Annotated in this window: 44 protein-coding genes and 2 pseudogenes; 28 read left to right on the top strand and 18 right to left on the bottom strand. The window is 67.0% G+C overall.

Annotated elements, in window-relative coordinates:
• Positions 1-265 precede the first annotated feature (265 nt).
• The 4 genes from ACIGDI_RS39620 (at position 266) to ACIGDI_RS39605 (ending at position 2190) form a co-directional block, all read left to right on the top strand.
• Positions 266-841: an adenylate kinase gene (locus ACIGDI_RS39620; protein ID WP_399907187.1), complete on the top strand. Its 576-nt coding sequence runs from the start codon at positions 266-268 to the stop codon at positions 839-841.
• 87 nt (positions 842-928) lie between these two features.
• Complete coding sequence (locus ACIGDI_RS39615; protein ID WP_399907185.1) at positions 929-1534, top strand: helix-turn-helix domain-containing protein; 606 nt, start codon at positions 929-931, stop codon at positions 1532-1534.
• A 105-nt stretch (positions 1535-1639) separates the two neighbouring features.
• A complete protein-coding gene (locus ACIGDI_RS39610; protein WP_399907183.1) occupies positions 1640-1945 on the top strand; it encodes a hypothetical protein in 306 nt (101 codons plus the stop codon).
• Positions 1946-1980: 35 nt separating this feature from the next.
• Positions 1981-2190, top strand: coding sequence for a hypothetical protein (locus ACIGDI_RS39605; RefSeq protein WP_399907181.1), 210 nt, complete (start codon positions 1981-1983; stop codon positions 2188-2190).
• 518 nt (positions 2191-2708) lie between these two features.
• Here ACIGDI_RS39605 and ACIGDI_RS39600 read toward each other — a convergent pair.
• Positions 2709-3065: a hypothetical protein gene (locus ACIGDI_RS39600; protein ID WP_399907179.1), complete on the bottom strand. Its 357-nt coding sequence runs from the start codon at positions 3063-3065 to the stop codon at positions 2709-2711.
• A gap of 653 nt (positions 3066-3718) precedes the next feature.
• Positions 3719-4213, bottom strand: coding sequence for a hypothetical protein (locus ACIGDI_RS39595; protein ID WP_399907177.1), 495 nt, complete (start codon positions 4211-4213; stop codon positions 3719-3721).
• Positions 4214-4755: 542 nt separating this feature from the next.
• Between ACIGDI_RS39595 and ACIGDI_RS39590 the strand changes: the two genes are divergently transcribed.
• Both ACIGDI_RS39590 and ACIGDI_RS39585 read left to right on the top strand, forming a co-directional pair.
• Positions 4756-5286, top strand: a complete 531-nt coding sequence (locus ACIGDI_RS39590) for a hypothetical protein (RefSeq protein WP_399907175.1) — start codon at positions 4756-4758, stop codon at positions 5284-5286.
• A gap of 273 nt (positions 5287-5559) precedes the next feature.
• Positions 5560-5787 (top strand): hypothetical protein, encoded by a 228-nt coding sequence (locus ACIGDI_RS39585; protein ID WP_399907173.1) that lies wholly within the window; start codon positions 5560-5562, stop codon positions 5785-5787.
• A 128-nt stretch (positions 5788-5915) separates the two neighbouring features.
• Here ACIGDI_RS39585 and ACIGDI_RS39580 read toward each other — a convergent pair whose 3' ends face one another.
• A complete protein-coding gene (locus tag ACIGDI_RS39580; protein ID WP_399907172.1) occupies positions 5916-7898 on the bottom strand; it encodes a helix-turn-helix domain-containing protein in 1983 nt (660 codons plus the stop codon).
• 236 nt (positions 7899-8134) lie between these two features.
• On the opposite strand from ACIGDI_RS39580, the gene ACIGDI_RS39575 reads away from it, so the two are divergent.
• Positions 8135-9418: a hypothetical protein gene (locus tag ACIGDI_RS39575; RefSeq protein WP_399907170.1), complete on the top strand. Its 1284-nt coding sequence runs from the start codon at positions 8135-8137 to the stop codon at positions 9416-9418.
• Positions 9419-9421: 3 nt separating this feature from the next.
• Here the strand turns inward: ACIGDI_RS39575 and ACIGDI_RS39570 are convergent, their stop codons facing one another.
• On the bottom strand, positions 9422-9970 hold the full coding sequence (locus ACIGDI_RS39570) for a hypothetical protein (protein ID WP_399907169.1): 549 nt from the start codon (positions 9968-9970) through the stop codon (positions 9422-9424).
• Between the two features lie 683 nt (positions 9971-10653).
• Between ACIGDI_RS39570 and ACIGDI_RS39565 the strand changes: the two genes are divergently transcribed.
• The 3 genes from ACIGDI_RS39565 to ACIGDI_RS39555 all read left to right on the top strand — a co-directional run bounded on the left by ACIGDI_RS39565 (position 10654) and on the right by ACIGDI_RS39555 (position 15719).
• On the top strand, positions 10654-11511 hold the full coding sequence (locus ACIGDI_RS39565) for a hypothetical protein (protein ID WP_399907167.1): 858 nt from the start codon (positions 10654-10656) through the stop codon (positions 11509-11511).
• Between the two features lie 1761 nt (positions 11512-13272).
• The gene (locus tag ACIGDI_RS39560; protein WP_399907165.1) at positions 13273-14538 is read left to right on the top strand and encodes a ParA family protein; all 1266 of its coding nucleotides are present in this window, start codon (positions 13273-13275) and stop codon (positions 14536-14538) included.
• Complete coding sequence (locus ACIGDI_RS39555) at positions 14535-15719, top strand: ParB/RepB/Spo0J family partition protein (protein ID WP_399907163.1); 1185 nt, start codon at positions 14535-14537, stop codon at positions 15717-15719. The genes ACIGDI_RS39560 and ACIGDI_RS39555 overlap by 4 nt, the downstream gene beginning before the upstream one ends.
• A gap of 131 nt (positions 15720-15850) precedes the next feature.
• On the opposite strand, the gene ACIGDI_RS39550 is transcribed toward ACIGDI_RS39555, so the two are convergent.
• Entirely contained in the window at positions 15851-16201 is a 351-nt protein-coding gene (locus tag ACIGDI_RS39550; protein WP_399907161.1) for a hypothetical protein, read from the bottom strand.
• Between the two features lie 607 nt (positions 16202-16808).
• Between ACIGDI_RS39550 and ACIGDI_RS39545 the strand changes: the two genes are divergently transcribed.
• The 7 genes from ACIGDI_RS39545 (at position 16809) to ACIGDI_RS39515 (ending at position 21244) form a co-directional block, all read left to right on the top strand.
• Positions 16809-17024: a hypothetical protein gene (locus ACIGDI_RS39545; protein WP_399907159.1), complete on the top strand. Its 216-nt coding sequence runs from the start codon at positions 16809-16811 to the stop codon at positions 17022-17024.
• Positions 17021-17908: an XRE family transcriptional regulator gene (locus ACIGDI_RS39540; RefSeq protein WP_399907157.1), complete on the top strand. Its 888-nt coding sequence runs from the start codon at positions 17021-17023 to the stop codon at positions 17906-17908. Before ACIGDI_RS39545 ends, ACIGDI_RS39540 begins: the two co-directional genes overlap by 4 nt.
• 13 nt (positions 17909-17921) lie before the next feature.
• Positions 17922-18728: a hypothetical protein gene (locus ACIGDI_RS39535; protein ID WP_399907156.1), complete on the top strand. Its 807-nt coding sequence runs from the start codon at positions 17922-17924 to the stop codon at positions 18726-18728.
• Between the two features lie 98 nt (positions 18729-18826).
• Positions 18827-19306, top strand: coding sequence for a hypothetical protein (locus tag ACIGDI_RS39530; protein WP_399907154.1), 480 nt, complete (start codon positions 18827-18829; stop codon positions 19304-19306).
• Between the two features lie 40 nt (positions 19307-19346).
• Entirely contained in the window at positions 19347-19754 is a 408-nt protein-coding gene (locus ACIGDI_RS39525) for a contact-dependent growth inhibition system immunity protein (protein WP_399907152.1), read from the top strand.
• Between the two features lie 409 nt (positions 19755-20163).
• A complete protein-coding gene (locus ACIGDI_RS39520) occupies positions 20164-20709 on the top strand; it encodes a S1 RNA-binding domain-containing protein (RefSeq protein WP_399907150.1) in 546 nt (181 codons plus the stop codon).
• 13 nt (positions 20710-20722) lie between these two features.
• A complete protein-coding gene (locus ACIGDI_RS39515) occupies positions 20723-21244 on the top strand; it encodes a hypothetical protein (protein WP_399907148.1) in 522 nt (173 codons plus the stop codon).
• Here the strand turns inward: ACIGDI_RS39515 and ACIGDI_RS39510 are convergent.
• Genes ACIGDI_RS39510 through ACIGDI_RS39500 form a run of 3 tightly spaced genes read right to left on the bottom strand, consistent with a single transcriptional unit; the run spans position 21195 to position 25110 of the window.
• Positions 21195-23600: a hypothetical protein gene (locus ACIGDI_RS39510; RefSeq protein WP_399907146.1), complete on the bottom strand. Its 2406-nt coding sequence runs from the start codon at positions 23598-23600 to the stop codon at positions 21195-21197. The genes ACIGDI_RS39515 and ACIGDI_RS39510 overlap by 50 nt on opposite strands.
• A gap of 53 nt (positions 23601-23653) precedes the next feature.
• A complete protein-coding gene (locus tag ACIGDI_RS39505) occupies positions 23654-23986 on the bottom strand; it encodes a helix-turn-helix domain-containing protein (RefSeq protein ID WP_399907144.1) in 333 nt (110 codons plus the stop codon).
• Entirely contained in the window at positions 23983-25110 is a 1128-nt protein-coding gene (locus ACIGDI_RS39500; RefSeq protein WP_399907143.1) for a tyrosine-type recombinase/integrase, read from the bottom strand. Before ACIGDI_RS39500 ends, ACIGDI_RS39505 begins: the two co-directional genes overlap by 4 nt.
• Before the next feature lie 168 nt (positions 25111-25278).
• On the opposite strand from ACIGDI_RS39500, the pseudogene ACIGDI_RS39495 reads away from it, so the two are divergent.
• From ACIGDI_RS39495 to ACIGDI_RS39485, 3 genes and pseudogenes are all read left to right on the top strand, one after another.
• Positions 25279-25515 (top strand): annotated as a pseudogene (locus tag ACIGDI_RS39495) (hypothetical protein); the annotation flags it as partial.
• Positions 25516-26444: 929 nt separating this feature from the next.
• Positions 26445-28262: an oxidoreductase gene (locus ACIGDI_RS39490; protein ID WP_399907141.1), complete on the top strand. Its 1818-nt coding sequence runs from the start codon at positions 26445-26447 to the stop codon at positions 28260-28262.
• 365 nt (positions 28263-28627) lie between these two features.
• Entirely contained in the window at positions 28628-29584 is a 957-nt protein-coding gene (locus ACIGDI_RS39485) for a Ku protein (protein WP_399907139.1), read from the top strand.
• Positions 29585-29837: 253 nt separating this feature from the next.
• Here ACIGDI_RS39485 and ACIGDI_RS39480 read toward each other — a convergent pair whose 3' ends face one another.
• The 3 genes from ACIGDI_RS39480 to ACIGDI_RS39470 form a co-directional block, all read right to left on the bottom strand.
• Entirely contained in the window at positions 29838-30047 is a 210-nt protein-coding gene (locus ACIGDI_RS39480) for a DUF6207 family protein (RefSeq protein ID WP_399907137.1), read from the bottom strand.
• Positions 30048-30130: 83 nt separating this feature from the next.
• Complete coding sequence (locus tag ACIGDI_RS39475) at positions 30131-30328, bottom strand: hypothetical protein (protein WP_399907135.1); 198 nt, start codon at positions 30326-30328, stop codon at positions 30131-30133.
• A gap of 24 nt (positions 30329-30352) precedes the next feature.
• Positions 30353-30772, bottom strand: coding sequence for a DUF6233 domain-containing protein (locus ACIGDI_RS39470; RefSeq protein ID WP_399907133.1), 420 nt, complete (start codon positions 30770-30772; stop codon positions 30353-30355).
• 88 nt (positions 30773-30860) lie between these two features.
• On the opposite strand from ACIGDI_RS39470, the gene ACIGDI_RS39465 reads away from it, so the two are divergent.
• The 5 genes from ACIGDI_RS39465 to ACIGDI_RS39445 all read left to right on the top strand — a co-directional run bounded on the left by ACIGDI_RS39465 (position 30861) and on the right by ACIGDI_RS39445 (position 36037).
• The gene (locus ACIGDI_RS39465; protein ID WP_399907132.1) at positions 30861-31868 is read left to right on the top strand and encodes a hypothetical protein; all 1008 of its coding nucleotides are present in this window, start codon (positions 30861-30863) and stop codon (positions 31866-31868) included.
• Between the two features lie 45 nt (positions 31869-31913).
• Positions 31914-32942: a hypothetical protein gene (locus ACIGDI_RS39460; protein ID WP_399907130.1), complete on the top strand. Its 1029-nt coding sequence runs from the start codon at positions 31914-31916 to the stop codon at positions 32940-32942.
• Between the two features lie 1612 nt (positions 32943-34554).
• Positions 34555-34701, top strand: coding sequence for a hypothetical protein (locus ACIGDI_RS39455; RefSeq protein ID WP_399907128.1), 147 nt, complete (start codon positions 34555-34557; stop codon positions 34699-34701).
• 2 nt (positions 34702-34703) lie between these two features.
• Entirely contained in the window at positions 34704-35435 is a 732-nt protein-coding gene (locus tag ACIGDI_RS39450) for a Crp/Fnr family transcriptional regulator (RefSeq protein WP_399907126.1), read from the top strand.
• Positions 35436-35521: 86 nt separating this feature from the next.
• Entirely contained in the window at positions 35522-36037 is a 516-nt protein-coding gene (locus ACIGDI_RS39445; protein WP_399907124.1) for a hypothetical protein, read from the top strand.
• A gap of 371 nt (positions 36038-36408) precedes the next feature.
• Here ACIGDI_RS39445 and ACIGDI_RS39440 read toward each other — a convergent pair whose 3' ends face one another.
• From ACIGDI_RS39440 to ACIGDI_RS39430, 3 genes and pseudogenes are all read right to left on the bottom strand, one after another.
• On the bottom strand, positions 36409-37926 hold the full coding sequence (locus ACIGDI_RS39440) for an Hsp70 family protein (protein WP_399907382.1): 1518 nt from the start codon (positions 37924-37926) through the stop codon (positions 36409-36411).
• A gap of 390 nt (positions 37927-38316) precedes the next feature.
• Positions 38317-38907: pseudogene (locus tag ACIGDI_RS39435) on the bottom strand (caspase family protein); the annotation flags it as partial.
• Positions 38894-39283, bottom strand: a complete 390-nt coding sequence (locus ACIGDI_RS39430) for a hypothetical protein (RefSeq protein WP_399907122.1) — start codon at positions 39281-39283, stop codon at positions 38894-38896. The gene ACIGDI_RS39430 and the pseudogene ACIGDI_RS39435, both read right to left, overlap by 14 nt.
• Before the next feature lie 395 nt (positions 39284-39678).
• On the opposite strand from ACIGDI_RS39430, the gene ACIGDI_RS39425 reads away from it, so the two are divergent.
• Both ACIGDI_RS39425 and ACIGDI_RS39420 read left to right on the top strand, forming a co-directional pair.
• Positions 39679-41043, top strand: a complete 1365-nt coding sequence (locus ACIGDI_RS39425; RefSeq protein WP_399907120.1) for a hypothetical protein — start codon at positions 39679-39681, stop codon at positions 41041-41043.
• A 564-nt stretch (positions 41044-41607) separates the two neighbouring features.
• The gene (locus ACIGDI_RS39420; RefSeq protein ID WP_399907118.1) at positions 41608-42855 is read left to right on the top strand and encodes a hypothetical protein; all 1248 of its coding nucleotides are present in this window, start codon (positions 41608-41610) and stop codon (positions 42853-42855) included.
• Positions 42856-43040: 185 nt separating this feature from the next.
• Here ACIGDI_RS39420 and ACIGDI_RS39415 read toward each other — a convergent pair whose 3' ends face one another.
• The 3 genes from ACIGDI_RS39415 to ACIGDI_RS39405 form a co-directional block, all read right to left on the bottom strand.
• Complete coding sequence (locus ACIGDI_RS39415; RefSeq protein WP_399907116.1) at positions 43041-43526, bottom strand: hypothetical protein; 486 nt, start codon at positions 43524-43526, stop codon at positions 43041-43043.
• 270 nt (positions 43527-43796) lie between these two features.
• Entirely contained in the window at positions 43797-45122 is a 1326-nt protein-coding gene (locus ACIGDI_RS39410; RefSeq protein ID WP_399907114.1) for a helix-turn-helix domain-containing protein, read from the bottom strand.
• 910 nt (positions 45123-46032) lie between these two features.
• On the bottom strand, positions 46033-46209 hold the full coding sequence (locus ACIGDI_RS39405) for a hypothetical protein (protein ID WP_399907112.1): 177 nt from the start codon (positions 46207-46209) through the stop codon (positions 46033-46035).
• A 241-nt stretch (positions 46210-46450) separates the two neighbouring features.
• Here ACIGDI_RS39405 and ACIGDI_RS39400 point away from each other — a divergent pair, with 241 nt between their 5' ends.
• The gene (locus ACIGDI_RS39400) at positions 46451-48010 is read left to right on the top strand and encodes a hypothetical protein (RefSeq protein ID WP_399907110.1); all 1560 of its coding nucleotides are present in this window, start codon (positions 46451-46453) and stop codon (positions 48008-48010) included.
• Between the two features lie 214 nt (positions 48011-48224).
• Here the strand turns inward: ACIGDI_RS39400 and ACIGDI_RS39395 are convergent.
• A partial coding sequence (locus tag ACIGDI_RS39395) for a helicase associated domain-containing protein (protein ID WP_399907108.1) occupies positions 48225-48558 on the bottom strand: 334 nt, incomplete at its 5' end.

Below are 48558 nucleotides of genomic sequence, written 5' to 3'. Positions count from 1 at the left end.
GTGCGGAGGCGGAAGAGGCGTATCGCCGGGCCATGGACGCCGGGCACGCCGACGCGGCGTACAACCTCGGCATCCTGCTCCGCGAACTTGGACGATCCGACGGGGCTTAGTCGGCGACCTAGTCGTCCGGAAACAAGCATTGGGCCGTCTCGACGGCGATTCGAATTGCTGTAAGGTTTCAGATGGCAAGCCTCTGGACTCCGGGCGATCCCCCCGGCCTGCCTGCCAGCGAACCGAGCGCCGCTCCCGTCGAGGAAAGGAAACCATGCGGAAAATCGCACTCTTCGGACCACCCGCTACCGGCAAATCCACCCTCGCCCGCTGGCTCTCCGCGGAACTCGGGCTCCCGCACACCGACCTCGACGACCTGCTCTTCACCCCCATGGGGGCCCTGCCGCTGCCGGAGTTCCGCCGGCAGGCAGGAGAGATCACCCAGCAAGACGCATGGATCGTCGAAGGGAACTTCTCCAAGCTCGCCGACGTCGTCTGGCACCGCGCCGACGTACTCGTATGGCTCGACTTCCCCCTGCCCCTGATCCTCTACCGCATCGTGCGCCGCAGCCTGCGCCAGCTCACCGGACGCGAGGACAGCCCACAGGCACACCGACTGACCTGGGGGAAAGCGTTCTTCAACCGCCGGTCCCTACTGCGCACCGCCATCCGCAAGTACCGCAACAACCGGCCCCGCTACGCCAAGCAGGTCGCCGAGACGGCCGCCCTCGGCGTCGAAGTCGTCAGGCTCCGCAGCCCGCACGAGATCCGCCGCTGGAAGGCGGACGTAAGGAAAGGGCCGGCGGAGAGCCACCCACAAGGAGCGACCCGGCACACCACCGGCCCCTAACCAACATCCATGCCGGCGCGAACGCCGACGGGAAGTACCCCCAGCCTACAAGCCCACCACCCCCGACCTCGCCCGAGGAATGCCACCGTGATCCCCCGCAACCGGCCAGTGATCAACGAAGCCGACATCGCCCAGCAAGCCGGCGTCCCCCTCGCCACCTGGCGCCGACGCGACGCCCCCGCCTTCCGCCAGCGCATCCCCAGCCTCTTCCCCCACAGCCGCATCCGCCTCTACGACGAGGCCCAGGCCCGCGCCTACCTCGCCGGCCAGCCCATCCCCCAACTGCCCTCCACACCCCACCCCGAGGACCTCCTCAACGACGAAGAGGCCGCCGCCCTCCTCGGCATCACCGCCAGTACCGTCCGCGCCTACGCCACCCAGGGCTACCTCTCCGCAGGCAAAACCCTCTACAGCCTCCGCGTCTGGCCCCGACACGACATCGAAGAACGCCGGACCAACCCGCCAGGACAGGGAAAGGGCGGAGGCCGCCCGCCCGGCACAGGACAAGGCCCCCGCAAAGCACACCCGTATCAAGACGATCCCCGCCTCCACACCGCCACCCAAGCTCTCGCCGACGCCGGCGAAACCCCACGCCACCGCATCGCGGAAACCCTCGCCCAACAGCACGGCGGATCCACCCGCACCTGGGAACGCCTCCTCACCCAGGCCAGCCAGACCTCCCCGCCCGACTGATCCGTACGGGAAGGACTGGTCCAGGACCGGCCGAACGCGAGCCAAGGGCGGCTGACAGCGGGTCGCGCCGCCCGCTACCGTGGGCCGAGGAGAGAGGAGACCACGGTGAGCAGTGACTGGAGCATCGACACCATCGTGCATGCCCTGCCCGTGCCGGAGCTGCGCCAGCAGGCCCTCCGGGAGATCCACCTCGCTCCCGTGACCGAGTTGCAGAACGTGGTCGACCGGTGGCGAGCCATCGCCGCCGAGTGGACGCTGACCACCGCGCCGCGCATCGAGGAGGCCCGCGCGCAGGTCGAGGCGACCGGGGAGCTGCCCGCGCAGTACGAGGAGACCCCCGAGTCCGCGGCAGCGTTCGATGACTGGCGCCACCACATGGAGACCCTGCGGCAGCAGCGCGGCGCCGCGTGAACTGGCACCTCGTCCGCTCTCAACACACACTCGACATGATCCTAGCCCTGCCCTCCGAGGGACAGCTGGCCCTGCTCGACCTGATCGACGCGCTGGAGACCGACCCGTACGCGGTGACCGAGCCGTACGGCATCGACGACAAGATCACCCGGCAGGCACTGTTCGGCGGGTTCGGGCTGGCCGTGCTGCTCGTCAACGTGACCACACGGCGTATCACAGTGCTGTCGCTGACCTGGACCGGCTGACACCTCACGCAGTTCAGCCCGCGCCCGCGCGTATGCGCAGAGGGGCCCAAGTTGGCTCCGTTTCCGGCTCGGGGTCGGCGGGAGCGGGGACCGCGAGTTGGAGGCGGCTGCCTGTATTCAGCCACACCTCGCCGTGGGGTGATCGCCGCGATCGCCGCGAAGCGCCTGCCGCCCCTCGACTGCAGCCTGCTCAACTCGCGGACGGCGCCGTACGGCCGATCGGCGCGTGGCACCGCAACGGAGGCCGGAGCAGCCTTCTCTCCCCCGCCGACGCCCGCCACGCCTTCCACGCGGAATCTCTTTGGGCAGCCATGTTGCCAGCCCGTGCTCGGACGGGATCGCGCGCGCTTCAAGAGAGCGTTGGAGCCAGCCGCGGGACATCCCTCGGGCAGTTCGTCCTCGGGCCAGGAGTAGCTGAAGTTGAGGCGGTACTTGGACCGGGTGAGCGGCTGCGTATACGGTCGCGAGGCACCACGACCACGGCGCAGCGCTCGGCCGCGGCAGTGGGAAATCAAGCGCTACATCCGGATCGACCGCAGGCTGAGGCCGCGCATCGCCGGAATCGACGCCAGACCCCATGCGACCGTAACGAGAGCCGCAGCTACCTGACGAGCATCCCCGGGCGTGCCCGACCACACCATGACGACAGTGGCGGCACCCCACACGATCCAGGTCATGCGCGCGCCGAAGCCGCCGAACATGAAGCCCATCAGCAGCAATGCCGCGCCGCTGGCGACCCAGAGCAGATGCAGCGAGGTGACAGGCAGGGCAGTCCAGCGGAGTGCGCGTTGAGGTAGGCGCGGACCGGATCGTCGATCGTTGCGACGATACGGGTTGCGGGACGTCGCAGAGTTCCTGCGGCGGGCGGGGATCAAGGAGGCGGACGAGCTGTACGTCGAGCGGTGCCGGATGATCGAGTGGCGTGGGGTGGGCCGTGGTAATGGGAGCACTGAACGTACAGGGCCCCCGCGCGTGCCGTGCGGGGGCCCAGCGCTGGGGTGCCTATCGGGTGCTGGCCCACCAGGCGACTAGACCGCTCGCTCCAGCCACTCCGAGCCCGTACGCAGTGCCACGAGTCAGGCTGATCAGAGCCACGCGCCACAGTTGGCGCAGCGTATGGGCCTTTTTGGTTTGTTTCTTGATGGGCGGGACAGACTTTTCCATGTGGTTCCCTGCTTGATCGTGGGCCGAACCGCGTGGCCTCCCGGGCACTGCCGCCAAGCTGGTTCCGGGAGGCTTTCGGTTTTTTGAGCACCGGACAGTTTCCCGGCGTGCGTGACTTATGCCCTCGACATTGAGGGACCATGCCACAGCTATGCGGCGTGGTCGTGCTGTGTCCAAACATGCCCGCACCTGGTGCAACGCGCGGCTGGGGCCGCGCCAGCTCCTCCGTGGAGGTTGAGTCGGCCGCCGCAGTCGGGGCAGGGGTGGGCGAGCTGGGCGGTGGTCTCGCCGACGTCAAGGGCGCGCTCGACGCGCTCGGCGGCGCCCCGGGCGACGGTGGTGATGTGGTCGAGCTGGAGCGCGGTCAGCGGCCGGAAGGGGCCGGGGCTGCCTTGGACGCGGCCGAGGAGCCATAGGGCGGCCTGGCGGGCGCGCGGCCGAATGCCGGTCCGCGACCAGCGGCGGGGGTCCTGCCGGTCCTGGATGACGAGCTGGGCGCGTCGGCGCCGGTCGGCCTCCGGCTAGCCGGCGGGGAGCAGCGCTGGACGCTGCCCGCGATCTGGTCGGCGCATTCGACGAGGACGGCCTGGACGATGCGCATCGTCTCGTGGACCGGCAGCCGGATCCGAATGGGCCGCTCGCCGATCTGCGAGGGATCGCTCCAAGGTGCGCAGTGCGAGGGCCCGGTGCGTTCGGCCTCGAGCTCCTCGGCGTCGGGTTCCTCGATGGCGCGGAGGTAGTCGGCTATGCGGCCCGCAGGCGGCCAGGTGGGGGTGCTGGCTCCGCCGAGGGCCTCGACGAGGTCGGGCACCGTCGCGCCCGCCAGTCGTCGAGGACCCTTCAGTGCTGGATCAGCCACCACGCCACGACGGCCCCAGGAACGCGAGACCACGACGACGGCTCGTCGCAGGGATGCGGCGCCGCGCCTCGGCGTCGGCCCGCCGCCGCTGTTCCTCTTCCTCCTGGTGCTCGCGCTCCTCAGCGACCTCTCGCTCGCTCGGCGTGCTCCGATAGGCGTTCTTCCACCACCCATTCGCGCGCCAGCTCCTCGCGCTACGCCTCTGTTCGGTTCAAGCGACCTCAGCCACCCCTCCCCCACCGTCAGGCAAAACCCTCCCATGCTTTCGATCAAACGTTCCCTTTTTCGCGAGCCCGGCCATAGCGTGATCGCGACCATTTGTCATGCTCAGCAAACTAGGGGGAACCGCATTGCGAGCAAGACTCAGATGCACCATCACTGCTTTAACTCTCGGGGCAAGCCTGCTCGCCGGAGGAGCCACGGCATCAGCCACAGACCCCTCCCCGGACAGCAGCACTACCGCACCCGAGGGCGCGTGGCACTCATACGCGGACGCCACGGGGGCCGACGCGGACGCCATCAACGCAGCAGCCTCAGCAGGAATGTCAGACGACGACGCTGCCGACCTGGCGGAAGTCAACACTTCTACTGCAGCCGACGACACTGACGCCACAACCGACATGGTGCCTCCCACAACGGACCCGCCGACTCCGCAGACCTCATGCCCGAGAGGCACCACCTACAACGGAGCCCATGCGGCTTGGTCCTGCATGGACATCATGAAAGACAACGCGGACAGGGGCCACGCCGTGTGGATCCGGGTCGGCAAGGCCAACCCGAGGGGGTTCGGCTACACCCACGCCTTCGTAGACCACAACCTCTACGAAGAACCCATGCTCGTCGTGATCTACAACAACTCGCACGGCCTCAAGCAGCGCAACGGCCGGTACCTGTACGGCATGTACTTCAAAGGGCCAAGAGGCGTGAAGCAGTTCGTCGAGGTGTACGAACAGCGCACCCAGGGATCCGGGTCACCGGACACTCACCCCATGGGTGTCGTAACAGCCTTCTGCCGCAACGCCTCGTACGAGGAAGAGAACAAATGCCCAGACTGGGTCAACACCTCACTCTGACCAGTTGAACCATGGGCTCGGCGCCGGCCAGGCCTACGCTGAAGCGTGCCTGGTCGGCATCCCGGACCCAATGAGAAAGGCCTCATGGACACGTCGTCTATGCAGTCAGTCGTTGCGGACCTCTCCCGTGTCCTCCCCCAACTGACCCAGGACGCACGGGACCGCCCACCATCACGTGAGACCACGGATGATCAGCCCGGTTGGTATGCCTACGCTCCCCTTGGCAGTGACGCGCCGCCGTACCAACCCCCATCACCCTGGGACCAGGTTGAGGTGCTCGATGTCAGCGCAGCCGGACAGCTGATCATCGTCAACTTTCGTTGGCTGCCCGCGCAACGCCTCTTCGCCCATGTAACCGACCTTGGAGCATGGGACGGCATGCCAGACCTAGCAGCCCTACAGATCGAGCAGGCGGTGACACGCATGCTGGCCTCCGCCGACTTCCCCGATCTGCCGAAAACCATGACGGTCGGTGACGTCACTCTGGTCACCGGCGGGTAAACAGGGTCCTCGCGCCGGGGCGGGGGGATGTGGGTGCGGCGCCGCGGGCCGAGAACATGAAAGGCCCTGATGGTCCACGGTCTGCCGTGGACCACCAGGCCCCTTTTGCGGGGCTGGCCTTTTCGCCTCTACGAGTCATTCTTGACGACCACGCTTTGCGACGCGACTGGCCTCAGGTTGAGGCCGTGCATCGCCAGAACCGAGGCCATCCCCCAGGCGATGGTGGCGAGCCCAGCTGCTACCTGACGCCCAGGCTCGGCCGTGCCTGACCACACCATGACGACAGTGGCAGCGCCCCACACGACCCAGGTCATACGCGCGCCGAAGCCGCCGAACATGAAGCCCATCAACAGCAATGCCGCGCCGCTGGCGACCCACAACAGATGCAGCGCGGTCACGGGCAGCGGCAATCCGACGGAGTGCGCGGCGAGGTAGGCGCGGACCGGATCGTCGATCGTTGCGACGACGCCGTCCCAGTGCCACCCGGTCGGGGTATGCCAGGCGCGGGCCGTATGCGACACCGTGTTCGCCAACACCCCGAGGACAGCGATGCCGACCAGGAATCCCGAGAACAGGACGACCAGCTTGATCCACAGGGCGCTCTCGCTCCAACCCCCCGTGAGTGAGTTCCCAACTTCCTGACGCCGTGCCTCAAGCCACTCCGGATCACTCACGACGACCGGCGGCGTCATGGGCAGCGCGGCTGTCGGAGCGCGATGCGGCTGCGGGGGAGATTTGAAGTCTGCGCCCAGTTCGCCAATAGCCTGCTGCACCAAGAGAACAACGCGCCGATCGTGACCGAAGACCACGTACCCGGCGCAGGCCGCGGTCGCCGGCAGCAGGGGAAACAGCCACCAGGCACTCCACTTCACCGAGCACTCCACGCTCAGCGCGGCACCCGCCGCGGCAAGTCCGGCTATCAGGCACCGCACTGCCCGCACAGCCATCGCCCGCGTGCTCACCGTGATCGGCCTCGGCATCGGCTCCCTGCGGAAGCCGGCACGGACCGCCGGCCACAGCTGCGCCAACGGGCTCCACGGGTCACTGACGAAGACCACCCCGATCAGCATCAGCAGATCCAGAGGGATCGTCCAGCCAGTCGCGCCGGACAGGGTGGCCGCCACATGAAGTGCCGCCGCAGACATCATCGCCAGACACCCCAAGGCGCGCCCCAGAAGGTGGCAGCCCGTCCGTAAACGATCAACGGTCTGAATCGCCGACCGGCCCGGCCTGATCAGACTCCACTCATCGCTGACCGCATCCCGTCGCTGCTGGCCGTCTTCGAGGAACCCCTGCGCAGCCTGTAGAGCCCTTTTGAAGTCGGCTCGAAAGAACGCCTCCTGCAGCTCTTCCGGCATCGGCGGCAGATCGGGCTCATCGGCAGAGGCGACGACCCGGCGAGACTGAGCGAGCTCCTCCTCCAGTTCGTCACTGCGCCTGCGCAGCCGAGCCAGGAGCACCTCGGTCTCGTCCCGGCTGGCGCGCGCCCGGCGCAACTCCCGCTGCGCCGCCTCCAGCTGTTCGGTGAGCTCACCAAGGCGCGCTGAATTCTCCTCGTTCTCCTCGTCGTACTGATCTTTGAGAGTCGTCACCTGCTGCTGCAGGTCGGCGGTGAACCGGGCCAGATTCAGAACGAGTTGCTGGGTCAGGCCCCGCTCTTCCATCAGCTCCTGGTTGCGCTCGTGGGCCTGCGCGAGTTGATCGTAGGCTTTCGCGGCCTGGTCCTGGGCCGTGGCTGCCACGGTGGCTAAGACGCTCCCGGACGGCTCGCCATCCGACGGCGACCGCGGGGCCGGTACCTCGGTGGCCGGCTTTGGGCGCTGGGCAGCCACGAACAGGCGCGAGGCTTGCTCCATGCACGCCTGCCGCTGGCGCGGGTGGGTGACGTAGGCGACCAGCTTCTGCACGAACACGTGAGAAGGCACGGCCTCGCCGCTCAGGTACGAAGAGATGGTGGTCCGCCCGTAGCCGGTCGGCTCTTCCAGGTCTCGCTGGCTCTTCCCCGCCCGTTTCACCAGACCGCGGAGGTACTTCGCCAGCTCGATGCTCTCGGGCGTCGCGTCCTTGTGAAAGCCGCCGTACCCCCGACCGCCCGGCTTCTTCTCTGCCACGATCCCTCCCCCCATCCAGCTCTCCCCCGCCGTACACCGTTGATCAGCGTACGGACAGTCAGAAACAGGCGACAGAGCGCCGCCGGACGTTGTCCGGCGGCCACTGCCTGTCCGCGCCAGTCCGGCCATGTCCGGTTGCCACCTGCATAAACACGAGCGGACAACCACCGGACAACTCCATTCGGGCAAACCTCGTATCAGCGCCCCGCCCCCTCCCCGACCCTGGAGTCACTGCGATGAACCGCTCCACAGCCACCACCCCCGCCCACTCACCCCGCCCCCGGACCCTCGCCGGAGCCCCCACCCGCCCGCCCGCCAGCGCCGGCCAGCGCAGCACACGAAGCGAGCTGCCGCGCAGGGGCCAATTCGCCGTCGATGTCGCCCACCAGGGGCAGATCATCGATCTGCGCCGCGACCCCGATGCCTGTGCCCGTCTCCCCCACGGGCTGGCTGCCAACCGCTACCGATGCCTGGCCTGCGGCCACCGCCTGATCCTGCAGCGACCTTCCAGCACCTCTTCCTCCTTCACTCCCCGCTTCCGCCACCACGCCTCCGCCCTTGGCGCCGACCGCTGCCCGGCCCCCGCCCCGCACCAGGCCGACGTCCAGGCCGACCTCACGACGATGCTCGCCCTGCAAGACCAGCTGCTGCGCGTCCTGCCCCAGGCGGCCCTTGGCCTGCGCATCGACCCCGACCTCGCCGGGCAGCGCTGGGAAATACCGCCCTCCCTGATCGTGCGGCGCGGCGAGCACGTCATCGTGCTGGAGCGACCACGCCGCCTGCTCACCCCGTCCGCCGTCGCGCACCGAATCACCGCCACGCGCAATCAGCACGGCACCAAGGCCGCACACTGGTGGGTGTTCGACCGCGACGACCCGCTGCACTGCGACGTAGCTGGCACCATCAACGTCCAGCCCTACGACAAGACGATCACGCACACCAAAGTGCGCCCCACCCCCGCCCAGCGCCAGCTCACCACCGCCGGCGCCACCGTGTGCTGGCTAGCCGGCGACACCGTCCTCCTCCCCTACGGCGGCCGCCAACGCACCTACACCCCTCAACCCGGCGAAGACTGGAGCGGCGACATGGCCTCCTGGAAACGGGACTGGACCATCTCCCATCCGCGCCCCGCCGACGGGGCCACCTGGTGGGGCCTGGTGCCGCAACCGCTGCTGGCGCTCGCCAAACGGCCCGACTTTCGTCCCGCCACCGCCCACGCCACCATGTCGGCCCTGCAACGTGCCGAACAGGGCCGCGAACGCCACCGTCGGCGCCGCGCCCGCGAACACGCACAGTTGGGCGCTCAAGCCACCGCCCAACAACTGCCCATCCCGGCAACCGCCGTCGCAGTCAGTGCCCCCACCGACGTCCCTTCGCCCCCAGCATCGCTGCCGCACGCTACGCCCACTGTGCCGTCGCTCCCGCCAATAGCCCGACCTCCCCAGCAGGCCCCCTCTGGCCCCGTCCGCCGCCGACGCTTCACCTGGGCCGCGCTCCTGCTGCGCCGCTGGCGCCATTGAAGGTCAGCGTTTGACGCGGTTGCGGACGGCGAGGACCGCGAGACCCGGGAGAATGGGCTCGGCCAGGCGGGACGTCATCTCGATGTCAGTGCCGGTGGTGGTCAGGTCCTGGTCGGCGGAGCGGAAGACCACCAAGTTGAGCGTGACGTTCAGGGCCTTCTCGAAACGCTCGCTGGTGAACCGGTTCCCAGTGGGGTTGTGCGGATCATCCTTGCCGATCTCGAAGGTGACCCTTCCGCCGCCAGGCGGCACGATGCCGGTCGCTTCCTGCTTCGGGTCGTTGGTGGGGAGTCCGAAACCCATCAGCAGCACGATGGTGACGAGCATGGCCGCGGCGAGCCAGCCCAGGGCGCGGGAGGCGCGCAGGCCGTAGTCGGACAGCAGACAGTAGGCGTGCAGTAGGCCGCGTTCGGCGCAGGCGCTGCCGGTCTCGTCGTGCCGGCGCATCTCCATCTCGCTGTAGTAGAAGTCCGCCGCGCCCGGCTCGTTCTTGCCGTCCTCGAACGCCTCGCGCAGCGCCCGGTACACCGGCGCCAGCTGCGCTGGCCCCATGTGCCCGGCGCCGGACGCGGCCGCCGTCCCGCCTGGAACCGCACCCGGCTGCTGCGCTCGCCAGTGATGCTCTTCGGCGACCGCCTTGCGCTCCGACCGGGAACGTTCACCGGAAGGGTGAGCCGTGAGCACAACCTCCGCAGTACTCGCTGCGGACCTGGGAGGGTCAGGTGATTACGCCGTAATCACCTGACCCTCCCAGACGCGAGGTGCCGCCAGGCTGACTAATCAGAGGATCTGGCGCAGCTGGTCGAGAAGGAAGCGGAGAACGCAGGAGACGACAGCGCTCAGCATCTGGACGCTGAAGTCACTGTGAGACCGGTTGCTATGACTGCGGTTGCGCTTGCTCTTACGGGTCATGGTGAGGTCCTGACGATGAGGCGGATTGTCAGCCGGCCAGCTTGTTCTCCACTGTCAGGGCTGCAGATCCCGGCACGCTGAAATGCGACGAAGCCCCTAACGCCCCATACCGATACCGCAGTTCAGAGACGGACACCTGGGCATACAGGCACGATGGTGCGATGAAACGCGACGGGGCGGTAAGGCCTGAGGGAGGAACGGCCGAGGCTGCCAGTAGGCGACGGCTCATTCCTCGACCTGCAGTGCCGCCAGGCCCGTTGCGGATGCTCAAATGCCTGATCTACGAGGCGTACGTCGCAGCAGGTACACCCACGCTGGATGCCATGACGGAAGCGATTGCCGAAGATGACGACCTTTTGGCTTGTCCGTCCCGCGACACCATTAACCGCATCATCGGCGACGCCTCCATACCGGCCAAGCAAGCAGACGTCATCGCACTGGTTATTACGCTGACCCGTCGCATCGGTGGCGACGCAGAGCAAGCCGGTCGTCGCGCGGCCGAACTATGGACGCAAGTTCACCTGGCGGAACCTCTCGGCCGCCCCATCAGTGACCTGGACCCTTACGCCCTCGAAGTCCACCACGGCATCGCGATGCGCGGCATCGAAGGCCTGACGGAGTACGTCGAGCGCGACCACGACGTCGAACTACAGCAGATCATCCACTTGGCATCCGAGGGCCGCAGCCGGATGGTGATGCTGGTCGGCTCATCGTCCTGTGGAAAGACTCGGGCTTGCTACGAGGCGATCCAGCACCTTCCGGACGACTGGCTCCTGTGGCATCCCATCGAGCCCGATCGTCCGCAAGCAGCCCTCGCCGGCCTGGCCAAAGTTGGTCCCAAGACCGTGATCTGGCTGAACGAAGCCCATCGCTATCTACTTCATGACCAGTTCGGCGAACCGATCGCCTCGGGGTTACGTGCCCTCCTCAGCGATATGACCCGAGCCCCAGTCCTCATCCTGGGAACCATCTGGCCTGGCCCGGGCTACTTCGATGATCTGCTGTACTCCCCCAAGCCCGGAAAAGTAGATCCGTACAGCCAAGCTCGCGTGCTCATCGCTGACCGAGTCCTGCACGTTCCCTCAGCCTTCACCCCGCACGAAGTCGCTAAACTCAAGCGGTCCGCCGATCCACGCCTCGCCGCCGCAGCACGCTCTGCCCAAGACGGCATGGTCACCTAGTACCTCGCAGCGGGGTTCGACCTGGTCGGCATCCACCGTCAGGCACCCCCTGGAGCAAAGGCCCTGCTCGATGCGGCCATCGATGCTCGACGGCTGGGCCATCCCATCAGCCTGCCCCTCCCGTTTCTGGCAGCGGCCGCCGAGGCATATCTCAGCGACACCGAGTGGGAATTGCTGCCTGACAACTGGCTCGAGGAAGCACTCGCCCAACTCACCAAGCCGGTCAAAGGGGTCCCCGGACCCCTGCACCGGCAAAAGCGCCGCCGCGGGGCGACTCAACCGGCAACCGGCCCGACCGGACAGACTTACCGGCTCGCAGACTTCCTCGTCGACCAGGCTCGGGCTACCCGCGGCTCCAGCCCCGTCCCGGAACTGTTCTGGCAAGCCGCCCTCGCCTTCAGTGAAGGCGATGCCGCACGAAACCTCGCTTCGGCAGCGGCGGAGCGCGGACTCACCGACATCGCCTGCCGACTGTGGGCCAAGACGAGCGACTACCTGGATATCGGTCTCTGCCTTGCACGAGCAAGCCGGGTGGATGAGGCCCTGCCCTGGTTCGAACGCGCACGCGAGGCCGGAACCCGACACGTCACCGACTTGGCTGTGCGGGAATTGGCACGAATCGGCCGTGGAGAGGACATCCACCTCTGGCTCGAGCACACCCTCCAAGGCGTCGAGGACGCGGAGACGCTGTGGTCTACTGCGCAGGAACTGGCTCGAGCCGGTCGTCTTCGCGAGGCCGTGCCCTGGTACCAACGTGCCGCTGCCGCAGGCGAGACCGATGCACTGCGTGCCACAGCCGAGGCGTTGGCCGACACGGACCAGATGGATGCGGCACTCCCCTGGTTCGAGCGGGCCATCGCAGCAGGAGACAGTGAAGCATTCCGAGCTGCTACCCAACGGATGCTGTTGGCTGAACAACTGAACGACTCCCTCGCGTGGTTGGTTCGTGTAGCTCCGCCTTCTGATGAGAGAGCGTTCCACGACCTAGCCGGAGAACTGGCCAGCGCGGAACGGCTGCGGGAAGCCATGCAATGGTGCGAAGAGGCCGATCAGGAGGGCGCCGTCACCGCCTTTCGCAAGGCACTGCGTCGGTTTGCCGCAAACTCCCGCGCCGACGGGGACTCCGCTGGAGCAGACAATGCAGCTTCCAGCCGGTCGCCGGCACACGAATCCCACGCTTCTCATTTTCAGACGAGGAGCTCGTGTCGACTTGGGCGGCTCGTGCTGCAAGACGGGCGGAGGCCAGACCTCTCGCTACAGCTCGCCGACTCGCCGCTGCAGGGAACCTGGACGAGGCGCTGGCAAGTGCCTGGCAGGCCGCTTTGGCTGGGGAGTCGTACGCCGCCACCTGGGGAGCGCTTCAGCTGGCCGACCGAGGGCGATGGGAGGAGGCCCTCGCATGGTGCGCGCGGGCGGCCGAAGCAGGTAGTGACCTGGCGCTGGACCTCGCTGTGGTGTGTCTGTCCGAGCAAGGTCGGGTCGAGGAGGCAGAGCAGCTCGAACGCTTCGGATGGAATACGAGTGGCGACATCGCCACGTCCTGGCAACTAGACGCCGCTGGTGCACAGTTCAATCCGGCAGCATCCGCTGACGCGACGGGAGACGAGTGATTACGCCGTAATCACTCAAGGGCTGAGCCCCCGTCGGACCCGTCGGTGATTACGGCGTAATCACCTGAGCTGGACGACCCATCGCCACCAAGTTGGTCTAACTAACGTGTCGGCTATGTAAAAGATCTTGCGCGTTAGTATGGTGTCCTCCATGAGTTCTCCAGCCACCTCCAGCGACCGCGAGAAGGTCGTCTCCAAGCTGCCGGGATGGCTCCGGCAGAACCTCAAAATCAGAGCCGCCCAGCACGGCGTCGAGATCCAGGCAGCCGTCGAACAAGGCATCAGCGACTGGTGCAGCCTGGCCTCCACCCCAGCCACCATCGACACCGCAGGCGCCGACTCCTTCTCCACCTTCCTTCCAGAAGGACAGTGGGAGAACTTCCGGCAGATCGCCGCCGACCGACGCGTCTCCCTCATCCAGGGCCTCGCCCAGTCCGTCCAACTGTGGCTCGACGCCAACCCTTCCCCCGACATCGAACGCCCGACGATCACCCGACGCATCGTCGTCTGCAACCAGAAAGGCGGCGTCGGCAAGACCGCCGTCACCGCCGGACTCGGCGAAGCACTCGCCGAAGACCCCAACACGCTTCACCCCGTACGCGTCGCCAAGGCCCTCACCAAAGCCCTACGTGCCAGCGAAACCCACGACGACGAGGCTGAACCGGGCAGTGACCCGCTCGACGTCGAAAACCTCCCAGGCCTCGGACTGCGAGTGCTCCTCGTCGACTTCGACCCCCAGTGCCACCTCACCAACCAACTGGGCGGCAGTCCCCTGCCGATGAACGGCGACAGCCTCACCAACCACATGGCTGGCGACCCCAAGGGCGACCTCCGCGACCTCATCGTCTCCGTCGACGACGACACCTTCGACGGCCGCCTCCATCTCCTGCCCGCCTGCAACGACGCCTTCCTCCTCGACGTGCGCCTGTCCGCGGTACGAGCCCGAGAAGCGGCCCTCGAGCGGGCATTGGCACCCCTCGAGGGTGATTACGACGTAATCATCGTCGACTGCCCGCCCAGCCTCGGCCTCTCCATGGACGCGGCCGCCTACTACGGCCGCCGCCGCGACGGCGAAAAGCCCGGCCAGTCCGGCGCCCTCATCGTCGTCCAAGCCGAAGACAGCTCTGCCGACGCCTACGAACTCCTCACCACACAAATCGACGACCTCCGAGGCGACCTGCAAGTCGACATCGACTACCTCGGCATCGTCGTCAACCTCTACGACTCCCGCCGCGGATACATCGCCACCTCCTCCCTCCAGGGCTGGGTGGACATAAAGGATCCGAGAGTCGTCGGCCTCATCGGAGACCTCAAGGAACAGAAGGAAGCCGTCCGAGTGAAGAAACCCCTGCTGTCCTACGCCCCCAAATCGCAGCAGGCCGTCGGCATGCGCGCCCTGGCAAGGGAGGTCTTGTGAGCAAGGCCGACCAACTGGGCGCCGGCCGCTTCGGCGGGGGAGTGCGCCCGGTTAGCGCACGACGCCAGGCCGTTGCCGCCGCCACAGGCGTCCCCACCGAGGGCATCGCACCGCCCACGGAACTCCCCGTCCACCGGATCAGCCTCAACCCTGACAACCCCCGCTCCAGCCTCGGTGACCTCACCGACCTTGCGGGCAGCCTCAAGACTCACGGCCAAAAGCAGGCCATCACGGTCATGAACCGTGACGCCTACATCAAGGCCAACCCCGAACGTGAAGCCGACCTCGAACCTGACACCAGTCACGTCGTCGTCGACGGCAGCAGCCGCCTCGCCGCCGCCCGCGAAGCCGACCTTGCCACCATCAAGGTCATGGTCAGCGACGACCAGGGCACCACACCCGAGGAACTTCTCGAATCCGCCCTCGTCGCCAACATCCACCGCGAAGACCTCGAGGAACTCGACGAAGCCCGAGCCCTGCAACGCCTCCTCGCCATCTACGGCAGCCAACGAGCCCTCGCCAAACGACTCCACCGCTCCCAGGGATGGATCTCCCAACGCCTCGCCCTGCTCAACCTCTCCCCCGCACTCCAGGCCCGCATCGGCGAAGAACCCGTCGACCTGCTCCGCGCGGTCGGCAACAAGCCGGTCGACCAGCAAGAAGCCGCTCTGGAGCAGCTCAAGGCAGAGCGGGCCCGCAAGGAAGAAGTACGCGCAGCACAGAGGCAAGAGCAAACACTCGTCGATGCGGGACAAGGCAGCGCGGGGAAGCGTCCGAGTGATTACGCCGTAATCACCACCCCCGCGCAGGGCTCTGAAGACGACGGGGGGCCAACGGCAGACCCAGCGGCATCCTCTACGCCCCCTGCGCCAAGGTCTTCCGAGGCGCCGGCGCCGCAGCAGTCCGCTGCAACCACCACGGCGCAAGAAGCGATCCCTGAACCGCGGGGCGACTCCCCGCGGCAAAGCAGTCGAAAGGCGAGCACGGAGCAGGAACCTCGCCGGCTGCCGTACGACAACCCCGGGGAACTTGCCGTGCTTCTCCACCAGCGGATCGAGAACGACGAAGGCTTCTTCACCCTTCTGCGAGCACTCAACAAGGTTGCGCTCCGCCGGGACCCTGCCCGGCTGCGTGAACTCGCAGAGTCTTTCGCCGAGCAAGCGGCATCAGAAACCGGTTGAGCCCAGTGAAACCCTCTGGAGACGGTCAGATCTCACGAAGAGCCTGGCCGTCTCTGCATGTCCGGTCAGCGCCGTCCAAGGCGGGAATGACTGCCTCCGGCGCGGACTGTGCTCGAGCACGCTGAGAAAGCCTAGCCACCCAAGACGACCCGAACCTGCGCGAGAAAGTTCGAGTGGGCCTCGTCCAGCGCGGTGCGGAGCGGACGAAAAGTCTCACTCCGCTGTTCACCCCGTTCACCGGAAGCAACGAGCTCGGGGAAGAACTCGTAGAACCTTTGTACACACTGCTCAGCAGCTCTGACTGCCTCGTCTGGTCCGACGGCAAGAACCGCCGCACGAGCACTAGCCAGCCGGGCACCATCCGCAAAGGTCGCTGCCAGATAGCTTTCTTGCACCCAGCCGACCCGTACCTGCTCCGTCCACTTGCTGTCGCCGTGATTGACCGAGTTGGACAGAGCTGCCAGAAACTCGACGTAAGCCACATGCCTCTGTTGCCGAAGCCAGTGGGCGTGCTCCAGGGCACCTTGGTCCATGACTTGCTGTTGTAGAGACCTGGCAGTCTCTTGAGCTCCGATGCGGGCACCCCGGACGGCCGCCAGACCACCGGTTACTGCCCCGCCCAGCGCCCCCACGAGCCCCACACTGGCAGATAGCACTGCAGCTATGCCCGCATCCACGAATCCGCCTCATCAGGTGTAGGGCCCCCTCTACTTCCCTACCATCCGAACCGCATGTGGCCGAACGTGGGGGAGTGGGCGCCGTGCGGCCCCCTCTTGGGTGTTGCTTCAGCACAGGGGGCCGCACGGTCGGTGCGGCGTCGAGCGGCGCCTCGGATAGCCATCATGCGGCATGCACGTGGACGAATGGGCAGAAGCCGTGTTTCCCCCCCAAAGGGTTGAATCATCCGCTAGGCGGGGTGGCGAGGGGTAGCGGGGACTGGCTGTCCGACCGGCATTGTTCCGCAAGCCCGGAATCGCGTGGCGGCTCCCCCAACGGCCGCGTAATGCTGACGTCCCCTCTTCCTGACGGCGCTTCAGCACCGCCACCAGCAGAGGCAGTTAGTGTCCTGCTCACAGAAAACCGAGTGCGATGTCGAGTAAGAGAGTGGTGACCCTCGCCGTCCTGGCGGTGGTCTTCACATGGAGCACGGTGATGACCGTGCTGGGACACGGTGTGGCCGCCGCCGCCCTGCTCCCGTCGCTGGGCCTGCTCGTCCAGCAGATCGTGCAAGCCCTCACCGCGCCCGACGGCTCCCGCCCCCCGACCAGCCCCACCGCGGCCGGCGCACAGGAGCCGCCCCGATGACCCTGCCCCCCGACGCAGACCAGCCCCTCCCGCCGGATACCGGTGGCAAACGCGGCCGCAAGCCCGCCCCGATCGCCGAAAGCGCCGGCGTCTCGCACCGAGCCTGGCTGGAGCCGGTGCGCAGCTTCCTCTTCGCCAGCGGCCTGACCCTCAACGACCTCGTCGACCGCTCCGGCTACTCCAAGACCCGCATCAGCGAACTGCTGCGCGGCAACGGCTACTACCCCGCCTGGGAGATCACCTTCAGCGTGATCCGCGCCCTGGGCCTGCCCGTGCCGCCGATGCGCCGACTGTGGACCGCGGCCGCCCGCGAAGCCCACAAGGAACCCGACTGGATCAAAGACTGCATCCAGCAAGTGGCCCTCCATCCCGAGCCGCCACCCCTGGCGCACCAGGCATTCACCGAGACCATGACCCGCGCCTACACCGCCTACGCGCGCGCCTTCCTGCTCACCGACCACCGGGCCCGATGGGTGGTGACGGAGACCTTCGACATCCTGTGGCTGTGCTGGAGCCAGGCCGCCACCAGTGCCAACATCCACCGCTACGCCTGGCAGCTGTTGCGCACCCGCGTCATGGCCCGCGCCCACCGCGACGCTGGCGGTCACCCCGACCTGCGCGCCGCTGTCTTCTCCGCCACCGAAGCCCGCGACGCCGCCCCCGGCCAGTTCGCCGCCCTAAGCGAACTCGTCGACCTGTTCACCGCCATCGGCAGGCTCCCCCACGACCTCATGGACGTCACCGTCCTACGCCACCTATGCGGGCTGACCCTGGACGACACCGCCGACGTCCTCGGCGTCAGCACCGCCATGGCCCACGCCGTCGACCACCACGCCCGCGCCACCCTCAACACCCTGCTCACCGCGCACCGCTCCCGGGAGTGAACCCAAAACCGCCATGCCCTCCATCGACACCCTCCTTGCCCGCGCCCGCCTCCAAAACGACCAGCCCGTCCCCGACGACACCATCGCCTACGAAGACTGCGCCTACCTCGACCTCGACGCCACCGCCCCCGACCCCCAGCCATCCGGCGACACAGTGTCAGCCGAACTCCTCGACCAACTCTGCGACGTCGCCGTCACCGCAGTCGCCCCCGACGCACTGGAATTCCTCACCGGCCAGATCCCCGAACCCGCCGCCGCCTGGCTCCTGGGCTGCGCCCTACGCCTGGCCGGCGTCGACGACGGCGCACGCTTTTGGTGGCAGTACGCTGCCGGTGCCGAATCCACCGCCGCCGCCTACTGCCTGGCCCTCTACCACCAAGCCCGCGGCGAAACCCACGCCGCCGCCTTCTGGAACAACCAGACCGACCTCGACGAATCCGACGACGCCGACACCCTCACCGTCACCGGCATCTGCCCACCCCGGCACCACTTCCGCTTCGACGCCAGCCTCCCCACCGTGCTGCGCATCCTCAACCACCTCGCCACCCCCAGCCCACGCCCTCGAACCCATCGCGCCGACGCCATCACCAACTACGTCGCCAACGCCGTCACCCGCGGCTACCGCCGCAACCCCGGCATCGAAATCCCCGTCCCCGAACCGCTCTTCGCCGACCGCATCCGCTTCATCCTCAACACCACCCCACCCTGGGCCCGCCCCACCCCCAGCCCTCACACCCCCGGCCTGCCCAGCCGCAGACGCACCACCCACGACATCACCCCACCCGCCCGCGACGCATCCTTCGAAGCACCCGGCGGATGAGCCCCGCCAACCCGCCCGTGCACCGCACCCCGGACGGTAGAGCGGACCGGGAGTGGGGGAGCATCTGCTCAGCCATCGCCTGCCAGTGAGGGATCGTCATGCGTCCTGCCCGCCGTGCCCTGCCACCCGCCCTGCTCACCTGGCTGCTGCTAGCAGGTTGTTCCTCCGTCCAGCTCGGCACCCCGACACCGGCCACGAGCAACAGCCCCGCCGCAGGGGCACCAGCCACGGCCGCGCCGGCCGGTACCGGCAAGGCCATCGCAGTTGGCGCGGGCCCACAAAAGCACTACACCGTCCAGCAGCAGCCGGCCGCAGGCTCGTGCCACTACCGCTACGAGCACGGCGAGCCTCTGGAGGACCGTCGTTGCACGCCGGGTGCGATCTCTCCGGCAGTGACGCAGGTGAACCTCAGGTCGACGATCTGCCGCAAGGGCGGCTACACCTCGGGCGTGCGTCCGTCGGCGTACGTCACCGGCAAGGAAAAGAAGCTCAATGCGGCCTCCTACGGCTTCACCGGCAGCATGGCTAACGCCGATATTGGTAACTCCGGCTATCAGAACGTGCGGAATGCCACCTGAGACTGCATTTGAGATCTTGCATCTGCGAGAGAATCGGCTAGTGACTGGATTTATCAACCGTGCTCGGTCGCTTGAGGAGCTTGAACGTGACCGTTGGCAGGCGCCGCCAGCCGACGCCACCCGTCTCGTTGCGACAGTGCATGCCCTGCGAAGTCGGCCGATCGGGACTCTGACCGTTGAGGACCTGCGCCTGCTGATCGGGCAGGATGTCGGGCTACCGGTGCTTCTTCCGTTCGCGGTCGAGGTGCTTCGTGACAACCCGCTGGCCGAAGGCGACATGTACGAGGGCGACCTGCTGTCCGCGGTTCTGACCAGGAGCCCGGCAGTCTGGGGCGCTCAGCCGGAGCTCGCAAAGCAACTGAACGTCATCGTCGCAGGCCTCACCGACCTGTCGCCGGACCTACGAAGCAAGGTCGAGGAGTTCGCAGGCGCCGTCCAGGATTCCTGACGCCTGGCAGGTGCCTGATCGTCTACTACGGAGTGGTCCGCCGGAGAGGCTGTGGTCCCGACCGTTCGGCCGGGCGACTCGGGTGAACCGGCGGACCATGACGCCGATCACCGCCCACCGGATCATCGTCTCGGACCGGGTGGGATCGGGCTCGTAGTCACGGGCAAGCCGTCGGTGCGCAGTCATCCAGGCGTGTCCGCTCAACTGCCCACCGCTTGGCCTGGTCACCTCAAATACCCGCTGGTCAGGCGCCTTGCGAACGATCTCCAGCTCGCGGCCGAGGATCGAAGCGGTCCAGTCGACAAGCCTGCCGCCAAACGGACAACTCACAGCCCCATGCAACGTCATCCGACGACCACCGCGCGACGAAGCCATCCCGAATCGGGGCCGGGCCTGCGATGATCCGGTTATGACCGAATACTCATGGCCCGATTGGGGGAGCGACAAGGACTACGGAACCCGCGTCGTAGCCGCCTGGCCCGACACCGTTCGCAACCTCCCCCTCGGCGCCGCGGTCACCGGCGAGGTCGTCGGCCGCCAGCCATTCGGCGTCTTCCTCGCCATAGACCACCACCCCGACGCCATTGGCCTGGCCGAGATCACTGCCATGCCCCGGTGCATGGAACTTCCGCGCGTTGGAGAGCATGTCGCCGGACTCGTCCTGTGGCATGCCGACCACAACCACCAGGTCAAGATCAAGCTCACCGAGTGGGACGAACACGCAGATCTGCTGACTTCATTCGCCGACATGATCGGCCAGACTGTCAGTGGCCAGGTCACCAAGCTCGCGCCGATCGGCGCCTTCGTCCGAGTCGCCGACTGCGTCGAAGGACTCATCCGACCAGAAGAACTCCCTGAGACGCCTGTCGTGGACGGGCAGGAGTTGATGGTCGTGATCCTCGGCGTCGACCTCGAGCGACATCGGATCCTCCTGGCCGCACCAAACGGACGTTGAGAGGAGGCGCCACATGGACCAGCCGAATCTCAATGTGAGTTCCTGGAGCATCGAGAGCCTGGAGACCCACATGGCCGGGCTTCAGCGTGGGCAGGAGCTGGAGCGAATACGCACGGTTGCGCAGTCTCACGTGTATCGGTCTGCAGAGTCGCGCGATGCGCGCCTTCGCTGGGCCAAGCTGTCCCTGGCGGCGAACAGGCGGTTTCACGGCGACGGTCTGTGGGAGCAAGCCCGTATGCGCCGTCAGGAATTCGCACTTCGGACCTGGGTTATTGAATACCTCGGCACCGACGCTGACCCGGACTGGAGCCCCGAAGCTCTGGCCAACGACACCCTCGCCGCGCTCTCGCTTGAGCCGCGCCGGGCGAAGTCGCTCGCGGCTGGCTGGCGGGACCTCCCGATCGAGCAGATCGGCGATCTGCGCCGTCACAAGAACCTCACCGCTCACATCGACCGGCTCATGCCAAGCCTTCCGCCCGGACCGATCAAAGATCAACTCGCAAGCTGGGCGTCCGTGCGCCAGCACTTGCCCTGAACCCGGGGCGGTCGGGAAGGCCAGCGGCGTATCGAGACCATTGCCCGCCAGCTTGGGTCCAGGCGGTCGCGGTTTCCGGGCTGATGCCCAGGAGTCGGATGAGGACCGTGGCCGGGAGCTGGGCGGACAGGTCCATCAGCGCGGCGGTGCGGCCGGGGCGGGAGTAGATGCCCAGTCGCTTCAGCCGCGTGCCGAGGCGTTCGTGGCTGAGGTGGCGTCCGGCGAACCCGCCAGGGAACAGCCATGTCGAGTCCGAGGTGTGGCCGGTGGTGTAGTTGCCGCGGCGCCGTTCGAGGAGCCGACGGGCGATCGTGTCCAGCGGTTCGGGCAGCAGCAGAGGGGTGTCACCGAGCGTCAGCGAGATGCCCTGGTCGTCGATGGTCACGCTGGTCACCGGCAGGCTGCAGACGGTAGTGAGGGGCTGGGCATAGAGCAGGACCAGGAGCCCGGCGAACCGGTCCTCGACAGCGAGGCCGTCGTCATGCATGAGCCGTCGGCTGATGGCCCAGCGGTCCTCCTCGTCCAGGGGCCGCACATGGCTCAGCTTCTCCCGGGCTGGGATCTCCAGGCCTTTGCCGATGTGCCGGTTCTTGCGGCACCACTCGACGAAGCCGCGGGCGTCGTAGCGGGTCGTGGACCCGCTGTCTATCCACTCATCCAGGTGAATCTGTGTGCAGAGTCCGAGTTCGGTGCCCTGTTCGCGCAGCCAGACCAGCAGGCCGACAGCGGCGCGGATGCTGGCCCGGACCGTCGTCGCCTGGGTCGTGGTGACCGGGTGTTTCGCGGCTTGGCGTCGAAGGCGCCGCAGATGGTGCCAGGTCGCGAAGCGCCGGACGAGCTTGCGCTCGTCGGCGTCCGGGACGGCCTCGGTCGCCGAGGCGATCCACCGATCCAAGGTCGCGAACTGTTCGTCGCGTGTGGGCAGGACTCCGGCTGTGACGAGGGCGGCCCGCAGATAGGCCACGGACTTGTTCGGCAGCAGCGTGTCCAGGCCCTCGTGGGTGAGCGGGCAAGTGCCCTCCGCGAGCGCGTCGACAATCGTGCGGGCACTGGGCTGGGCCAGCCAGTTCAGCCCGGCCTTCGGCCCGCCGGCGACCAGGACATCGTGGACCGGCTGTAGGTCAGGGCGCATGACTCCATCGCGGGAGAGTGCGTCGCGGACCTGCTGGTCACGAACGCAGCTGTGGCAGCGGCCGTAGCTGTGCAGATACTCGACCGTCCCGCAGAGACGGCAGGGGTTGAAGGAGATCGGGTCCTTCTGCCAGCAGGTCTCGCAGAGGTGGCCATCCTCGGTCCTGCCCGCGGCGTACTTCTGCTTGCCGCAGCCCACACAGTGCCGGCGAGTGCGTGAGCAAGTGTCGCAGCGAGGCCTCCCGGTCGCTGCCCAGTAGCAGCGTCGAGGCCCCTTGCCGCAGAACGAGCAGGTCCGCAGGGCCGGCCTGCAGCAGGCGTCGCAGAGCGGCCCGTCCTTGGTGCGTCGTCCGACGGGGCGGACCCGGTCGCAGAGGACGCAGGTAATCAGATGGTCGGCCTCCTGGCGCATGCAGGTCGAACACAGCGGGGTCCCGTCAGGGCGGCGGGCCGCGACTGGCCTGTCCCTGCCACAGCATCCGCAGGCCACGAAGTGCGCCCGGCGGAAGCATCGTAGGCAGCAGCGGCGGTCGCCCAGCAGGTGGGTGAGCGACCGGACTTCACCGCAGCCGTGGCAGGCTGGCACGGCGACGGCGACCCCGGCGCCCCTCAGGGCGGTGATCAGCCGGACGGCCCGCGCGGACGCCTTGGCACCCTCGCCAGTCAGCAGGCCCTGGGTGTCCTCGATCTCCCAGAGCAACCGGAACATCAGATAGACGTTGCCGACCGGGGCGACCGACTCGACGGCGCGGCGGACGGCTACCGGATCGGCGTCCGGGGCGACAGCGGCGACTGCCATGCTGATCAAGTCGACGGGGTCACCCTCGGGCAGCCTGAAGCAGTCGCGGCAGATCGCCTCACCGGTGCGGGCGCGGCGATAGACGCGAGCCGGCCGGGAGCACTCGCCGCAACTCAGCGATGCAGCACGGGACTTGTGATCGCAGGGCTGGCAGACACGTTTTCCGTCGGCCCGCAGGCTGGCCAGCTTCTTCGTGCTGCCGCAGTCGGCGCACTTCGGCAAGGCGGCCCGGCGGGAGCCGTGCGCGAGCAGAGCCCGGATGAAGTCACCGATCACGGCAGGGCCCTCGGGACGGCCGGAGACCAGCAGGTCCGGATCGTCGGTGAGAGCACGGGCCAGGCGGCGGCGCTTGGCCCGGGAGACGGCCGCGGCGGATGCGGCCTGGCGTACGACTTCCTCGGCCAGGCCCGGCTCGACGCCAGCCATGACGAAGACGATGACGTCGTCCGGTTCGGGCGGTGGGACAGCAGGTGCAGCGGTCATTTCTCCGGGCCAGTGATGCGTGCCCGCTTCGGACGGAAGCTGCCGATGCCCGCCTCGGCGCCGTCAGCCGTGCGCTTGCCTCGGGTGGTCTTGGCGGAGATGGTCGGCCGGATGAGGTCGTCCATGGGGCAGCCGAAGATATCGAGCAGAGCCATCAGGACCTTCAGGCTGAGCCGTTCCGGTTTCTCCGTCACCAGCCGGTAGACCTGGCTGGTGGACAGCGTCACCCCGCGTTCGGCCAGCAACGGCTGCAAGGCCGCGGTGGTGAACATGCCCTGCTCGGCCATGATTTCGCGCAGCCGCCAGGTGTAGTCCAGCTTGGCCGTCATCCGGTGTCTCCCATGTCCGCGTCCCGTTCGAAGGCTCGGTCCAGGGCCTTCCGCATCATTGTGTTCATGAAGTCGCCGCTGACCGCCGTGTAGATGGCGGTTGTGCTCGCGTAACGGTGCCCGACTTGGTCCTGTACGAACTTCGGGTCGACACCGTCCTCGATCTGGTGCGTGACGTGGCTGTGCCGAAGCGAGTGAGGGGTAAGCTCCGGCGGCAGACCGATCGCGTCACGGTAAGCGGTGAAGCGGTCGTTGACCTCGCGCGGCTGCAGACGGCCCCCGCGTTCGGTCAACCACAAAGCAGGGTGGTCCGGGAGACCGAACCGCGGTCGGATGTTGACCACGTAGTCCTCGACCGCCTCCACCGCCCACGGCATCACGCTGGCGACGTTCCGTCGGCGCGGCGGCGAGCCCTTCGTCGCCTTGCCCCAGCGGACCTGCAGCATCCCGTACCGGCCCAGCTCAGGTGCGGCGGCGTTGCGGTGGAAGTCCACCCGGTCGAGCTTGCAGCCCTCGTTCCGGCGCAGGCCCCAGCCGTAGAGCACCTTGAAGAGCGTCGCGTCGCGGTAGGCCGCCAGAGCGCCCTTGCGGCGGCTGCGGGCCGCGACGTCGATGCGGTCGTCGCAGTAGTCGAAGAACCTCTGCAGTTCTTCCCGGGTGAATGGGCGCCTCTCGCCCTGGCCCTCGTAATCGGTCAGGTGCTGGACGGTGTTCCACTCGTGGCAGATCTGCACCGGGTGCGTCCCGAACCGCTTCTCGCACTCATCAGCCCACTCGTAGGCCGGGCTGATCAGGAAGTCGCAGAACAGCCGCACCGTCAGCTGGTAGGACCGCAGCGTCGAGTGGGCCAGCCCCTTTTCGCTGATCAGGGACACCATCCACTCGTCCATGTGCGAGGCGGTCCAGTTCCACGGGTACTCGTTCGTGAACAGCGCGAACCGGCGTAGCTGCCCATCACGGCCCTTGACCGTCTTCTTGTAGAGCCGCCGGCCACCGCGCTGCTGCTTGGCGAACCCGCTGAGCATCGCCTCGAAGACCGCGTCCTCGGGATGCAGCAGGGCAACCCCGTCCACCAGCTCCAGCCGGGCCGCCCCCGCGATGGGCGGTCTTGCACCGTTCGCCACCCCGCACACCCTTCCCGTTGAGTGCATGAATCTTGCAGTAGACGGGAAGTGTCTAGCAAATTACCAGGTCACAGCCTTGGTGTACGGTAACAGGGCGGTCGAGCGTTGTCTGAGATCAGCGGATTGAATCCCTTCGGATCGTGCATCAGGTGCAATACCGCGCAGTTATACGACCACCTCATCAGCCTGCAACTCGGCGGCGACCCCAACGACCCCCGCAACCTGTGGGTCGAACCCGCCGACCCCGGCCACCGGAAAGGCGCCGGGGTAAACAACAAGAAGGACCCGGTTGAGACCAAGCTGCACACCGCGGTCTGCTCTGGCCAGATCACTCTCACCGCCGCGCAGCAGGCCATCGTCACCGACTGGACCACCGCCCTAACAAGGTTCCACCTCGGCTCCTGATGTTTGCGGCACCGAACCCGCACCGCTCCGCCGTCAACGCGGGGGCGCCTTCAAGGACAGAACATCGGCGACGGAGAGGTCGGGGCGGGCGCGATGCCAGCGCGCGGGGTGGCGCCAGCGGCTGGCTGCGTCCCGGGCGACATCGACTCCGACTCCCACTATCAGCTCGGTTTCCACGAGCCTGACGTGCAGCGTCTCCTTACTGCCCATCCCACCGTGAAAGACCAGTTGTGCCAGGGGTGAGAGCCACCTGCCGGGGATAGCGGGGGAGCCAGGGCGCTGCCTGTGGCCGCGGCAAGGATGTTGGTGCGACCGACGTGCTGCAGGCGTCCGGTGGTGTCATATCTGCCGAGCACGAGTTTGCGGGGCGCGGCGAGTGGGCCTGTGACGGCGCCCACGATGGCCTCGGTCGTTTCGAGTGGCTTGAGATGGCTCGACCTGACTTCTTTGCGATGCTTCAGGTAGCAGACGATCACTGGAGCCTCACTTCGGAGGCGGGCGCTGGGCGCAGCCGCTCTGTCGTCCAAGGCGCCGCCCGCAAGCTGGGAACCGCTGCTCCTGCCCCGGTCGCACGAGAACCCACCACTGCTGCAGTTCGCACACACCGGCCAAACCGTCAGGAGGCCTTCCCAGCCGGAACCAGACGAATCGGGAATGGCATCTCAACAGAGGACATGACGTACGGAGCATTCCAATACCGTGTGGGGGAGCGGCCTATGTCGGGGCGGAGTCTGTCCGAAGCCGAGCAAATTCTGTGGGAGGCCTTTCCCAGCGGGCGAGAGGTCGATTTCGGCCCCCCAAGGGCAGCCCCTGCCTCCGGCACCGTCATACGGGCCGAGATCATTACCCGATTGCTACTCGGTGAGCGCGAACCCGAACCGGGGCATGTTCCAGCCCTACGGTTGCGGGGCGCAAGAATCACAGGGGCTGTGGAACTGTCGGGCAGCGACATCCCCCATGCCGTCGTGATGACGAACTGTGTGTTCGAGCAGGAGCCGAAGTTCGAGGCCGCCTCCACGAAGCTCATCGACCTCAGCGACTCACAGATGCCCGGCCTGGACATGCGAGACGTACGCGTCGACGGCCTCCTCCGCCTTGTCAACTGCCGCAGTTCCGCCACGTTGAGGCTTACCCGCCTCCACGTAAGCGGCACAGCCGACCTCACCCGCATACGCCTCAACGGTAATCCAGCGCTCCTGGCCGACAGTCTCGTCGCCGAGCGGGACTTCCTTTGCAGGGACGCCGTCATCCATGGCGAAGCCCTGATGTGGAGTGCACGTGTCGGGGGGACTCTGGTGCTGGAGAACACCTGCATCACCAATCCAGGCGGGGTGACCTTCAACGGTGACGGACTCGTTGTCGAAGGTGGTTTCTTTGGCGGCAACACGCCTCAAGGGCCGGATCGCCGCCTGCGCTCCGAAGGCGAGATGAGGCTGCAGGATGCGCAGATCTCACGCTGCTGCGCCCTGAGCGGCGCCGACGTCAGCAATCCCGGTGGCACGGCGTTGTGCGCTGAACGCCTGCATGTGGAAGGACCCCTCACATTGGACGGGGCTTTTGCCGCTGAAGGAACTGTCACGTTGGCCGGAGCCACTGTGCAAGGGCCCCTACGGCTTCAAGGGGCAACGCTCCACACGGCTGGCCGATGCGCGCTGGACGCGTCCCTAGCCCGCATTGGTGGTGAGCTTGATGCATCCTCCGGCTTGACGGTCAGCGGGCAGATCCTGCTGGAGGGCACCCACGTCGAGGGTTCGGTGAACCTTGCCCATGCGCAGTTACTCCATCCCGGAGGCGAGACCCTCTCTGCCCGTCGGCTCCATGTCCTGGGGGGTCTCTACTGCCGAGGACTAGCCTCCGAAGGACACATTGTCCTGACGGACGCGCGAGTAGGCGCCAGCGTTGAGTTCTACGACGCCCGCCTTGCCAATCCGGCCAGCCGCACTCTGACCGCGTGGGGGATGAACGTCGGTGGCACACTCAACTGCTGCGAAGGCTTCACCTCATATGGCCGGGTCTCCTTGACCAGCAGCCATATTGGGAGCGCTCTGTGCCTCGCCGGTGCGACCATCGAGGGCGCGCTGTCCTTCAAGAGGATCCAAGCCGGCTCACTCAAGACCGACTCCCGAACCGAGTTCCGCGGTCCTGTCGATGCCCGGCACGCACGTGTCGGCGTATTGGCCGACGTCCCGGCCCGATGGCCAAACGATCTTTCACTGGACGGGCTCGTTTACGACCACCTGGAAACGCCACTCCCGCTCGAAGGCCGGCTTGCCTGGCTGGCCAAGGAACCCACCGGATACCTGCCGCAGCCCTACGAGCAACTCGCCGCCACCTACTTCCGGTACGGACATGATGACGAAGCACGTGACGTACTTCTGGCCAAAAGCCGCCACCAACACGCTGATCAGTCCGCCGCCCTGCGGCTCTGGGGCCGTGTTCAGGACTGGACCGTCGGCTACGGCTATCGTCCCGGGCGCGCTGTCGGATGGCTCTTACTCCTACTGCTCATAGCAACAGTCGCCTTTACCGCACACCACCCACCAGCCGTGAAACCGGCCGAAGCCCCGCCCTTCAACCCCTTGCTCTACGGACTCGATCTCCTGCTCCCTATTGTGGGCTTCGGCCAACAGGAGGCGTACAGGCCCGGCGGCTGGCAGCAGTGGCTTGCGGCAGCCCTGATCGCGGCAGGATACGTCCTGGCCACCACCATCGCCGCTGGCCTTACACGTACGCTGGCCCGTCGCTGATCCCGAAGTCGCAACATTGGCGGGCGCGCCATTACCGTGCAATAGACAGCCGCTGGCGCCCCCAGGGGGCAGGCAATGCCACACTCAGCACCACCGCGGGCGCGATGGAGAGATGCACGGCAGCCGAAGTGCCGCCAAGGGCACGCAGAAGCCGCCAACACCGGCCCGTACCGATTCCGGTGTACCGGTGTATTGGCCAGGCTTCCAGCGTGGTGCGCATGATCGCGATGGTCGTCTTGGTGCTTGCGGTTGGTTCGTCGATGCAAGCATCAAGGGTGGATGGCGGGCGGGTGCCGTGAAAGTGCCTGGGGACGGTGCTGCTTCTAGGCTGAGACTGCTCGGGGCGTTTTGCTCGGAGGTTTGCCATGCCCCGAACCATCTGGTCCGGCGCCATCTCATTCGGCCTGGTCACGGTTCCTATCCACGTGACATCCGCGACCGAGCACCATGCGATCCAGTTCCACCAGTACCACCTGGAGGACATGGGCCGGGTGCGGGTGCGGAAGTTCTGCGAGCTGGAGGACCGCGAGGTCGGGAATGCGGAGATCGGCAAGGGCTACGAGTACGCCAAGGACCAGGTCGTCCCGATCAGTGATGACGAGCTGAGTAACCTGCCGCTGCCCACGGCGAAGGCCATCGAGATTGCGGCGTTCGTGCCGCTGGAGTCGATCGACCCGATCCAGATCGGCGAGGGCTACTACCTCACCCCGGACGGCACGGTGGCGGCCAAGCCCTACAAGCTGCTGGTCGAGGCGCTGGGCAGGTCCAGCAAGGTGGCGGTCGCCAAGTACGCATGGTCCGGACGGGAACGGCTGGGCCTGCTGCGGGTACGCGAGGACGCCCTGGTGCTGCACGCGATGCGGTGGCCGGACGAGATCCGCGACCCCGCCGAGATCCTCCCGCCGCCCGTCGACGTGGACGAGGGCGAGATCGAGGGTGCACTGGCGCTGGTGGACACGATGACGCGCGAGGACCTGGACGACGAGGAGTTCCACGACACCTATACCGAGGCGCTGGCGAAGGTGATCGAGGCGAAGCGGGAGGACCAGCCGCTGCCCGAGGCTCCGGAGGCGCAGGAAGGGCCGGGCAAGGTCCTGGATCTGATGGCGGCCTTGCAGGAGTCGGTGCAGAAGGTGCGCACCTCCCGCGGTGAGACGGGCGACGCCGACGTCCACGACCTGTCGAAGGCGAAGAAGAGCCCGGCCAAGAAGGCCGCGAAGAAGACGCCGGCCAAGAAGGCGACGGCGAAGACCGCCTCGAAGTCGACCACCGCCAAAAAGGCCGCGAAGAAGACGGCCGCCCGCAAGCCGCGCAGCGCCTGACCCGCCCGCCTGCCCGTCCAGCCACCGGCCGGGAATGCCGGGCGGGGGAGGGCTGTTGTGCTGGACGTGGTGGTGAAGGGCCTGTGTCCCCGGGCCTCACCTTCCGCCTGCAGGGAAGATCGTTCGGCTGAAGCTCTGCAGTGCCTTTCGCCGCGTAGGCGACCGCCCTTCCCACCACCTGCGGCCCCGGGCGCTTCGGCGTTCGGGGCCGCGGCATGTCCCGGCCCCGCTGGCCGGGCTGCCTGGTGCCCGGTTACAGGTCGGGTTCCTGGCGCAGGTCCAGGAAGAACCGCAGCCGGACGCCGGGCTCGCCGGGTTCGCGGACTGTGGAGTCCGCCGCGGCGATGGCGCACCACTGGGCGAGCCTTTCCTGGACGGCGAAGGCGGTGGCGTCGTCGTGGGCCGCGACTTCAACCACGGCCAGGCCCGGCTCCGTCACATGAGCGTCGTTGATCGGTCTCATACCCGGCATGAACGGACGGAGTTCGTGTCGGGTTCTGCGCCTGCTGCGTCTTCACCCGACCGAGTACAGGTAGGCCGTGCTGGTCAGGTGCGGATGCTGGTGAAGCGCACGCTGGTGCCCCACTGCTGCTGCACCGCGTCCATGCACCACTGGCACAGGGGGCGGCCGCCGTGTCCGTAGCGGTGGGTCTTGCGCTGGCAGCCGGCGCACAGGCCGACCTGGTCGCCGGTGCAGGTCAGTGCGGAGGGGTCGGGATCGGCGATCGGCGGGGGAGTCGTCATCGGGGAGGTCCTGTCCTTGGGTGATCACCACGCAGCGCCCAGGGAGGAGGATATCGGGCGGCATGGCACAGAGGTTCGATCGGCGCGCAGGAACATGGGCCGGGATAAGTCGAGGACCTCGAGCCGGTTGTCGGGCCGGCAGTGGCTGCAGGCACGCAGGCCGCCCGTCAGGAGGCGGCGGGCTTCGTCGCGGTCGACGGGCCGGCGGCGGGAGCCCAGCATGTAGCAGTCGCCGGCATGCAGCTGGATGGGCGGGCGCCCGGTGCCGATGCCGACCTCGACGACCCAGTCGGGTGCCGGTGGCCGGTGTCGGCGGCCGTGCTCGGCCTCGGCCTGCCGCCGCAGCAGGGCGTGGATCTTGGCGTCGATGCGCTGCACCCACAGCACGTGCCAGGTGCGCAGGGTGCGCAGGCGGTCCAGGTCGGGTGGCAGGTCATCGAACACGTTTTTGATTCTATGCTCATGATCCATGCGTCGCGCCTCTCGCGTGTTCGATTTTTTGTTCGATAACGTGGGGTGTGGGAGGTGAGGGATGACGAACAGCCATCCGGCACCTGCGGTGTCGACGGTGATGCATGTGCGCTGCCCGGACCGGCTGGGGGAGGAGACCTACCGGCAGGTCCTGGAGCAGCTCGCGGGGCTCTCCCCGGTGGTGCAGGCACTGCCGCCGACCGCGGCGCTGGTGGAGCTGAAGGGTGCCCATCGCTACCACGGCGCCGACGCACGCCGGCTGGGGGAGGTCCTGCGCGTGCGCACGCTCTCCCGCCTCGGTGTCGACGTCCGGGTCGGCGTCGGCCCGTCGATCACCGTGGCCACCACCGCCTCCGCCCAAGTGCCGAAGCCCGGCGGCGTTCTGGCCATCGCGCCGCAGGAGGTCGCCTCCTGGCTGGACCCGCTGCCGGTCGAGGCGCTGCATGGCATAGGCCCACGCCAGGCTGCGGTGCTGCGTGAGTACGGCATCCACACTGTGGGCCTGCTCGCCGCCGTCTCACCCGCCACCGTGCAGCGTCTGCTGGGCGGCAAAGCTGGCCGGATAGCGGCCGACCGGGCCCGCGGCATTGACCCCCGCCCCGTCGTGCCCCGCGCGCTGCCGGCCGCGGCCGCCGTCAGCCGCGCCTTCGACCGGCACGTACTGGACGGCGCCGACGTCCGCGCCGCCCTGCTCGAGCTCGTGGTCCAGCTGGGTTTGCTGCTGCGCCGCCGCGGCCAGGCCGCCCGGGCCGTGACGCTCACCCTGCGCTTCGCCGGTGGCAGCCGCTGGGAGAAGACCCGCCGTCTGGCGGAGCCGTCCGCGCACGACGACGACCTGCGCCAGCTCGCCTACCAGCTGATGGACGCCGCCGGCCTGCAGCGCGGACGCCTGACCGGACTCGTCCTCAAGGGCGAGGACCTTCTCGACGCCGAGCAGGTCGCGACGCAGATCAGCCTCGACGACGCCCGCGAGGCCCGCCTGGTCGCCGAGACAGCTGTCGACCGCGTACGGGAGAAGTTCGGCGCGGCCGTCATCGGCCCGGCAGCCGTCTTCCGCCACGCCTCCTGACCCGACCCGACCGACCGTGTCCCGGCCCTGCAGAGGTGGATGACCGTGCTGCTCGACCCGCCCGGCCGCCCCGGCTGGCCCCAGGAACTGCCGCACTGGCCCTACGTGAAGGCCGTCGACGCCGCCCTCCTTGCCCGCGGGATCCCGCCCGGCGTGGTGCGAGCCAACCTCAACAGCCTCCGCTGGGGACTGACCGGCTACATGCTCCTGCAATGGGACGCCAGCCGTACCCACGGCCACGGCGGCATCCGGCTGAATTGGGAGGAACGCAAGGGCTGGTCTTATGCCCTGCTCGGCCTCAGCCCCGACGACGTACTGCTCTCCAGCGTCCTCGTCCCCGTCGAGACGAGCTATGCCGATCCGGAGGCGATCGCCGATGTCGCCCAGGAGCTCGTGATGCGCCGGCGGCTGCCGCAGGCCCGCTACCGCACCGAGTGGCCGGGCGCGAAGCGGGCCCGGGCTGCCGCGAGCGACTTCCGCCGCATCGCCTTCGGCCTCCCGCCGTTGGGGTCCAGGATGGGGGAGGAGACCACGGAGGGGCAGGGCGTGCAGCTGATCATCAATACCCAGCGGGACACCTACGAGCAGGCGATCGCCGCGGTGCAGGCTGCCTACGGCTTCAACCCCGCGCCCACGACCGGCGGCTGGCCCGAAGCGCCCGCTCTGGAGCCCCGTCCGGGACCGCAGGATCTGAGCGAGGACGACCTGTGGCAGGGCTGGTCGGAGCGGATGCTGTTCGACACGATCGCCGCGCTGATGCCCGGCGCCCGCACCGTGCTGCGCCACATCGCCGACGTGGGCGGCACCGCCACCTACGACGATGTCCAGGCCCACTTCACGGCCCACCCCGACACTCCGATCCCGAAGAACCGGATCGGCGGGACGCTCACCTCCGTGCGCGCGGTGCGGCGCCGCATCGGCCCCGACAACAACACGCGCCTGCTCGAACTCGACGACCGAGTACGCGTCTACCGCATCGAGCCCGCCCTCCTGGAGGGCCTTCAGCGGGCCTTCGCCCTCGCCGACGCCCGGCCCGACCTCCTGCGTCAGGATCCAGTCGGCTCACAGGCGTGATCCATGCCGGAACGACGAGCACGGCGTCGTCGTGCTCCCGGGGTCTGGTGAGGGTGTGGTGGCGATTGCTATGTGGGTCAAGGTGGCTCGCCGTGTCATTTTCTCAGGCAGCGCGCTCGGGAGCGTTTTGACCTCCGCCATGGAGGTGAGCTGGAACACGCCATGGAATTGTGCGTGCAATTTCATCCCTGTCTTGGGTGCCCGCACGGCAACGCGCCTCTGCTCCCTTCTCGCCGTCAACTGCCCAAAGAGCACACAACTAAGCGCGTCCGTCGGCCGCCGTGACTGAAGAACTGAAACTGGCCCCGCGTGCGATGCGTCTTCTGCTTCTCGACCGGGGTGAGGGGGAGCTCTGCAGGCGACGGTCTGGTGCCTTTCGATCACCCACGTGTTGCGCCGCCCTGGCAGACCCGGCGCGTGGTTGCGAAATGGCTGAGTGGTTGTGCGCCGGTGGCAGAAGGGAGCGTGAGGTCACGCAGTCGGTTAAGACGGGTGTCCGAATGGTTGGTTTCTGTGCGGGACGCTCCGGATGTGGGCGCTTCCTGCCGCCAACTCATCTGGTCTGTAACGGAACTGACTGGGCAAAACTTCAACCGCAGTGGGCTCGCTTGGAGGCTCTTCGAGGACGGGATGCTGAGGTTGGATCGGCGGGCCGCATCAGCGGCTGATCTTGTGGATTGGTCGACATTTACGTTCGTGAGGCCGACGACCTTTCTGGCCCAGGATTCTTGACCTTCATGCACGGCCAATAGATATTCGGTGCGGCCTGCGAGCTTTCCCGAAAATTCCGCCCGTGACGGCCCCGCTTGAATTGCGAATGCTCAAAGCGCACGCTTGGTCGAAGTTAAGCGGCGGAGGCTTCGGCGGGAGGGGCGCGCCGGGCTGCACGGCCCTGATGATCGGATCTGTCGACTTGCGATCGATGCTTGTCATTTGACAACGCTGTCATTGATCCATAAGGCGGAGCGTTTGTCGCCCTTGAATGGACAAAAAGGATGAATCGTCAAGGAGGGGAGAGGTCTGTTTGACGTGTCCAGAGCGGCGCATCACACGTAACAAACCCCCTCCAGGGAGGGGTTTTGCCCTGCTCATCGGGTGGTAAGTACCTGCTGACGCACCCCTGGCAGTGACCCTAACACCGTCGGTGGTGTTTACTAGGCACTGGTCTGATCCTTGGTGGGTCCGGACCTTTCCGGGAGGTCCTGGGGGTGGTGCCCCGGGGCCTCCCTATTTTTGTCTCCCGTTTACGCGGAGGCCACTTGCCGCCACCTGAGAAAAAACCTTTCAGGACGCTCATAATATCCAAGAAATCATCTCGTGAATCCCCTGAGGATTTCTTGTCCTTCCGTGAAGCGGCCGGTGAGCTCTGTAACAAACCCTCCCGTACAAGGGTTTCATTCCATGATCTTCGATCGTGCCAGGACCATCGAAAACGCGGGTGGCTCATCGCTCTCACGGAGCGGTAGCGTTTGCTTCGCTGAACCCTGCACCCCCTGCCCGGACTCACCACCTGGACAGTGCCCCACCTCCCGGAAAGGACGACGGACCCACCACCCTGGGGCCCCGCCATGCAGCGGGGTCCCAGTTCAACAACCGAACAAGGATCAACCACGTGAGCAGCACGATTGTCGGCGGCACCATCCCGCCGTCCGGGCGCCAGCGACACAGCGCCCCGTTCATGGCACACCGTCACCCCGGCGGGTTTCAGGGCGTGTACGCCGGAGCGCGCGCCGCTCTGCTCGTCCGGGCGGGGGTGTGAGCATGCTTCCGGCACTCGATACCTCCCGCCCGACCGACTTCCAGGGCAACGAGGACAAGCCCGAGGGAAGCTTCGCGCAGCGCCTGCCGGCGCAGACCTGGGACACCCTGCTGAAGAGGGGACTGCGCGGGCGCATCTTCGCGCGCGACGAACGCCTGCCGTTGGAACGCGAAGACGGCGACGTCTACATCATCTGGGAAGGCCTCGTGCGCCAGGACCGCTTCCCGCTGGGCACAGGGGAGGGCATCCCCACCATCACCAGGTTCCGGGGTGGCGGCCAGCTGGTCGGAGAGGCCAAGCTCATCAACTGCGGCGCCGCCGTCGCCACCCGGTGTCTGACCCGGACGGCCGTCATCCACTGCGACGCCCGTTACTTCAACGTCCTTCTGGATCGGCTGCCGCAGGTCCAGCGCGCCCTGCTGCGCAGCCTGGAAGACCGCAACCGCAGCGACGAACTCGTCTACACCCTGGCCACCCGGCCGCCGTTGGAACGCATCAGCCGTCTCCTGGCCCACCTCGCCGACACCGCTGGCGTCCCCGCGCCCAGGACCTCCAACTACACGGTCATCAGTGGCCCGTCCCAAAAGGACATCGCCGCGGCCCTGCAGATCGCCCTCTCCACCACAGAGACCGCGATCCGGACCCTGCGCTACCACGGCGTCATCGAGGCCCGCTACCGCCAGTTCATCGTCCACGACGTCGACGCACTGCGCCATTTCGCCGCCGGGAACTGACACCGCCCCGGCCAGCCGGACCCACCAACCCTGCTCGCGCTGTCCCCTCCGCAGGGGTACAGCCGCGTATCCATGAACGGATCAGCATGATGCCCAGCACCACGCTGGCGATCGGCACCAGCGCCGGCACCCTCGCGGTGACCGCCGTCTCCGCTCTACTCATGGGCGCCCTCGCCGCGTACACCCTCGTCCACCACAAGCAGGTCTTCGCCTGGATGCGCAAGATCCGCTGGAAGGACGAAGCGAACACCGAGCTCGACAAGCCCGACCAGTGGCTTGCTGACCTCTACAAGGCGCAGTGCCGCCTTGCCCACAAGCCGTGCCGCGCCGACGACTTCGAAGACATCGCCCAGACCGGCACCATGATCAGAGGCGTCGCCGACCATATGGCGGCCATCGGCCCCGAACTCTTCAAGGTCGTCGAACGCGTCGAGGAATACCTCGACACCGCTCTGCCCGAGCAGGGCCCAGTGATGAAGGTGTCCCTCCTTGAACACCGCGCCCAGCTCGTCAAGGCCATGAAGCAGGAGGCCGCGCGCGGCGAACTCGCTCGGGCCATCGTGGCTGCCCAGCAGAAGATCACCCTGCTCCGACGCAGCTGACCCCTCCACGAGCGCCAACACCAATACCCACCAGACCATCTCCGAAGCGGAGCGGCACCGGATCCGTCGCCACGGCCAGCCTAGGCTGGTCCGGATCCGGTGCCGCGCTCGCGCACCTGATCGGACTGCGTCACTGGGCCACGTTTTTTGGCTTGGTGTGGATCTCGGACCTCCACGTCCGCACTTGCGACCGCTCGCTCCGTTCGCCCGGTGTACGGCGTTTCTCTCGGACCTTCTTGGCCGCGGCCCGGGCGTTCTTCATGCACACCCCCAGCAGGTAGCCGTCCAAAGGGCATGCCACCGCTCCCGTCGGCGCTGACACGACCAGCAAGGACTCCGTCCAGAAGTCCGGAAGACAACCGAGTATGAGGTCACTTTTGCTGGCCTGTGGAAGGGAGTGGTGGTGCGGCGCGGTGCGCGAGAAGCCTGGTGATGTCGCGGTCGCTGCGGGTGTGCCGAGCAGTGTCGCCGTCGTCCAGGGCCGCGTGGTTGTCCTGGCTCGCGAGGTCCTGGGCTGTGACGCGGAAGCGGCCTGCGTAGTCGATGTCGATGGTGACCTCGATCTGCGGGACGCCACGGGGCGCCGGCTGCAGGCCGGTCAGCTCGAACATGCCGATCTTCTTATTGTACGCCGCGATCTCACGCTCGCCCTGGTAGACCGGGATCTGCACAGACGTCTGGTTGTCCTCAGCGGTGGTGAAGACTACGGAGCGCTTGGTCGGGATCGTGGTGTTGCGCTCGATGAGCTTGGTCATGATGCCGCCCTTGGTCTCGATACCGAGGGAAAGCGGGATGACGTCGAGGAGCAGGACGTCTTTCACGTCGCCCTTGGTGATGCCAGCCCGGAGCGCGGCCCCACGGGCGGGAGCCGTCTCGGGGCGAAGCAGCCTGCGGGGCGCCTTGCCGGTCAGCTTTTCGACGAGGTCGGCGACGGCGGGCATGCGGGTGGCACCCCCGATGAGGACAGTGTGGTCGATGTCGTTCATGGGGATTCCGGTGTCTTGGATGGCGTACTCGACGGGCTTCTTGCAGCGCTCCAGGAGGTCGGCGGTCAGCTGCTGGAACTCGGCACGGGTGAGGTGCTCGTCCAGGTGTAGCGGGTCTTGGGTGGTGCCGGTGATGTAAGGGAGGTTGATCGAGGCCTCCGTTGCCGAGGACAGTTCGATCTTGGCGTTCTCGGCGGCCTCCCGCAGCCGCTCCATCGCCATCCGGTCCTGGGCGAAATCGACGCCGTGGCGGGCGCGGAACCGCTCACGGAGGTGATCGACGATGCGCTGGTCCCAGTCGTCGCCGCCGAGGCGGGGGTCGCCGCTGACGGCTTTGATTTCGACAACGCCGTCGCCGATCTCCGCGATGCAGACGCCGAGGGTGGCTGCTCCGAGGTCGAAGATCAGCACAGTCTGTTCCTCGCCCCAGTCCAGGGCGTAGGCGAGCGCGGCCGCGCTGGGCTTCGACAGCAGGCACGTCACGCTCAGTCCTGCCAGGTCGGCTGCCTTTTCGATCGTTCGGCGGCCCGTGTCGTCTAGCAGAGCGGGTACGGTGATCACGACGTCCTGCACGGCGGCATCGAGATGTGCTTCGGCGTCCCGTTTGAGCTTGCGCAGGATGTGGGCCGTCACCTCGGCGGCCGTGTAGGTGTGTCCCCCGACGCGGGTGCTCCAGTCGTTGCTCAGCTCGCGGGTGGGCAGGCGGATGGTGCGGTCGACGTTGGTGATGGTCTGCCGGGCCGCTCGGGCCCCTACGAGAATCGTGTTCTCAGCGGACCAAGCGAAGATGGAAGGAGTCGACTCGGCTCCTTCCGCATTCGTGATGACGACGGGATCGCCGCCCTCTGTCACGCTGACGACGGAGTTGGTTGTGCCCAAGTCGATGCCAACTCCGGTGCGAATGACGGTGGTTCGGGAAGGCGCGGCGGTAGCCGCGTACTGCGCCCAGTACACCCGGCTGGCCTCGGCAGCCTGCACGTCTGTGAATTCAGGTCCGTAGACCCGTACGAGCACGGCGGCGATGTCCGCATACCGCCGGGCTGCCTCGAGCGGATCGCCGCCGTGTCCGACCTGCTCTTCCTCAGCCAGGAGGAGCCGGGATGAGTTCTGGCCTGTTCTGTCACCCGTGGGCGGGGGCCGGTAGCCGATGTTCCGGGCGATCGCCAGGTCTCCTGCGGTGTCTCCGGTTTGCCGCCGCGGCCGGGGAAGGTCGCGGCCGCGCAGGTTTTGGAGCAGGAACCGGTAGGTGTCGTCGAGGGTCAGCAGTTCGGCAGCCGCCTCCGGGTCGCCCTCCTTGAGCAGGCGCAGTAGTTCGCCGGTGAAAGCGGTGTTGCGTTCGCCCTCCGGGGCGAGAGCGGCCATGTCCGCCGCAGTCGCGGTAAGAATGTAGCTCCCGGAAATTGCGGTCTGGCCCTTCACGAGATGGTCAGGTGCGGCCATCAGGCCCAGGGCGCGGCCGGAGAAGCAACAGTCGAGAATGACGACGCGGTTGCGGGCCGGGCTGTTGACGACAAGCTCCCGCATGCCCCGATAGGGCATGGCGGTATAGGGCAACAGAGCACCGCGCCGGGTCTCCGCGAGGGCGAGGTGCAGGCTTCCCTGATCGTCAAGCAAGCCGTGACCGGCGAAGTAGATCAGCAGGAGATCCTCGGCCTCTTGCGTCAGAACATCGAGCCGGCTCACCAATTCCTGCGGCGTACCAGGATTGTCGATAACCGTACAGGTATGCGGGGTGAACCAGCCGTGAACGGGTTCACTGAGAGCCGCCTCAACGTCGATCAGGTTGTTGTGCACGGACGGCAGATCGGGAAGCTCCGGGTCGGCCAGATGGCGTGACGTGCCGATCAGAACGACGCGGGAGCGATCGCCGTCAGGCAGTCTCATCGCGGTCGGCGACCGGTTGCCCGGCGTCGAGGAACTCACGGAACTGAGCGATCACGCTTTCCGGATCGGAAACACGCCGCACATCGAACTCGAAGCTCTCTCCGGTCGGCCTGACCGCTTTGACCGTGACATCGCTCTTGCGCTGCTTGACCCACTCGACGACAGCGCGAGCGAGGACGCTTGCTGCGCCGCCAGCGGAAAGTGCCACCGCCAGTGCCTCCGGGAGGCCGCCCATCGCCCCGGTCGCGATCGTGCCGTGGACCAGCCGGGTGCGTCCTTGTAGGTCCTCCTCATAGCGCAGCCATGCGGTCAGCGAGGTAAGCAGCCGTTCGGTCTCACCGGGACTGTCGCCCGCAACGATCAGTCTGCACTCCATCGCTGTAGCCCCCGCTTCTCTTCACGATGTAATGACTTCCTGTGGCGCCTGCGGCTGCTGTCGTCCTTGCCCAACGACCGCCGGACGCGGTCGATGCTACGCGTGATGAATCATCGACGCTCGGTATGCGAGCCGTCCTGTGTCGATCCCTGCACTGCCCGATGGCTTTGCGGCGGGGTCAGCAGAGGTACGCGCGGCGAGGTCGACTGAACCGACTGGCGACGCGGGTTAGGCGCCCGGTGGTGTCTTTTCCGCCGAGCAGCAGGCTACGGGGCGCGATGAGAGGGCGATGGCCGCTACTCCGTCCAGGGTGCTGGTCAGCCGCGGCAGTGCGCTGCGGTGGAGCGGGGAAAAACCTGTCTTGTTGCGGGTGTTGGTGGAGCGACACTGTGCGGGTGAAGCTGTTGGATCTGGGCGTTGAGCCCGAAGAAGTGATCGCGCATCCTCGGCACCAGGCCGCACAAGCAGACCTGGTGCCATTGATCGAACGCGTACGGGCCTGCCGTAGCCCCAAGGACGGCTACGAACTGCAACAGGACCTGCTCCGACAGATCATCGCGGTCGAGGAACACCGCAACGCCTTCAGCCAAGCGGTCAAGCGCATGCGCGACGGCAAGCACCCGCAAGCCGGTGCGCCCGAACCGCAGTCAGGGCTGTCTCCGGCCGATATCGAGACGTGGGTTCTCGAGCGCGAGTTGTGCGAGCGGGTAGCGCGGCAGTTCCGCTCGGTCGGCGACGCGCTGGCCTGGCGGGCCTTCAATCACGACCGCCGCTACATCCTCGCCCTGTGCCGGAATCCGCCGCCCGGAATCATGGCAGGCAAGGCCGGCCTCAAGACGGAGTTGGAGACCGTAGAGAGCCACTGGCGTGACAACGGCCAGTTCGCGCTCATGCACGATCTGACCAGCTGTTTGCGAATCGGCGACGTCACCGTCTGGCAGGACGACGGGCCGCACACCTATGAGATCAAGACCAACGCCAGGTACCGCAGCACCGTCCAGGAGCGCCGGATCGCGACCGCCTACGACGCGATCCGTACCGGATCCGCGTTGCCCGGCGACCACGCAGGCGAGCGGCTCCACGTGGTCGATACCCCGCTGCGGACGCACCTGGGGCTGCTGCAGACGGCAACTGAACGCGCAGCCAAGGACGGTATCTTCGCCGCCAAGGCGCCTGGCAGCCGCGCCCTGCTCGCCGTCGACCTGTACGGCGTGATCGGCCAGGGCTGGACTCGGCAGGAATTCCGACAACGGGCAGCTCGCCAATGGGACGCCGCACGCCGCCGCGCCCGTATCGGAAACCAACTCGACTTCAACGTGCACGCCACGAGTCTGGACAGCGTCTCGCGCGACCCGCTGCGTGTTCCCTGGGGCGTCTACCCCATGCACCCTGTGGCCGCTGCACGTTTGATCGGCGACGTCATGACCCTCGTGGTGGAGACGTCCGGCCCGGCCCTGGCCGCAGACCTGACCGCCCGGGGCATCCCCGCACAGTGGGTGCGTCCAGCGGCTACCCGGAACCTGGTGGCCGGTGAGGTCGTCATGGAGATGCATAGCCAGACCGAATGGCGCGCACCCAACGGACTCACCGCCACGGTGTCCCGGACTTTGCAGCTGAAGCCCTCGGAGATGGACCGCTACCTGATCGAACTGCTCGATCAAGACAGCTGGGCAGCAGGGATCCGGCACCTCTTGTTGTCCCCAGACACCTCTGACCGGCCGTGGCCTATCTTCCGCGACGAGGGGGACACCTGGCTATGACGCTTTGCGCCAGCATCGGCGTCCATCCTTGAGTCGTTCAGGGAGGAAGGTCTGCGGGGGCGTCTGGAGTTGAGAGTGGGTCAGGTGTGCGGTCTGGGGACGGTTGGTCCGGAGCAGCACCTGCAGCGGGTGCGGGGCGCAGGCGTTGGAGAGCGGAGCCGGGATCGAGATCACGGGCGGCCGCTTTCCGTAGAAGCCGGTCGTTCAAAAACTGGGACCAGGCGCGCAGGAGCCCAGGCAATCCTCCGGAGTCGGATGGGAAGAGACAGCGGAGGGCGAGGCCGATCAGCATGGTGCCGGAGACCGTCGCGGGAAGGGTGGCGAAAATGTCACTGGTGGCAGCCATGGCGGACTCCGGTTTCGGGGGTGGATGCGTTCACCCCGGAGGGACGGCGGGAGAGACGACTGGCGGCGGTGCCGGCCCCGTCGTGAAGGACACTCCAGCAGTATCCCGACCGCTAAAGCAGCGTCGATTTCCTATTTCGTGGTCATCGGTGCTGGTGAGGACGCTACGTTGAATGTTCCCGAGTCGCCCGAGTCGTGATCTGACTGCGGAGAAGTAGCGTGACCTACGCCGAGTACGACCGCTTCCTGCAAGCCGTCCAGAGGCTTCACAGACTTGCCGGCCAGCCCAAGGCGGACAAGATCGCTCGCGTCGTGCGTGCTGGGCCAAACCCGATGGAGGTCAATGCCAACACTGTCGCTGGCTGGGTCCGTGGGACTAGCGTTCCGCGGAGCGAGGAGCAGTTCCTGGCGGTGGTCGACGCTCTGGTACACCTTGCTCAACAGCGCGGCAGGGTAGTGTCGGTGGACTTGTTCCATCACGATGCATGGAAGAGACGGATTAAGGAGGCACGCGGTAACCGCAGTCAGCCGCCTCCGCCATCACCTCCGACGCCACCTTCCATCGAGCAGTCGGCGCCCGGGAACACGGTCCGCCAAGCTGATGCGGCGTCCTGGTATACGCGCAAGAACGTGATCGCCCTGCTGGGAGCGGCCGCAGTCGTGGCGGGGGTCGGTACGTTCCTCTTGCTGGACACGCTCAACGGCGGCTCAAGCACCAATGACGCCAAACCGACCACGAGCCCGTCCGCCGGTGCCACAGCTTCCCAGTCATTGCGGGCAAAGAGTGACGAGGACGACAAAGGTCCGCTGCGGTTGACGGCACGCTGGCCCACCTATGCCATTTGCGACGGAGCAACGTCCGTGGCGATGCCATCCGGCGGTCCGGATCTGTCGACGTTCAAGCTGACCGACCAGCGCTTCCGATCAGACATCACCAGCAACAAAGGTGCCGCTTGGGGGGCTGGACACCTCTACATCGACCTGAGCACCGACGATGGCAAGAAGATCCAGATCGATGACATCGCTCCCACCACAAGGGCCCCCAAACCTATCGGTCCCCCCGCCTGGGTAGCCGTCACCGGAGGCGGATGCGGTGAGACCTACGGCCGCGTCTTCGACTACAACCTGGACACCGCACACTTCGCTGACAAAGGGGTCGTAGGGCAACGTAGCTCTGAGGACTCACCCGCCCCTACAAACCCGCTGGGCCCCGGGTTCACGGTCAGTGCGGACGATCCGGCCACTGTCCTTGTGAACGCCACCGCCTGCCGCGGCAACTACGAGTGGAGTCTGCGGATCACCTACACCTCGGGCAACACGACCCACCACAAGGTCGTCGGTCCCTTCCGGTCCATGGGCAAGGCAGGGAAGAACACCGTCGGCTACGAGCTCCCCCCGGGAGCGGCAGATCCTGGCCCCTCCGGGCCCGCGCCCGACCGTGCGGTCGGCTGCCCAGTCACCACGTGATCAGTGACGTCAAGGCTGGATGGCGTTGTGCGCGATAGCCCGCGCACAGCGCCACCTGCCTTAGCAGTCGGATGACGAGTGCGCGCTTGCGGCGTGGGCCAGGAGTGCGGCGAGGGTGCTTCCGACGGTCTTAGCGCGGGGGCGGTGCGGCCGATCACGCTGCCGACGGTGAGCTCGCTGGCAGGTCAACTGGTACGGCGGTCGATTTCGCTCTGCACGGTGGCGATGGCAGCGAGGGCTCCTGTGATGGCGGCGCCTTGCTGGCGTGAGAGGTCCAGCAGGTCGTCCAGAGGGATGCGTTTGGCACTGAGTTTGCGCCGGAAGTCGTCGGGCAGGGTGGTCTTCCTGTAGGCGTCCATGTGGGCGACGACGGTTCCGAGAGGTAGGTCAGGGAAGCGGCGTTCTGCCTGTTTGATCCGGCTGAGGAGCTCGCTGAGGATGGTCAAGTCGGCCTTCTGCGCGGCGGTTCCGGCCAGCTTGTCGAGGATGACGATGGTTTCGTTGAGTAGTTCGTAGTCTGCCTGGAAGCGCTTGGCCTGCTTGGTGCGTTGGCTCTTGCGAACCTGATCGATAGAGAAGTACGTGGTGACGGCCAGGGTGGCGAGGCTGATGACGGCCGGCCAGGTCCAGGAGCTGGTGAAGGTGTCTTGAGTGGCATCGCTTCCGAGCATCACGTGGAGGCAGGGGGGCAACCCCGTTTCCGTCGTGGTAGATGCTGCGCAGTGCATCATCGGGCAGGTCCTTGTTGGGGAGGCGCTCTCACGAGGCCGTGTTGAAGGGACATGTGGATGTCCCGTGTGTGGCAGACGCGTGCATGCTCGGGGCGCGCAGCTTCGCTGGTTCGTACGCCGAGCTGTGTCTGGTGTCGTACGCCTGGAGTCACCGTCCCTGCACTGGCGCACGCTTTGAACCAGTGCAGGAGCCTCTGGTTCTGCGGTTGCTCAGGCGCCGCTGTTGCTGGTCGGCTTCCAAGGGATTCTGATGTCCGGAGCCGGGCGGATGGTGTTGTTCTGCACTGCGGTGGCGACTCGTTTGGAGGCACCGTCGGCTGGCGCGACCCCGTTCGTGTGTTCCACATCTCGCCGGGGAGGCGGGCCCTCCAGAGGGCCGTCGATCAGACCGGCGGCCTTGGCGAGCCGGCGGTGCCTAAGTCCGCTCTGGCGCGAGGAAGTGCCGTTGTCGGGGACGAGCAGGACGTCCAGATAGAACGGCCGCCGCACATGACGTCGCAGTGCCTCTTCCAGCGCAGGGTGCCAGTCTCCAGATTGCAGGGTGGTCAGTGTGGGGCGGTCGGCCACGAACACGGGCACGTCCAAGTGGCCGCGGTGCAGGCGGGGCTGCAACACCGCGGCGGCGCGCAGCGCGCGCACATACTGACGGCTGAGCAGCCCGGAGCGGTTCGCTACGAGCTCAGCCCAGGCTTCCCTCACACGCTCGGTGAGCGTCGGGCATTCCGGACACGTGGCGCGCACGAGAACGAGGTCGGACAGCCGTAAGCGGAGCGTGGCGGCACACTCCAGACACTCCACCGACCACGGCGCATCGAAACGGCGAAAGCGCTCCAGCGCCTCGAAGCCGGCCTTGCGCAGCATCCGTACAGCGGTCTCCTGTGACACCTGACCGCGGATGTTCTCGGCGACCACCGACTCGAGCTGCCGCATCTCCTCTCGCCGCTCAGCTTCCTGCCGGGCGGCGCGCCACTGCGCCTGACGCCAGGCATCGAGCCACGCCGTACGATCCCGCGGCGGCACCTCACAGGCGACGAGGAACGCCTCCAGACACTCAGCCGACGCCGGCGGCTGCTGACCGGTCGAAATCCGGTAGGCCGTGCTGCGCGACAGCTCTCGACCAGTGGCCCGCGCCCGGCTCTGCATCATCCGAAAAGACGGAGCCCCGTTCGCCTGCCGCAACTCCTCCAGTGCGGGACCAAAACCCTTCAGGTCCTCGATACGGTCAGGACGCGCCTTCGGAGGCTTAGGACTGCCGCCGCTGCGCCTGCCCGGGATGCTGCGATAGGCCGCGTGCCACAGCCGGGCGATCTCCTCGTCGTCCATCCCGCATACACGCGCAAAGGCCTGCGCCACCTCCCACCTGGGAAGGTGGGTACCCGAAGCGGCCCGTTGCAAGGTTCCCGGGCTGATGAACCGTGTCCGATCCGATAGCTCAACGTAGGAGAAGCTCGCACCCCGACGCCCGTTGCGCAGAGCAACGGCAAGTCTGCCCAGCGGACTTGTGGGGTCCGGAATGGGATTTTCTGGCCTTCCCACCTAACCTACCTCTCAGCTCAAAAGAGCCCGTGCCTACGGGCCCTGCTCACACCACCGGTGGCTCGCGCCACCGGCTCGCACTACTTTTCTCCAACCGCGAAGAACTCCAAGGCAGTTGGCGCTGCCAGGAAGTCGCAGAGCATCCTGCCACCTAGATGCCAAGCCGCGCATAAGGATGGCTTTTAAATCAGAAGCGGCTCACCACCAAAACTTCCCGCATCACGACTGGGACATCTTAGATAAACGCCTGACCAGGGACTTCCCGTACCACCGGAACTGATCACGGCCTCTAAGATTCGTTTTAAATCAATCTGTCCCGCGGTTGCTGGATTGACTGCCACTCACTGCCCAAACTTTCCCTACCACCGCCGACCAGTGCGACGGTGCCCTGCTTCCACGGCTCCAACCGCGATTGAACAGGGAATATGAGCCGGACGCGTTGGCGCGCGGAACGGCAAACGAAAGAGTCGGCCCACATAATGGGTCGGCTCTTTCGCATAGCTGGACAGATTTTGATCGGAACGAAGCCTCTATTGCTTCGAATTTCGACTGCACATGTCCAGACATTGCCCCCATGCGGACGGCGTCCCATCCGGTGATCATCCGGCACCTCAGGATCGACGCCGCGCGCGACGACATCGCACCGTCCTGGCGGTCTAACTGGAACAACAGTCTTCTGCCTGGCCCGCCCGTGCCAAGAACCGCGGACGCGGACCCACCGAGTTGTCCCTACGCCGAGACGGGCCACCACACACCCTTCTCCGCCGCGTCACCAGCGGATGTCGGCGGCATCCAGCGCCGAACGGCGCTCAGCGTCGCAGAGGTCGTCGGTGAGCACAGGCTGGCCACCCTTGCCCAGTCCCGTCCTGGTCGACCTCATGTAGGAGCTCACACCCTTGCTGCAAGGGGTCTAGTGGCTGGTGGGCGGAGGTGAGGGCTTGGTCCGCGCCGTCAACCGGCGCCGCCGACGGGCGCGCAGCGCGCCGGCGGCGAGGGCGGCAATGGCGGTGCCGGCGAGTTGTGCGGGCAGCTCGGTCACGAGTCCGTGGAGGATCTCGTGAAGAGCCTGCTGGAGAAGATCGAGCATCGGTAGGGTCTCCCAAACGTGTGTGCGAGCACGACGGTGTTCCCCTGGTGGTGGGGTGCTGGTGCCGTGCGGTGCTGCACACCCTGCACCGCGCTGAAAGAACCGTTCCAGTTGTCCGGCCGACCGGGCGGACAGGACCGGACAGCGCCCAAGACGGATGGGGAGAAGCAGGTTGGGCGACTTAGGGCGGCGTACCAGGCCATGGGGCGATCCCAAGGGCCCCACACCGCAGGCCAATGCCGTGGCAAATCTGCTGCGGGAATGGCTGGACACAGCGCAGCTGCGCCTCGATGACGTCATGGAGCGGCTGACGCCCGAGCACTTCAGCAACGGACGCGTACCGAGCCGTTCCACCATCGGCGAGCGCCTTGCCGGAAGGCTGCTGGACGATGAGTTCGTCCAGGCCATCGCCGATATCTGCTCCGGTGAGGACGCCGCACTGCGGGAGCGGATGCTCGTCGAAGCCCGTGCCCTCGCCGCCCGCCAGGACTCCACCTCGCCGGACAAAAGCCCCGACCCGAAGCTGAACCCGACCGCGCTGGCGAACGAGCTGGTCGCCGTGCAACGCCATTCACTGACCCTGCAGGACAAACTGATGCGCGCGTGGGAACGCGCCATCGAACTGGACCGCGAGCGATCCAGAAGCCACCAGATGGTCATGGTGCTGCTGGCCATGGTCGACAAGCTGCAACGCGACATCACCACCCTGCACGCCGAGCGCGACCGGCTCAAAGGACGCGAACACCGGCCCCAACGACTGAAGCAGGTCTACCAGCAGCTGGCGCGCAGCGAAGAGCAGCGACAGTCCGCGGAAACCGAACTCGACCGCGCCCGGGAAGAACGCGCCAAGGCCGACCGGCTGGCCGAAGAGGCAGCCGAACAGATCCGCACCCTCCAAGCCGAACTCGAACGACTGCGCCAGCGCACCGGACAACCGGACAACCCCCCACCACTGAAGGCTCCCAGCCTTCCGACATCCGACGACACCGGCTTCGATGCAGCGGCTGGTGACATCGACGACGCGCTGGCCAAAGCCTCACGACATCTGGACGACGGCGCCCGCCGTCTCGACCAGCTCGCCAGCGAACTCCACCAGGACGACCCATCGGACAACTCCGCCGCCACAGCCGAGACCGATGGAACAGCCGGCCAACCACAAGCGGACCGCTACACCGAGACCTTGACCCTCGACATCCTGACGACGGTACGAGCGATGAAGGAGCACGGATCTCCGTTCGTGTCCTTCGCTCTCGAAGCATCGCCGGAGCTCTTCGTCGGGGTGATGGGCGTCCTGCTCCGCTCCGACGACAACCAGCAGGACTGGAACCTTGCCCACGAACTACTGGACACCGCAGGCACGCGGGGCAGGCCCTCTCACCTCTGTAACCTTCTGGCCGAGCTGCGCACCTACGGCAAAAGCGGGCACTCCTACGCTTACAAGCTGCTCAGTACAGTCGCAGCGATCCGCGCCCCCAGCGAACTGGTCGACATCGTGAACGCACTGCGCGCATGCCAACAGGACGCGGATGCCTACCAGCTCCTGAACGCAGTGGCCCGGTCTGCGCCGGCCTGGTTCATCTCTCCCATCGCGCTGAAGCTCAGCCACACAGATGCGACATGGCTGATCAAGGCGGTGACGAACGAGCGCCAGGAAGAGGACATCCTCATGGCCCGCAAGATGCTGGAACGCGGAGACCACCAGCAGTACGTAGAACTGCTCGCTGCTCCCCAAGACCGCAAACAGCCCCAGACCTGCTACACGGCACCGGCGCCAACACCGCCTGCCTTCGCCGACGCATGATCCCTACTGGCACAAACACACCAGCCCCCCGCAGCCCCCACTGACACACAACATGGGCCTTCCATCAACAGGCGATTGACCGGCTGGCCGCGCTTGGCGGAGGGCCCGCTGTCGGTGCGCCGCAGCGGGCCCTCTCGGGTTCGCAGAAGACCACGGGGGAATGGACATCAACTGCGTACCCTGCCCAACGCCTACAGCCTCTGCGAGGTCACGCCTACCAGCGCATGCCCAACTCATCCAGCGCGTCCCGTCGTTCCGGGCTCAGCTTGGTGGCCCTGCGCCTCGTGTTATCAAGCCAGGCCCCTAGCCGGACGGACGCCTGGCCGCCCTCCCTGTCGCCGGTGACGACGTTCTCAACGTGCTTGCGGGGGACCTGGAGGTGGCCTTCGCGTGCGTGGTATTGGCGGGCGGCGGCGAGGTTGGTCTCCCACCGGTCGGCCTGTGAGCGCACCGCCGGCCGGACCGGTACGTCCGCGTCGGGGTCGATGCCGACGCTTCCCAGCAGGTACTGCTGTGCCGGCGCGAGCTTGTCCCAGCCGGCGCGCTGT

It is taken from the genome of Streptomyces sp. NPDC085900 (assembly GCF_044540925.1).
In the GTDB taxonomy this organism is placed as follows: domain Bacteria; phylum Actinomycetota; class Actinomycetes; order Streptomycetales; family Streptomycetaceae; genus Streptomyces; species Streptomyces gilvifuscus.
Note: the sequence above shows the minus strand (reverse complement) of the source record. Positions and strands in the feature narration are given on the sequence as shown.

Coding starts and splice junctions, on each gene's coding strand:
- ACIGDI_RS39620 (WP_399907187.1), top strand. CDS start 266: ATGCGGAAAATCGCACTCTTCGGACCACCCGCTACCGGCAAATCCACC.
- ACIGDI_RS39605 (WP_399907181.1), top strand. CDS start 1,981: ATGATCCTAGCCCTGCCCTCCGAGGGACAGCTGGCCCTGCTCGACCTG.
- ACIGDI_RS39590 (WP_399907175.1), top strand. CDS start 4,756: ATGTCAGACGACGACGCTGCCGACCTGGCGGAAGTCAACACTTCTACT.
- ACIGDI_RS39575 (WP_399907170.1), top strand. CDS start 8,135: ATGAACCGCTCCACAGCCACCACCCCCGCCCACTCACCCCGCCCCCGG.
- ACIGDI_RS39570 (WP_399907169.1), bottom strand. CDS start 9,970: ATGGGGCCAGCGCAGCTGGCGCCGGTGTACCGGGCGCTGCGCGAGGCG.
- ACIGDI_RS39565 (WP_399907167.1), top strand. CDS start 10,654: ATGACGGAAGCGATTGCCGAAGATGACGACCTTTTGGCTTGTCCGTCC.
- ACIGDI_RS39560 (WP_399907165.1), top strand. CDS start 13,273: ATGAGTTCTCCAGCCACCTCCAGCGACCGCGAGAAGGTCGTCTCCAAG.
- ACIGDI_RS39545 (WP_399907159.1), top strand. CDS start 16,809: ATGTCGAGTAAGAGAGTGGTGACCCTCGCCGTCCTGGCGGTGGTCTTC.
- ACIGDI_RS39540 (WP_399907157.1), top strand. CDS start 17,021: ATGACCCTGCCCCCCGACGCAGACCAGCCCCTCCCGCCGGATACCGGT.
- ACIGDI_RS39535 (WP_399907156.1), top strand. CDS start 17,922: ATGCCCTCCATCGACACCCTCCTTGCCCGCGCCCGCCTCCAAAACGAC.
- ACIGDI_RS39530 (WP_399907154.1), top strand. CDS start 18,827: ATGCGTCCTGCCCGCCGTGCCCTGCCACCCGCCCTGCTCACCTGGCTG.
- ACIGDI_RS39520 (WP_399907150.1), top strand. CDS start 20,164: ATGACCGAATACTCATGGCCCGATTGGGGGAGCGACAAGGACTACGGA.
- ACIGDI_RS39515 (WP_399907148.1), top strand. CDS start 20,723: ATGGACCAGCCGAATCTCAATGTGAGTTCCTGGAGCATCGAGAGCCTG.
- ACIGDI_RS39510 (WP_399907146.1), bottom strand. CDS start 23,600: ATGGCTGGCGTCGAGCCGGGCCTGGCCGAGGAAGTCGTACGCCAGGCC.
- ACIGDI_RS39505 (WP_399907144.1), bottom strand. CDS start 23,986: ATGACGGCCAAGCTGGACTACACCTGGCGGCTGCGCGAAATCATGGCC.
- ACIGDI_RS39485 (WP_399907139.1), top strand. CDS start 28,628: ATGCCCCGAACCATCTGGTCCGGCGCCATCTCATTCGGCCTGGTCACG.
- ACIGDI_RS39480 (WP_399907137.1), bottom strand. CDS start 30,047: ATGAGACCGATCAACGACGCTCATGTGACGGAGCCGGGCCTGGCCGTG.
- ACIGDI_RS39475 (WP_399907135.1), bottom strand. CDS start 30,328: ATGACGACTCCCCCGCCGATCGCCGATCCCGACCCCTCCGCACTGACC.
- ACIGDI_RS39465 (WP_399907132.1), top strand. CDS start 30,861: ATGACGAACAGCCATCCGGCACCTGCGGTGTCGACGGTGATGCATGTG.
- ACIGDI_RS39450 (WP_399907126.1), top strand. CDS start 34,704: ATGCTTCCGGCACTCGATACCTCCCGCCCGACCGACTTCCAGGGCAAC.
- ACIGDI_RS39445 (WP_399907124.1), top strand. CDS start 35,522: ATGATGCCCAGCACCACGCTGGCGATCGGCACCAGCGCCGGCACCCTC.
- ACIGDI_RS39430 (WP_399907122.1), bottom strand. CDS start 39,283: ATGGAGTGCAGACTGATCGTTGCGGGCGACAGTCCCGGTGAGACCGAA.
- ACIGDI_RS39415 (WP_399907116.1), bottom strand. CDS start 43,526: ATGCTCGGAAGCGATGCCACTCAAGACACCTTCACCAGCTCCTGGACC.
- ACIGDI_RS39405 (WP_399907112.1), bottom strand. CDS start 46,209: ATGCTCGATCTTCTCCAGCAGGCTCTTCACGAGATCCTCCACGGACTC.